The sequence below is a fragment of the Streptomyces sp. ADMS genome (assembly GCF_033441795.1).
Classification (GTDB): domain Bacteria; phylum Actinomycetota; class Actinomycetes; order Streptomycetales; family Streptomycetaceae; genus Streptomyces.
On record NZ_JAVFVX010000012.1, the window covers coordinates 1 to 53,620 of the forward strand.

Here is a 53,620-nt window from a genome sequence, read left to right on the forward strand (position 1 = left end):
GTCTCCTCGATCAGGACCGGCACCGCGGCCGTGGTCTGCGGGTGGTTCGGCTGCTTCAGCATGCGCACCGAGGAGATCCCGGAGCCCGCGAACGTCACCTCGACCTGGACGTCGCCCTTCTCGGTGGTCACGGTGGTACCCGCGACGACCGTGGACGACGTACCAGAGGAACCCGAGGCGGCGGAGGACGACGCGGACGGCGTCGAGGCGGGGGTGGAGGCCTCCGAGGACGTGATGCCCAGCGACGGCTCGTAGAGCCAGACGGGGACCAGGCCCGCGATGCTCAGGACCAGTACAGGCAGTGCTCGTTTCACGACGTTCCTCTTATCCGGCCAGGCTGAAGCGCTCGAAATGGGTCTGCGACCTGGGCACGCCCAGTTCCCGCAGGCTGCGCAGCACCGCGTTCATCATGGGCGGCGGGCCGCACAGGAAGACGTCCCGGTCCGTGATGTCCGGCACCAGCTTCGCCAGCTCGGCGGGGGCCAGTCTGTCGGGGGTGGCCGGCCCGCTCACCAGGTGCAGCTCGGATCCCTTGGCGTGGGCGAGTTCCCGCAGCTCTTCGTAGAGGACGGCGTCCTGGTCCCTGGCCACCCGGTAGATGACCACGGCGTGGCCCTCTATCTCCTCCAGCAGCGCGCGGATGGGCGTGACGCCCACACCGCCGGCGATGAGGACGGCCTCGGGGCGGGTGCGGTGCATCGCGGTGAAAGCGCCGTAGGGGCCCTCGGCGAAGACACGGGTGCCGACCGGGATGTGCTTCAGGGCGGCGGTGCCGTCGCCGGCCACCTTCGCGGTCAGCCGCAGCGACCTGCCGTCGGGCGCAGCCGACAGCGAGAAGGGGTTCGCCTGCCACCAGCGGTCCTTGGTCAGGAACCGCCACAGGAAGAACTGTCCGGCACGGGCGGGCAGCTTGTCGAGGTCGCGGCCCGTCATGTAGATCGAGACGACGTTGTCGGCCTCGGGGACGACTGCCGAGACGCGCAGCTGGTGACGCAGGTTCCTGCGAAGCGGCAGCACCACCCGGCCCAGGAACACCGAGCCGAGAGCCACGCCCCACATGGTCCACCAGTACGTGGTCGCGGCGGACGAGGAGGTGAAGGTCGTACCGACGCCGACCTGGTGCGTGAACGCCAGGACCACGGCCGCATAGGTGTACAGGTGGATGAAGTGCCAGGTCTCGTAGGCGAGCCGGCGGCGGGCGTAGCGCGCGGAGACCGCGCCGATGATCATGATCAGGACGAGGGCGACGATCGCGCGCAGCACGCCCTCGGTGGTCTCGGCCAGCTCCACCAGCTCGTCGACCGGGCCCATGGAGGTGCCCTCGGCGTAGCCGAACGCGATGAACACCGCGTGGGCCATCAGCGTCCACAGCAGGCCGAAGCCGACCCAGCGGTGCCAGGAGGTCAGCCGGTCCATGCCGATGCGGTGGTCCAGCCACGGCAGCCGGGCCACCAGCACCAGCTGGAAGGCCATGAAGAGAGCGCCGTACAGCCCGGCGAGCCGGCCCATCACGATCAGGGCGTTCGACGCGAATCCGGCCTGGGTGAAGAAGACGGTCACGACGGCCACGTTGGCGGCCAGCACGGCGTACAGGCCGGTGCGGGCCACCACTTTGGGTCGTATCGCCGTGGGGGGCGCGGGAGGCGATTGGACGGTCGTCACGGACGGTGCTCCTTGATCGGGTCCGGGGACACCGAGCTTGACCGACGGTAGCTGTCGTTCTGCTGTCGTTGGACTTTCAAGTTGTTATCGATCGTGCGCAGGGAGGGAGGGAGCTATGGCGCCGGAAGCAGCGTGCAGCACTATGAGCACGTGGAAAAAGTACGACTTCTCGTTGTGGACGACGATCCGCCCATCGCCGACCTGGTCGCGACGGTCGCCCGCTACGAGGGCTGGGAGGCGGCCACCGCGTACTCCGGTGAGGAGGCGCTGAGCCGGGCCGCCGAGTTCCATCCGGACATCGTGGTGCTCGACCTGATGCTTCCGGGCCTCGACGGTTTCGCCGTGCTCGACCGGCTGCGGCTGTCGGGCACGATGGTGCCCGTGGTCTTCCTCACCGCCCGGGACGGAGTCGCCGACCGGGTCGCGGGACTGACCCGGGGCGGCGACGACTATCTGGTCAAACCGTTCGCCGTGGAGGAACTCATGGCCCGGCTGCGGACCGTGCTGCGCCGCAGCGCCGGCCCAGGCTTCCAGCGGTCCGTGCTCCAGGTGGCCGACCTCACGATGGACGAGGACACCCGCGAGGTCCGCCGCGGCGAGAAACGGCTCACGCTCACCCCGACCGAGTACGAGGTACTGCGCTACCTGCTGCGCAAGTCACCGACCGTGCTCACCAAGGCGCAGATCCTCGACCACGTCTGGGAGTACGGCTTCGGCGGCCGTTCGAACGTCGTGGAACTGGTCGTCAGCCGGCTGCGCCGCAAACTCGACGACCCCGCAGAGCACGAGGAACCGCTGATCCACACCGTGCGAGGCGTCGGCTACGTGGTGCGGCAGGTCGCCGGGTGATCCGCCACTGCCGGGAGAACTACCGCAGGCTGCGGCTGGGCACCCGGCTGGCGCTGGGGATGGGCGTGCTCTCGCTGGCAGTGTTCGCCGTCGTCGGCATGGCGCTCTCGACGTACATGCGGGAGTACCTGGAACGCCAGCTCAGCGACCAGATGAAGCTCGTCCAGGTCACCCAGTCCAAGGACGTCGAGGACTACGGCAGCGTGCAGGGCAAGCCGTACTACGGCTGGTACACCGCCTCGTACAAGGTCTCGGGCGACAAGCCCGTACTCCGAGAGCCCGCCGACGTGCCGACGGACTCCGAGGAACTCGCCGCCACCGCGACGCTTCTGCGGTCCTCCGGCACCGACCCCGTCCTGCGCACCGTGCGCATCGGCGGGGAGGCCTACCGGCTGCGTGCCTGCGAGGTCGAGGCCGGGGTGGTCCTGGTCACCGCGGCGCCCATGGACGACATAGAGGACACCATGGACCAGCTGGTCACGGTCCAGGTCGTCGCCTTCGCGCTCGCCCTGCTCGGCCTCGTGATCTTCGGCCGCGCGGTGCTCCGGCGCGGCCTCCGGCCCCTCAGCGACATGGCCCACACCGCCCGCGGCATCACCTCGCACGACTTCACCGACTCCGCCCGGCTGCCCGTACGCGCCGACCGGGGCGACGGCGGCCCGGAGGTCGAGGAGCTGCGCACCGCGTTCAACACCATGCTCGAACACATCGACGACTCGCTCGCCGTGCGCACGGAGGCCGAACAGCGCCTGCGCCGCTTCGTCGCGGACGCCTCGCACGAACTGCGTACACCCCTGATGTCGGTACGGGGCTATGCGGACCTCTTCCAGTACGCCGCCGCCAACGAGCCCGGCGAACGGGACAAGCACCTGGCCCGGCTGCGCGCCGAGGCGGCCCGGATGGGCGTCCTGCTCGACGACCTGCTGCTGCTCGCCCGGCTCGACGCGGCACAGATCGAGACACCACTGCGCCCGGAGAACGCCGACCTGGTGGAACTGACCGGCCAGGCGGCCGACGCCTTCCGTGCGGGCCACCCGGGACACCCTCTGACGGTGACGGCCGCCCCGAAGGAACTGCCGCTGCGTCTCGACCCGCTGCGTATCCGGCAGGTCCTGGACAACCTGCTGACCAACGCGGCCGTACACACTCCTGCCGGCACCCCGGTGTCCCTGGAGGTGACCGTCGCCGACGGCCACGCGGCGGTCCGGGTCACCGACGCGGGCCCCGGCATTCCGGCCGCCGACCAGGACCGGGTCTTCGACCGCTTCTACCGCGTGGACAAGGCCCGCAGCCCTGACCGGGGCGGCAGCGGCCTCGGACTCGCCGTCGCGCTGTCCTTGGTGCGTGCGCACGGCGGCACCCTCGACCTGACCAGCAGCCCCGGCTCGACCGCCTTCACCCTCCGTCTCCCGCGCGACAGGACGGACCGGCCACCCCACCACTGAACCCAACACCTCAGCACGCGCGTCTCACCCTGTACCCCCCCACAGCACAGACGACTCAGCAGGAACCGCGCAGCACGGACGATCTGAGGAGACCCCCCACTGTGAACGTACTGATCGTTTTCGCCCATCCCGAACTCTGCTCCTTCAACGGCGCGTTGAAGGTCAGAGCCGTGGACGTCCTGAAGCAGGCCGGGCACGAGGTCGTGGTCAGTGACCTGTACCGGCTCGGCTGGAAGGCCGCCGTCGACGCCGACGACTTCCCCGGAGTCTGGACCGACCCCGACTTCCTGGACGTCGCCGCCGAGCAGGAACGCGTGTCGGCGGCGCACGAGACCCCGCCCGACGTCCACGCCGAACAGGAGAAGGTCGCCCGGTGCGATCTGATGATCCTTCAGTTCCCGTTGTGGTGGTCCGGAATGCCGGCCATCCTCAAGGGCTGGGTCGACCGCACGATGGCCCGCGGCTTCGCCTACGGACGGGGGCGCGCCTACGACACCGGCCCCATAAGAGGCAGGCGCGCCCTGGTGTGTACGACCACGGGCACCCCCTCCGGCCTGTACGCCCCGGACGGCACCGACGACGACCTGGACCGCGCCCTCTGGCCCATCCACCACGGCATCCTCGGCTGCCTCGGCTTCGACGTCCTGCCACCGTTCGTCGCCCGGACGCCGGGGGAGGTGTCGGCGAAACAGCGGGAGGAGTACCTCACGGAGTACGGCGAACGCCTGCTGGCCGTGTCCGGGACCGAGCCGCTCTGAAGCCCCTGGGCGCTCCCGTACGGGCTACTCCCGTACGAGGGAGGCCACATGGCCGGTGACCGTGTCCAGGACGGCCGCGCAGGCCTTCTCGTCACCGAGGGCAAGGAAGCTGAGCGTCAGCCCGTCCGTCATCGCGGCCAGATAACTGGCCAACACCGGGACGGGCACGCTCAGTTCGAAGCCCATGCTCTCGCGCAGCTGCTCCAGCAGTTCGGCGTACGAGTCGGCGTACAGCTCGTACTGCCGGCGGGCCAGATGCGCGAAACCCGGCTCGCGCAGGGCGTACTGGGTGAGTTCGTACGTCAGCATGTGCTCGCCCGGGTGGGCCGCCACATGGTCCCAGTACGCCCTGAAGCCGGCCCGGATCGTCTCCTGGAGGGTGGACTGCGGCTGGATCGCCTCGCGAACCACGTCGACGTAGTGATCCATGATCGTCGTGATGACCGACTCGATCAGGGCCTGCTTGGAGTCGAAGCAGTAGTGGAAGACGCTCAGTGACACGCCCGCCTCGGCCGCGATGGACCGGGTCGTCGTCCTGGGGACGCCGTCCCGGGTCATCGCGCGGATGGCCGCCTCGGTCAGCTGCCGGCGCCGCTCGGCCGACGGCTTGCGTGCCATGAACTCCCCCTCGGTACGGAACTCAGCTGCTGTAAACACCCACTTCGTAGAGCGAGTATCCCCAGTCCGTGCCCCGATCCAGTCCGTGGACGCGCACAAAGCGGGCCGGCACTCCGGAGAACTGTGCCGTGTCCAGGCCGCCGTCGCCGACGGTCGTGGACCACGCGGTCTGCCAGGTCGTACCGTCGGTCGAGAGCTCGATGCGGTACGACTTGCCGAAGGCCTTCTCCCAGTCGAGGGTGACCCGCTTGACCAGGTTGGTGGACCCGAGGTCGAGCTGGAGCCACTGGTCGTCGCTCCAGTCGCTCGCCCAGCGGGTGCCCGGGTCGCCGTCGACGGCGCGGCCGGGCTGGTAGCTGGTGAACGGGTTCGACTCGGACGAACTGGCCGTCGCAGACACGCCCCTGGCGATGTTCACCCCGGCCTTGTGGCTCTCCGACGCGCCCCAGGTGTCGAGGTAGGACTCGGCGCCCTTGAAGAGGTCGTCCACGACGCCCTGGCCGCCGACGAGCCGGACGTCCTCGATCCAGTCCGGGACCATGCCGACATGGGCGGCGCCGTCGGTGTTGTAGTTCCAGGTGCGCTGGCCGGTGGTCTGCTTGTCGATGGTGGAGCCGCCGTCGACGCTCCTGAAGGGGTACGTCACCGGGTTCGAGGTGTCGGCGCCGCGCGGGGCGGGGTGGTCGCCGATGCCGTTGAAGTCGGTGCCGTAGCCGTAGCCCACGTCGTACTTGGCACGCAGGGCGTCGGTGCGCGCGGCCTCCTCGCTGAACTCCTCGGAGCCGTGCATGTACTGGGCGACGAAGCCGCCGAGGGAGTAGACCCGCTCGGTCCAGTTCAGGTCCATCCAGCTGTGCGAGGAGAGGACGCCTGAGTAGGAAGCGGCCTCGAACATGTCCAGGACCTGGCCGGTGGCCTTGACGCTCATGTGGTCGATCTCGAGCATCATCTTGCGCTGCATCATGCCCTGCACGGCGTACTCACCGAGATCGGTGAGCCCGCGCACGTTGCACTGCGCGTTCTCGTCGTACTCCGGTACCTCGGTGCCCGCCGGCAGGTCCGCCTCGGCATCCGTCGACGCGTCACCGATCGGGTTGTCCTTCTGCGGGCCCCTGCACTTCTCCGTCTGCCAGAAGGTGCCCGTCGACAGGAACTGGCCGACGTTGATCGCCGTACCGAGACCGTGCTCGTCGAAGCGGACGCCGCACAGCGCGTTGTCGAACTTGTGGCACAGGAACATGCTGCGCACACCCAGGTCGTACAGCTCGTCGAGACCCTTGTCGATGTCGGCCTTGCTGCACTGCGCGATGTCCAGGATCTGCTTGCAGCCGAAGGGTTCGGACGTCTCGACGCCGAGCACGACCGCCAGCTTGCCCTGCTTGATCACCTCACGTGCCTGCGCGGTGTCGGTGACGATCCGGAACCAGCCCTTGCCGGTGCCGCCGTACTGCGCGTCGATGTAGTCCTGCAGGTCGTACGTCAGCTTCGCCTGCAGCCGGATCGAGGTCATCTCGTCGCAACTGCGGTCCTTGAACGGGTAGATCGAGCAGATCACGCCGTTGGTGACCAGGTCGTTGACCAGCACGCGCTGGCCGCCGCGCCAGGCGCGCTCGATCCAGGCGTAGTAGTTCGCCTGGTGGGTCATCGAGTCGTACGCGGGCCAGTCGTTGAAGGTCGGGTAGCCGACCGGGTCGTGCTTGCCGTCGCCGCCGTGGGTGATGTAGTCGAAGATCGCGAGGGTCCCGTCGGGGTAGTGCTCGGGACAGTCCTTGAGGGCGTCCGCGATCCCCGCGGCGGAGAAGACCTTCCCGCAGATGAGCCGCCCGCCGAAGGCCTCGTTGGAGAACAGGTGGTTGTGCGCGTCGACGAACCCCTGTACGTCGCCCTGGGAGTCGGTGCCCTTGAAGGGCTCGCCCGTGACGTTGATCTGCGAGTCGGGCGCCGGTCGGGCGGTCGGTGTCCACCAGTCCGTGCCTGCCGCCGAGCTGGGGCCGGTACCGAGCGTCAGCGCCAGCACGGCGAGCAGCAGGGACAACACGGTCAGGGGTCTGTGTCCTCGACGCGGGCGAGGCGGAAAGGCAGGCTCGGTCATCACTCACGTCCTCGCAACAAAGGTTGTCATGGCTCGCGCAACTCTGTGATGAGGATCGCGACAGCAGGGTGATGGAGTCAATAGTCCGGGACGCTTGACCTGATAGCCGGACCGGATCTAAGGGGAGACGCCGGCCGTGCGCCGACTGCACGCGGACATGGAAAACAATATTGTTGACAATGTTGTCCGTCTAGATTTAGCGTCGACAGGCACTCACTCAGGAGGGCACATGCCGAACCAAGCCCGTCCAGGCACCGGAGAGCAGGCCAGGCAGCACGCGCTGGAGCGGCTGCGGCAGGCGATTCTGCGCGGCGACATGGCGCCGGCCCAGCGGCTGGTGGAGAACGAACTCGCCGAGCAGTTCGGTGTGACACGGGCCAGCGTCCGGGCGGCGCTGATCGAACTGGAGTCGGAGGGACTCGTCGAGCGGATCCGCAACCGCGGCTCGCGGGTGAGGGTGGTGACCGTGGAGGAGGCGGTCGCCATCACCGAGTGCCGGATGGTTCTCGAAGGGCTCTGCGCGGCCAGGGCGGCCGTGGCGGCCACCGACGACCAACTGGCCGAACTGACCGGCCTCGGCGAGGCGATGACCAAGGCCGTCGCAGACGGCGAGCCGGTCACGTACTCCGAGCTCAACCATGAACTGCACGCCCGGATCAGACAGTTCTCCGGCCAGCAGACGGCTGTGGAACTGCTGGAGAAGCTCAACGCCCAACTGGTGCGCCACCGTTTCCAGCTCGCGCTGCGACCGGGGCGCCCCCAGCAGTCCCTGGGTGAACACCTGGCCATGGTCGAGACGATCACGGCCAGGGACCCGCAGGCGGCCGAGGCGGCCGCTCGCGCCCATCTCACGAGCGTGATCGCAGCGTTGCGCGAATGACGCCGTCGGGGTGGGCCGACAGACCTGTCCCCCAAGGAGATCTCTGCCATGACACACGATGCGGCGCGTGCCGCCGCTCGCACGACGCTGGTGATCAGCGCACACGCCGGTGACTTCGTCTGGCGGGCGGGAGGCGCCATCGCGCTGGCGGCCTCGCGCGGCGAGAAGGTCGTCATCGCGTGCCTGTCGTACGGGGAACGCGGCGAGTCCGCCAAGGCCTGGCGGGAGGGCAGGTCGCTGGAGGAGATCAAGAAAATGCGCCGGACCGAGGCCGAGCAGGCAGCCGCCGCGCTCGGCGCCGAGGTCCGCTTCCTCGACGCCGGCGACTACCCCCTTCTCGTCACACCCGAGTTGACCGACCGGCTCGTGGGCGTCTACCGCGACACCCGGCCCGACGTGGTGCTCACCCACCCGCTGTCCGACCCCTACAACGCCGACCACCCGGCCGCCGCCCGCATGGCCCTGGACGCGCGGATCCTCGCCCAGGCCATCGGTTACCCCGCCCCCGGCGAAGTCCTGGGCGCGCCCCCGGTGTTCTTCTTCGAACCCCACCAGCCGGAGATGTGCGACTTCACCCCGCAGGTCCTGCTCGACATCACCGAGGTGTTCGACACCAAGCGCAAGGCCATGGAGTGCCTGCCGGCCCAGCAGCACCTGTGGGACTACTACACCGACCTAGCGAAACGCCGCGGCGTCCAGCTCAAGCGCAACGCCGGCCCCAACCTGGGGCTGCCGCACACCACTTACGGCGAGGCCTATATGCGCCCCTACCCACAGGTCACGGGGGAACTGGCATGAGCGGCGTGATCATCACCGGCCCGCCGCGCGCAGCCGCCGAGGACGCCCGGGCGCTGGCCGGCCACGGCGTCGCCACCGTCCACGAGGCCCTGGGCCGCACCGGCCTCCTCGGACCGGCCCTGCGCCCGATCCAGCAGGACGTACGTATCGCGGGCACCGCCGTCACCGCGCTGTGCTGGCCCGGCGACAACCTCATGATCCACGCGGCCGTCGAACAGTGCGCCGAGGGCGACATCCTGGTCGTCACCACCACGTCCCCGTGCACGGACGGCCTGTTCGGCGAGCTGTTCGCCACCGCGCTCCAGCGCCGGGGCGTACGCGGCCTGGTCATCAACACCGGGGTGCGCGACACCGCCGAACTGCGCGCCATGAACTTCCCCGTCTGGTCGGCGGCGGTGTCCGCCCAGGGCACGGTCAAGGCGACGGGCGGCTCGGTCAACGTCCCCGTCGTGGTGGGCGGGCAGCAGATTTGCGCCGGCGACGTGATCATCGCCGACGACGACGGCGTGATGGTGGTACCCCGGCAGCGCTCCGCCGAGGCAGTCAAGGCGTCCGAGGCGCGCACAGCGAAGGAGGAGGCGTCCCGACTCGCCTTCGCCGAAGGCCAGTTGGGTCTGGACCGGTACGGGCTGCGCGAGACTCTCGTACGACTGGGGGTGCGGTACCAGTCGTACGAGGAGTCCGTGCGGATCGCCGGCTCGGAGTCCGGCGCGGGAGTTGACCCGGGCGCCGGTTCGGGGGACCGCTCGTGAGCGCCGGCCCGGGGGAGGGGCTGCGCTGCATGCTGATGCGGGGCGGTACCTCCAAGGGTGCCTACTTCCTCGCCGAGGACCTGCCGGCCGACCCCGTCGCCCGCGACGAGCTGCTGCTGCGGGTCATGGGCAGCCCCGACCCCCGTCAGATCGACGGACTCGGCGGAGCGCATCCCCTCACCAGCAAGGTGGCCGTCGTCTCCCGCTCGGCCGACGAGCAGGCCGATGTCGACTATCTGTTCCTCCAGGTCGGCGTGGACCAGACGCAGGTGAGTGACCGTCAGAACTGTGGGAACCTGCTCGCGGGCGTCGGTCCGTTCGCCGTGGAACGCGGACTGGTCGCGGCCGGTGAGGAGTCGACCTCCGTACGTATCCGCATGGTCAACAGCGGTGACCACGCCACCGCGACCTTTCCGACGGAGGGCGGGCGTCCCGTCTACGCGGGCACGACCGAGATCTCCGGTGTGCCCGGCGGCGCCGCCGCGGTGACGATCGGGTTCGGGCGGGGGAGCGCACCCCTGCTGCCGACCGGCCGAACCCGCGACACCGTCGCCGGGACGCCGGTGACCTGCGCGGACAACGGCATGCCAACCGTGTTGATCGCCGCCTCCGCTCTCGACGTCACCGGCTACGAGGACCCGGGGGAACTGGAGGAGCACGTCACCCTCAAGGAACGCCTGCACGACATCCGGCTGGCGGCGGGCAAGCTGATGGGCCTCGGCGACGTCTCCGCGACGACCGTGCCGAAGGTCAGCCTCATCGCCCCGCCCGCCCACGGCGGCACGGTCATGACCCGCACCTTCATCCCGGTCCGCTGCCACACGGCGATCGGCGTGCTGGGCGCCGCGAGTGTCGCCGCCGGCCTGCGCGTCGACGGTGGTGTCGGTCGGAGCGTGGCACGCCTCCCCGACCAGGGCGACGCGCTGCGCATCGAACACCCCACCGGATTCCTGGACATCGAATCCGTCATCGACAGCAACGGCCCCATCCCGGTCGCGCATCGCACGGCCGTCGTCCGTACCGCCCGCAAGATCTTCGACGGCACGGTCTTCCCCCGCCCTGCCGTCACTCCCGCTGTCAGGAGCCGCTGATGACCCCGCCGCTCGGCGACATCGCCCACCTCGGGCATGCCGAACTCCTGACCCCCGACCTCGACGCCAGCGTCCGGTTCTTCACCACGATCCTCGGCCTGACCGAGAACGGCCGCTCCGGCGACTCGGTGTACCTGAGGACCTGGGACGACTACGAGCACCACAGCCTCACCCTCACCGCCCACTCGACCTCCGGCATCCGCCGCACCGCCCTGCGCGCCTCCAGCGAGGAGGCCCTGCAACGCCGGGTCGAGGAGACCGAGAACGCGGGCCGCCCCGGCCGCTGGGTCGAGGACGAACCGGGCCTCGGCCCGCTCTACGTCACCACCGACTCCGACGGCCACGAGTTCGCCCTGTACTGGGAGAGCGAGTGGTACGAGGCGCCGCCCGAGCTGCGGCCCGGCCTCAAGAACCAGCCGCAGGCCAAACCCGCGACGGGCGTCGGCGTACGCCGCCTCGACCACGTCAACTTCCTCGCCGCCGCGGTCGAACCGAACGCAGGCTTCGTCCAGCACGTCCTAGGCGCCCGCCCCACCGAACAGATCGTCCTCGACGAAGGACGCCTGGCCGCCCAGTGGCTGACGTTCACCGACAAGTCGTACGACGTCGTCTACACGGAGGACTGGTCAGGCTCCAACGGCCGCCTGCACCACATCGCGTTCGCCACGGACACCCGCGAGGACATCCTGCGCGCCGCCGACCTGTGCCTGGACAACGGCGTGCACATCGAGACCGGCCCGCACAAGCACGCCATCCAGCAGACGTTCTTCCTGTACGTCTACGAGCCGGGCGGCAACCGTATCGAGCTGTGCAACCCGCTCACCCGCCTGGTGCTCGCCCCCGACTGGCCGCTGATCACCTGGACCCAGGCCGAGCGTGCCAAGGGGCAGGCGTGGGGCCTGAAGACCATCGAGTCCTTCCACACGCACGGCACACCACCGCTCGACTGACGTGCTCGACCGACGTTCCCACCTGCGGCGTGGACGAGGCGATCCAGCCCGTCCGGCGTTCGAGGACGAGGCCCCTTCAGGGCCGGAGCGGGGTCTGGGGCGCAGCCCCCAGGGACGGGACGGGCAGGGGCCGTGGGGGCGAACAGAAAACATCGACCGCCCCGCCGTTGTCACAACCTCCGATCCACCGGTGTCTTGAGACCGAACTCCTTGAGAAGGGGTGCCGGTGAAGCGGAGGAGACACCATGACCAGGAACACCGATGTGGTCGTGATCGGCGGCGGTTACGCCGGCGTCATGGCGGCCAACCGTCTGACGCAGCGCGCCGACGTGACCGTCACACTGATCAACCCGCGCCCGACCTTCGTCGACCGCGTCCGCCTGCACCAGCTCGTGGGCGGCACCCACGAGGCGGTCGTCGACTACCGGAAGGTCCTCGCCGAGGGCGTCCGGCTGGAGGTGGACACCGTGACACGGATCGACGCGACCGGGCGCGGTCTGACGCTCGCGGGCGGCGGCACGGTCGGCTACGACTACCTGGTCTACGCCGTGGGCAGCGGCAGCGCCGGCCCACGCGTCCCCGGCGCCGCCGGGTTCGCCCACCCGATCGCCGGCCTGGAGGAGGCGCAACGGCTCCGTACGGTGCTCGGCGCCGCGCCCGCGACAGCCCCCGTGACGGTGGTCGGCGCAGGGCCGACCGGCATCGAGACCGCCGCCGAACTCGCGGAGCAGGGCCGCACCGTGACCCTGGTGAGCGGCGGACTGCTCGGCCCCTCCCTGCATCCGCGAGGGCGACGCTCGGTGGCCAGGCGGCTCGCCGGACTCGGGGTGAACGTCCTCGACGGCCCCGGCACGAAGGTGACGGCGGTGACCCGCGACGCCGTACGGCTCGCCGACGGAGGCGAGCTGCCGAGCGCGGTGACGATCTGGACCGCCGGATTCGGCGTGCCGGACCTCGCCGCACGCAGTGGACTGCGCACCGATGCCCTGGGCCGCCTGCTCACCGACGAGACGCTGACGAGCGTCGACGACGCGCGCATCGTCGCGGCCGGGGACTCGGCGGCCCCGTCGGACATGCCGTTCCGGATGAGCTGCCAGGCCGCGGTCCAGCTGGGCCCGCAGGCCGCCGGGACCGTGCTGAGCCGGATCGCGGGTGAGCGGCCCGCACCCGTGGACGTCGGGTTCGTCGGCACGTGCATCAGCCTGGGCCGTCGCGCCGGTGTCTTTCAGCTCATGGGCAGGGACGACACCGCCAAGAGCTACTACCTCGGCGGCCGGGCGGGCGCGAAGATCAAGGAACTCGTCTGCAGGGGCATCCCCTGGCAGCTGTCGTACGAGGCACGCAGGCCCGGCGCGCGCACCTGGTGGACGAAGGACGCCAAGCGCCGGCAACTGCTGCAGGCCGAGCTCGACCGGACGCGGACCACCGCCGAGCGGACAGCCTGAGACACGGCCCGGCGTGTCACGGCGGAAGCGCCGGGCAGTGTCCCCCTGTTGTCGATCGCGATGGCTGTCAACGAGAACGAATAGGACCACGCTGTGGAACCACGCCTGAGAACCGTCGGCAACCAGGGCCGTTGCCCGCGCCGGACAGGGGCCGGGACATGAGCGAGCACGCCACCGCCCCGGACACCGCCCCGGACACCGACCCGGCGACCGAGACGTTCGTCGCTCACCGCAACCTGCTCTTCACGGTCGCCTACGAGATGCTCGGATCGGCGGCCGACGCCGAGGACGTCCTCCAGGAGACCTGGCTGCGCTGGGTCAAGGTCGACCTCGCGCAGGTCCGCGACCAGCGTGCCTACCTGGTCCGGATCACGGCCAGGCAGTCCCTCAACCGGCTGCGCGCGATGAGCCGCCGCAAGGAGGCCTACGTCGGCCAGTGGCTGCCCGAGCCGCTGCTCACCGCGCCGGACGTGGCCGAGGACGTGGAACTCGCCGAGAGCATTTCGATGGCGCTGATGCTCGTCCTCGAAACCCTCTCGCCGACCGAACGCGCCGTCTTCGTGCTCCGCGAGGTCTTCGAGACGGGCTACGACGAGATCGCCGCAGCCGTCGACAAGAGCCCCGCGGCCGTCCGTCAGATCGCCCACCGCGCCCGCCGGCACGTCGACGCCCGCCGCCCGCGCCAGGTGGTCTCCGCCGACGAGAGCCGGGCCGTTCTGGCTTCGTTCCAGCGTGTGCTGGAGACCGGGGACCCGCAGACCCTCCTCGATGTCCTAGCCCCGGACGTCGTCCTGGTGAGCGACGGCGGCGGCATCAAGCAGGCCGCCCTGCGGCAGGTCAACGGCGCGGAGAAGGTGGCCCGCTTCCTGGTCGGCGGTCTCGGCAAGAGCAAGATCCCGATCACCGTCGCCCCCACCATGGTCAACGGCGGCCCGGCACTCGCCGTACACCTGGACGGCGAGCTCGACGGGATCATGGCGATGCGCGTCGAGAACGCCCTCGTCACGGGCCTCTACTACGTGCGCAACCCCGAGAAACTGACCCGCGCCGAAACGGAGACACCGCTCACCCTGCGCTGAACACCCCTGGGCCGCGGAGGGCGTCAGCCGCCCGCCGTGGCCTGCTGTACGTGCCGGGCGATGAAGGCGTAGATCTCCCGGGCCTTCTCGTCGTCATCGAGGTCGTAGCCGTGGTCGACGCCCGCCATGTCATGGTGCTCGACCAAGGACCCCACCTGCCGCAGTCGCTCGGCGTAGCGCACGTTCTCCGCCAGCAAACGGTCGTACGCGGCCGTGATGACCAGGGCCGGGGCCATGCCCTTGAGGTCCGCGGTCTCCGTCGGATGGCCGGGGGATACGAGCCGGTCGGCGCGTTCGCGCGGGTCCGGTACGTACGCGCTGTCGAACACCTCGCCCATCCACGGGCGCAGCAGCGGCTTGGCGATCGCCGCCGGCTTGTCCTTCGCGGCGGTCGCGAGGTCGAGCGGCGCGTAGTGCAGGACCTGCAGCGCGATCGCGGGACCGTCCTCCTCCAGGGCCTGTCGTGCCACGGCCGCAGCGAGACCGCCGCCGGCGCTCTGCCCGCCCACGGTGAGCCGGGCGCCGTCCCAGCCGTGCTCGTCGCCGTGCGCGCCGATCCACCGGACCACCTCGTATGCCTGCCGGGGCGGAGCCGGGAACGGGTACTGCGGGGCGACGACGTAGTCGACGTTGACGACCACGACGCCCGCCAGTGCGGCGACGGCACGGCAGAAGGCGTCGTCCGTCTCCGTCACCGGAAGGATGAATCCACCGCCGTGGAAGTTGACGTGGACCGGCGGGGCCGGGTCGTCGGTCGTGGGCCGGTAGACCGTGACCCGGGCCGGGGCGACCGAGGTCGGGATCGTCAGCCCGCTTGTTGCGCGCGGGAACTCGGGCAGGCGGGCGTGGGCCGCGGCGGCGGAACCCCGCCCGCCGGAGCGCCGGTCGGCCAGCATGACGAGACGTTGCATCGTCTTGGCGATGAGGGAGGCCACCGCAGGCCTGGCGAGGAGGGACATGCGGTTCCGTTCGGTCGGGCTATTGCCAGGAATCCTGTCGATCGACAGGATCACATTAAACACGACCGCTCGGTACAGGGGAAGGCCGTCGGGTAGGCCCTACGCCTTGTACGCGACCCCGCCGTACACGTTCGTCGGCTCCGGTGAGGTGCCGGGTTCCGGGCGCCACAGGGGGCAGGAGACGATGCCCGGCTCCACCAGTTCCAGACCCTCGTAGAGCGCGGAGAGCTTGTCGGGGCCGCGCAGCACGTACGGGACCGCGCCCGTGTCGTCGTACCCCTCCTGGGCGCGCTTGAGCTCCTCGTCGGTGTCCGTGCTGTCGTAGTGCACGAAGTAACTGCCCGGGGGCAGGGCGGCCTGGAGGCGGTGCGTGATCGACTTGGCCTCCTCCCAGTCCTGGATGTGGCCGAGGATGCCCATCAGCATCAGCGCCACCGGCTTGTCGAAGTCCAGGAACCCCCGTGCCGTCTCGATGATCTTCTCGGGCTCGCGCAGATCCGCGTCCACGTAGTCCGTGGTGCCCTCGGGGGTGCTGGTGAGCAGTGCCTGCGCGTGTCGCAGGACGAGCGGGTCGTTGTCGACGTAGACGATCCGCGACTCGGGGGCCACCTTCTGGGCCACCTGGTGCGTGTTGTCGTACGTCGGCAGGCCGGTGCCGATGTCGAGGAACTGGCGGATACCGCCCTCGCGGGCCACGAAGGTGACCGCGCGGATGAGATAGGTGCGCGAGGCCCGGGCCATCGTCTCGATGTCGGGGGCGATCTCGCGGTACTCGTCGCCCGCCTCGCGGTCGACCTCGTAGTTGTCCTTGCCGCCCATCCAGTAGTTCCAGATACGGGCGGAGTGCGGCACCGTGGTGTCGATCTTGGACAGTGCTTCCTGGTCGGGGGTGGGCCGGCCGTCTGTCATCGGAGTTCTCCTTACCTGCCTCGCGCGGACTTCGCTAACCTATCGTCAACTGCCGTGTCGACTGCCGGAGTTGGGACTGGCGGGGCGAGAGCGCACGGATGCGGCGAGCCCTTTCGGTGACCACGTCGCTCCGGGTGGCGGTGGCGTGCACACTCACCACGGGAACGTGCTGGGCCGTCGTCCGGAACACCCGGGCGCGGGCGAGGGCCGCGGCCGCGGTCTCCGACCCGTCGTCGCTGTGCTCACCGGCGTGCTCGTCCCCGGTGGGGTGGAGCATGGCGCCCTCGCGTTCCGCGACCGACTCGGCGAAGTCGATCGCCTGGATCCAGGTCACCCGGGACCGTCCGTGGCGAAGTGGCCCGTACACGAGTTCCCCGATGACGCCGCCGTCGATGACGAGCCGGCCCGGCGCGGCCGGCAGATCGCGGTACGGACGGATGGGATCGAGACGGCGCAGCCCGTCGGGCGGCCGCCGTACCGGGAAGCCGGGCAGTGCCAGTTCGGGGAACACCTGAGCGCGGCGGACGTCCTCGTCGCCCTCGACGACCAGGGTCCGGTCCGGGACGATGGCCGTCGCCACGGGCTGCGGAAGGTTCATCGCGGGGATGTCCCCGCCCCGAGGGAGCGGCCCGGCAGGGGAGCGTCGGCACGTCCGGGCGGCACGGCTCGACCCGGGGCGCGAGGCGGCGTACGCATGCTGCTCCCTTCGACAGTGGTGCGCGCACAGTGGTGCGCGCGGTCGCGCGTCAACTCCCTCAGTGTGTACGGGACCTGCACACGGCGGGAGTGCGCGTACGGGTTGTCCGGTCGTGCGGGTGTGGTGGTGCGCCGTACGCCTCCCGTGCGCGCGGGAGGCGTACGCGGGCGGAGATGTCAGGCGATCAGGAAGTCCGCCTGGCCGGACTTGGCGCCCTGGAGGAACGACACCATCTCGTCCCGGGAGTAGACCAGCGCGGGCCCGTCCGGGTCCCTGGACTGCCGGAACGCGACGCTGCCGTCGGGCAGTCGCTTGATCTCGACGCAGCTTCCGCCGTTGGTGCCGCTCCAGGGCTTGTGCCAGCCCTCGGAGCCCAGTTCGGACGCGGGCATGCCGCTGTGGATGCCGTTGGTTGCCATGGTTCACAACTCCTTACGCAGTGCTGCCAGGATCTCCCTGGTCCGAGCGACCGGCTCCGCCTGCACGGACATCCGGTCCAGTACCTCCAGGTACGTCACGACGTCGGCGGGCTGGTCGAAGTACTGCGCGCCGGCGAGGCTCTCCGTGTAGACGACGTCGGGCAGTTCGGAGAAGCCGAAGCGGAAGTAGTGGAAGGGACCGAAGGCTCCGGGGTGCGGACCCGCGGCGAAGCGCATGATCTGGATCCGGACCTTCGGGTACTCCACTGCCTCACTGAGGTGGTCGATCTGAGCCCGCATCACCTCGGCCCCGCCCACAGGCCTGCGCAGCACGGTCTCGTCCAGTACGGCCCAGACGGCGGGCGCCCCGGGCTTGTTGAGCAGATCCTGGCGCTTGAGCCGCAGGGCGACCCGGCGCCGGATGTCCTCGGGACTCTGGTTGGGGAAGCCGACGCGCAGCAGCGCGGCGGCGTACTCGTCGGTCTGCAACAGGCCGGGGACGTAGTGGGGTTCGTAGAGCCGGATGACGGTGGCTTCGCTCTCCAGGCTCACATAGGCGCTGAACCAGTCCGGCAGGACATCGCGGTACGTGTACCACCAGCCCGGCTGGTTGGCCTCCCTGGCGAGGTGGAGGAAGTCCTCTATCTCCTTGGCCAGGACCCCGTAGGTGCGCAGCAGCTCCTTCACGTAGGGGATGCGGAGGCCGACCTCGGCCTTCTCCATCCGGCGGACCGTCAACGGCGTGACCTCGATCGCCCGTGCGGCGTCCTCGAACGACACCCCTGCCCGTTCCCGCAGATGCCTCAGACGCTTGCCGAGGACCATCCGAAGGACGGTGGGGGCACTTCCGCCTGAGCGGTTCTCGCTCACGTGGGACCTCCGGGGGACCGCCGTCACAGCGGGCAGTGTGCCACGTAGTCGGTTGACACCGACAGGGCTTTGCGCTTCATTCTGAAATTATCAGAACGAAGGTTGCGAGCTGTGTCTGTCGGTCATCATAGTGATCGAGTGACCTGGCGCACATCGCGCAGCGGCGTCACCGAACCTCGTCCGTCCACCGGGAAGTTGACGTCCCGGCAGATCAGGACAGGTATGAAGCCCCACAGCGACGTGATGCGAGACCTGGATGGCCGCCGTGACGAACGGACAACGGAGAAGCCCCGGCAAGGACGCGGGCGGAGCCGACAAGGCGCTGGCCGCAGCCCTCAAGGACGCCGGCTGCTCGTACGCCTCGCTCGCGCACCGCGTCAACGAACTGCACCGCCGTCAGGGGGTGGTGGTCCTGCGCGCGGGCGCGCGCCCCGCCGACCGGATCGCCCTCGTGCTCGAACACACCGAGCACGAACTGCGCGTCACTCTCTCGGGCCGCTCGCCCCTGCTGCCCCGGCCGAGTACGCCCGGCACGACGGCCGAGTCCGGGCGGGGACGGTCCGTCGTCGCCGCGTTCGTGGACGACTGGGGCACGGCTCCGCCGGACCCGGGCACCCCGGCCAAGAAGGTGTGGTTCTCGCTGGTCACGGGAGGGAAGGCGTGAAGGTCATCGGGGGCAGGAGAACGCAATGAGGAGCGCACCGCCCATGGAGACCGCACGAGGTTCGGCGGCCGAGCCGCACCAGGCCGCCCTGGCCGCCGAACTGGTGCGCAGAGCCGAGGAGGACCAGCGGCTGACCCGGCGGGCCCGCGAGGAGCCGACGCCGCTCAACCGGCATTTCGTCACCCGGTGCCGTGGCGCCAACGCCGATGCCCTCAGGTCGGTCGTGGCCCGGCGCGGCTGGCCGGAGGCGGGTCAGGTCGGTGAGCCCGCCTCGACGGCGGCCCTGATGATCCTGCTGCACACCGCCGACCTCGGCTTCCAGCTCACCTGCCGCGATCTGATCGCGGAGGCAGTGGCGGACGGCGGCTGCCCGGCCGTGCACCACGCCTATATCGCCGACCACTGCGCGGTAGAGCTGGGCCAGCCGCAGTTCTACGGCACCCGCATCAACGCCGACACGCTCTGCCCGTATCCGATCCGTCACCCCGAGACGGTCGAGGAACGCCGTCAGGACGTGGGCCTGGAGCCGCTGGCGGAACAGCTGCCCGCACTGCGGCATGTCGTGAGCGCCGTACCCGACAGTTGATGTCCGGTATCCGCGACACCCTGGACGTGACGCCGGTCCGCGGACCGCGTCGGTCAGGCTCACGGTCACGCACGGAGGAGACACGGACATGCCGAGGACGACGGAGAGTCCCCTGGACGGGCAGCAGCACGAAGGGGCTCAGGGCGGGAAACTCGCGGGGAGGGTCGCCCTGGTCGCCGGAGCGACCCGCGGGGCCGGCCGCGGGATCGCCGTGGAACTCGGGGCCGCCGGGGCCACCGTCTACGTGACCGGCCGCAGCACCCGGCAGCAGCGGTCCGAGTACGACCGGCCGGAGACCATCGAGGACACAGCCGAACTGGTCACCGCGGCGGGCGGCCACGGCATCGCCGTACCCACCGACCATCTCGACCCGGCGCAGGTCCGGGCGCTGGTGGACCGCGTCGCCGGGGAACAAAACCGGCTCGACGTTCTGGTCAACGACATCTGGGGCGGGGAGAACCTCTTCGAGTGGGAGAGCCCGGTGTGGGAGCACGACCTGGACAACGGGCTGCGGCTGCTGCGGCTGGCCGTCGAGACCCACGCGGTCACCAGCCACCATGCCCTGCCCCTGCTGCTGCGCAACCCCGGTGGCCTGGTCGTCGAGATGACCGACGGCACCGCCGACTACAACCGGGACACCTACCGGAACTCGTTCTTCTACGACATCGCCAAGTCGTCCGTCCTGCGCATGGGCTTCGCCCTCGGCCATGAACTCGGCCCGCGCGGCGCCACCGCCGTGGCGCTGACCCCCGGCTGGCTGCGCTCCGAGATGATGCTGGAGCACTTCGGCGTCGGCGAGGACAACTGGCGGGACGCCCTGGAAGTCGTCCCGCACTTCGCCATCTCGGAGACCCCGCGCTTCGTGGGCCGCGCCGTGACCGCCCTGGCGGCCGACCCCGACGTGGCCCGCTGGAACGGCCAGTCCCTCTCCAGCGGTGGGCTCGCCCAGGTCTACGGCTTCACCGACCTCGACGGCAGCCGCCCGGACGCCTGGCGCTACCTGGTCGAGGTCCAAAACACGGGGAAACCGGCGGACGCGAGCGGGTACCGGTAGGGGTACGTCAGCTGCGGCCGGTCGTGTCTCCCGCGTTCCCGGGAGACACGACCGGCCAGCGGGCCGAGTGGCCCGGCGGCAGCGCCAGGTCGTTGCGCACGGCCGCGTAGTAGCCCTCGCGTCCGGCCCGCTGACGCTCCAGCAGCGCCTGCCAGGCCTGCGGATCCTCGGTCCGCTCGCGCAGGAACGCCTCCATCTCCAGCAGCGTGGCGACCCACTCGCGGGCCTTGGCCACCACTCCGGGGTCGCCCAGCAGAAGCAGTGCCTCCCCGCACGGGTCCCGGGCGACGGTCGCCTCGGCGATGAGCGGTGCCGCCTCCTCGGGCGTCAGCGGGTGCGGATGCGGGTCGTTGCCGAGGCTCGCCGCGACCCGGTACGTCAGGGTGACCGACTTCTTGAGCGCCCGCGCGTAGTCCGTGTACACCGAGAGCCGCCGCTCCTCCCACCGCGCCTCCCGCTCACGCCGGAAGCGGACACGGTCCCCCCGTGCGACGGCCCAGTAGGAACCGAGGGCGCCGATGACGACACCTATGAGAGCGGGGAGTTGCTGAATGAACGCGGACATGTCCGCACGGTATCCGCCCAGTTGATCCCCGGGACAGTACGGTCTGACCATGACACCGGCACGGCGCTTCGAAAAGTACGGGATTCTCGTGACGGGCGGTCGGGTCGGTGAACCGGGGGCATCACGGCGGCCGTCACCTTCCGCGCCGCGCGCGACGCGTTCTGGATCACCGGCACCACTCTGCGCGCCGGAGGCGGTCTCATGACACGACACCGGATTCCGGCGGGTGATCCGGCCGGAGACGGGGCAGGAGACGACGTGGGCCACCCCCGCAATGTCACCGTTTCGTCCCGGCCTGGGCTGTCCTACAACCGATCACCCGGAACGCCGGTCTAGTAGGCAGAGAACGTGCATGACAACCCGCACGCAGTGCGCAGGAGAGAGGTACCACCATGGGGGACGTACGCAGACGAGGAGCCGTCGCGCTCGGGATCACGGGGCTCGTGGCGCCGCTCGCGCTCGTGCTCGGCACCGCCCCGGCGCAGGCCGCGAGCTGTACGACGCAGACCGGTCCGTACCAGAAGAAGGTGGAGAAGTTCCTCGGGCGGCCGGTCGACGGGGTGCAGTCCTCCGGTGACTGCAAGGCCGTCCGGGCCTTCCAGAACAAGCACGGCATCACCCCCAACGTGGGCTACGCGGGTCCCGTCACCTGGGGCGTGATGGACCTGATGCTCAAGCAGAGGGCCGTCGGGAACAAGCCGAACAAGGCCGGCAAGTGCCCGGTCAACAAGGGCCGTATCGCGTGCGTCAACCTCACGCTCCAGCTGAGCTGGATCCAGGACGGCAGCCGCCTCGTCTACGGTCCGGTCCCGGTTCGCACGGGCCGCGACGGCTACGAGACCCGCACCGGACTGAAGAAGATCTACTGGCGGAACATCGACCACGTCTCGTCCATATACGACGTCCCGATGCCGTACAGCCAGTTCTTCGACGGCGGCCAGGCATTCCACTCGGCCGGCGTCAGCATGTGGAACCCGCCGGGCTCGCGCGGCTGCGTCAACATGACGAAGGCCACCGCCAAGAAGTACTGGTCGCTGCTGAAGAAGGGCGACGACGTCTTCGTGTACGGGCGCAAGCCGGGCACCTGAGGCACCCGGCCGCTCCTGGCCTCATGCCTCGGGCGCGTCCCCGAAGTCCGGGATCGGCAGCCTCGCCCCGCCCTGCCGCGCCGAGTCGTGCGCCACGATGCCCGGCAGGGTGTAGCGGGCGGCCACCCACGCGTTCACCGACGGCAGGGTGCGGGTGTTCACCGCGGTCACGAAGTCGTCCACCAGGAAGTGGTGGCTGCCCTCGTGGCCGTTGTGCAGATGGTCGAACTCCCCCGGGAGACGCGAGCGGTCGTGCACCGGCGCCGAGCCGGAGGTGAACGCGGCCCGCAGGTCCGGGGCGATGTGCTGAAGTGACGGATCGTCAGGAGCCATGGTGGGCTTGGGTTCCAGCAGCTCGCTGATGTCCTTGACCCCCTTCTTGTCCTGCCAGAACGCGACTGTGGCGAGCTGCTCCATGCTCGCGTCCGTACCGAAGAACCGGAACCGGGACTCCCGGATCTGCGAGGGATAGCCGACCCGCCGGAACTCGTTCGTACGGAACGAACCGCCGCCCGCGACCTCGAACAGCGCGGTCGCGTTGGAGTAGTCGTTGCCGAACTGGCTGACCTCCTTGTCGAACACGCCGTCGCCGCGCTCGTCCCGCACCCCGATCGCCGACACGCTCACCGCGTGCGTCTGCCAGGCGCCGAGCACCCCGCCCACCGAGTGCGTCGGGTAGAGCAGCGGGGGATAGCTGGCGGTCGCCTTCCAGTTCTCGCCGCCGCTGTACTGGTACGCCTCGTAGAACCCGAGGTCCATGTCGTGGACGTAGTCGCCCTCGGCGTAGAAGAGCCTGCCGAAGGCGCCCTCCGCCATCTGGTTGCGGGCATGGACGGTCGCCGGGTTGTACTGACTCGTTTCACCCATCATGTAGGTGAGCCCGGTGGCCCGTACGGCGTCGATGATCGCGCCGATCTCCGCCGCGCTGACCGCCATCGGCACCGCCGAGTACACGTGCTTGCCCGCGCCGAGCCCCTGGAGGACCAGCGGGCCGTGCGTCCAGCGCTGGGTGAAGACCGCCACCGCGTCGACCGCCGGCGACTCCAGCATCGCCTCGTACGACGGGAACGTGCCCGACAGGCTTTCCGCCGCCGCCAGTTGCTCGGCGCGCTCCGGCAGAAGGTCGGTCACGTACACCTCGCCGACGCCCGGATGGGCGAGGAACAGCTTGGCGAACTGGCCGGAGAACTGCCCGGCGCCCACGATGCCGAGGGAGAACGTCATGGAGTGCGTGCCCTTCTTTTCGTTGTCCGACCGGTGTCTCGGGTGTCTTCACTGGTCGAGAATCAGGTTGATCTGGCTGTTGGTCCGGTCGAGGCTGGTCGCGGACCTGCCGTTGCCGAAGATGTCCTGCATGGCCGGGTGCATCAACGCGTACACGTCCGCCGCGTAGTTGGTGATCGGGTAGGAGAACGTCGCAAACTCCTTCCCGCCCGCCTTCTCGTCGGCGACCGGCCGGGTGAACGCCGAGACGTCGATGCCCTTCTTCCCGTACGAGGCCACCGCGGCCTCGGTGCCGTCGGGCGTGGCCGGGAAGACGATCCCGTAACTCCCCACCGTCCGCTGGCACTCGGTGGACGCCAGATAGGCGACCCACTTCTTGGCGCCCGCCTTGTTGGGGGCGTCCCTGGTGATGGAGTCGGCGAGGCCGTTCATCATCGTCGCCCGTTTGCCCGTCGGGCCGGCCGGAGTGACAGCGGTGGCGATGTCCAGGTCCTTGAATCCGGCGTACGACGAGATCATCCAGGCGCCGTCGAAGGCGGCTGCCGCCTTGCCCGCGGCGACCTGGGTGTTGGCCTGGTTGGACTTGGAGTTGTAGTCGGTGAAGGGGACCATGTAGCCCTTCTCCGCCAGGCCGAAGTACCACTTGATCACCGACTGGAACGTCGCGCTGTCGTACTGGTACTCGGTGCCCCAGCGCTTCTTGTCCGTGTACGTCCAGCCCGCCGAGGCGGCGAACGTGCTCCACTGGGTCTGGCCGTCACCGTCGCCGCCGCCGTTGGTGGCGAGGCCGTACACCTTGACGTTGTCCTTGTCGAAGCCGGCCTCGTCGCCCCGTTTTCCGTTCTTGTCGACGGTGAGGTGCGCGATCGCCTTCTCGAAGGTGCCGCCGTCCTTCGGGTTCCAGGAGAGGTCGTTCAGTTGCGCGGCAGTGAGACCGGCGGCTTCGGCCAGTTTCTGGTTGTAGAAGAGCGCGACGGTGTCCCAGTCCTTCGGGGCGCCGTAACGGTGGCCGTCCTGGCCGATCCAGTTGGCGGCGAGTCCGGGCTGGTAGGCGGAGTCCTCGATGCCGAGGTCGTCGAGCGGTTCGAGGACCTTCAGGTCGGCGAACTGGCCGAACTTCACGATGTGGTCGGTGAACACGTCCGGCTGGGTCCCCGCGATGAAGCTCGCGGTGAGCTTGGTCCAGTAGTCGTCCCAGCCCAGTTGGGTGATCTTCACCGTCAGGCCGGGGTTCTGCCGCTCGAAGTCCTTCGCGCAGGCCTCGTAGGCGGGTTGCTGGTTGGCGTCCCACAGCCAGTACGTCACCGTGTTGGCCGACGAGCCGGCCGCTCCGCCCTGCGCGCAACCGGTCACGAGGGACAGCGCCAGGACTCCGGTCAGTGCCGCGACCGTACGAATTCGCATGTCCGTCCTCTCAGTTGGTCGGTGGATCAGTGGATCGGTCGGCGCGGTCACTTGATGCCCGTGAAACCGATGGAACTCACGATGCGGCGGGCGAAGCACGCGAAGAGCACCAGCATCGGCAGCGCGGCGATCAGCGTCGCCGCCATCAGCCCCGACCAGTCCACGCCGGTCTGCGGGGTCTGTGCCCGGAAGATCGCGAGGGCCACCGTGAGTACGCGTGAACTGTCGCTGTACGACACCATCAGCGGCCAGAAGTAGTCGTTCCAGGCGGTGATGTACGTCAGGACCGCGAGCGTGAGGACCGGGGTGGACGCCATCGGCAGCAGTACGCGGAAGAACACCCGGATCTTCCCGGCGCCGTCGAGCAGCGCCGCCTCCTCGACCTCACGCGGGATGTTCATGAAGAACTGGCGCAGGAAGAACACCGCGAACGGCGTCATGAACATCGTCGGCAGCGCGATCCCCAACAGGTTGTCCACCAGACCGAGTTGCTTGATCAGGACGAAGTTCGGCAGCAGGGTGAAGATCGCCGGGACCATCAGCCCCGCCAGGAACAGCCCGAAGACCGTGTCCCGGCCGCGCCAGCGCAACCGGGCGAAGGCGTACGCGGCCATCGCCGAGAAGAAGATCTGGCAGCCGGTGATCAGCGTCGACACGAGCACCGAGTTGCGGAGGTAGCGCCAGAAGTCCAGGCCGCCGCCCGCGCCGCCCTGCGCGATCGCCTCCTTGGTCGACTGCAGGCCGAGCGCGCGCTCGAACCCGCCGGTGGTCGGGTGCACCGGCAGGGGGTTCGTCGGGTCGGCGGCGAGGCCCGCGTTGGTGGACAGGGCGGTGCGCAGGATCCAGTAGAAGGGCAGCAGGGTGACCAGTGCGATCGCGGCCAGCGCCGCCCAGGCGGCGATCCGCCCGAGGGAGGGCGCGCGCCGCAGCGGTCGTACGGCCGCCTTGGCCGGTGTCGGAGTGGGTGCTGGTGTCGTCAGGGTTGCCATGGCGTGCTTCTCCCGGTCAGCCGAGGTCGGTGTGGCCGGCCCGGGTGAGCCGGTACTGGAGGAAGGTGATCGCGCTCAGCACGACCAGCAGGGCCACGGACATCGCGGAGGCGTAGCCGAACTGGAAGCGGCCGAAGGCGGAGCCGTAGATGTAGAACTGCAGGACGTTGGTGGCGTTCGCCGGACCACCCGCGGTCGTCACCGCGACCGTGTCGAACACCTGGAACGACCCGATCACCGTCATGATCAGGACCACCGCGAGGACCGGCCGCAGCAACGGCATCGTGATGCGCCAGAACATCCGCCACTCGCTCGCCCCGTCCACCCTGGCCGCCTCGTACATGTCGTTCGGGATGGCCTGGAGACCCGCGAAGAGCAGCAGCGCGGTGTATCCGACGTGCCGCCAGACGTTGATCAGCGCGATCGTCGGGATCGCCCAGGTCTCGTCCGCGAGGAACGGGATCCGGTCGAATCCGAGGCCCGCGACGATCTCGTTGCCGATACCGAGCTGGGTGTCGAGGATCCAGAGCCAGACGATGCCCGCGACGACGTTCGACATCAGATAGGGGGTGAGCACGATCCCGCGCAGTACCGCCGACTGGGTCAGCCGCTGGAGCAGTACGGCGATGGCGAGCGCCGACACCGTCTGCGCACCGATGTTGATGGCGACATACTCGACGGTGACCGTCAACGAGTCCCAGAAGATGGGGTCGTTGACCATCCGGACGTAGTTGTCGAGCCCCACCCACTCGGCCGGGGTCAGCAGATTGAAGCGCGTGAAGCTCAGGTAGACGCCCCGCAGCGTCGGCCAGAGCAGGAACACCAGGAAGCCCAGCATCGCCGGGGCGACGAAGAGCGCCGCGAGCGCGCCGTCGCCGTGTGGTCGACGCAGGGGAGGGCTGGTGGAGGCGACGGTCATGGAGAGACTCCCTCGTCTGCTCGTCGGCGGCTCGTCCTCAGGCCACTTACTTTCGAGGCGAAAGAATCCATTCGTCAAGATGTGGGCAGATATCTTTTTCCAGCCGGGAATCGCCGCGTATGGTGGTCCTGTTAGTTCCATAGCAAAAGAAAAGGTGAGGGGTCTGATCGTCATGACCGCAGTGACCGACGGCTGGCCGCCGCTGAGTCCCGGCGAGCGCTCGGTGGCGATCGAGGTGCTCGTCCACGGCCCCCTGTCCCGCGCCGAACTCGCCCGGCGCCTCGACCTCTCCGCCGGCAGCCTCACCAGGCTGACCAAACCGCTGCTCGAATCGGGGCTGCTCGTTGAGGTGCCCGACGCCGGCTCCCCGGCCGAGGTGCGCCAGGGGCGGCCCTCGCAGCCCCTCGATGTTGTCGCCGAGTCCCGTGCCTTCCTCGGCTTCAAGATCACCGAGGACATGGTCTACAGCGTCGTCACCACGCTGCGCAGCGAGGTCGTCGCCCGCCTCGACCGGCCCCTCACCACCCATGACCCGGCCCAAGTCGCCGACCTGGTCGGCGAGATGGCCTCCGAACTGTCCGCCGCCCACCCCGCCGTGTCCGGCATCGGGATCGGCGTCGGAGGACGCGTCGAGAACCGCGCGGTCGTCGCCGACTCCGTCTTCCTCGGCTGGCGGAACGTCCCGCTCGCCGAACTCGTCGAAGAACGCACCGGACTGCGGGTGGTCGTCGAGAACGACGTCACCGCCCTCGTCGAGGCCGAGAGCTGGTTCGGTGCGGGCCGGGGCCTGGACCGCTTCGCGGTCCTCACCATCGGCGCGGGCCTCGGCTACGGCCTGGTCAGCGGCGGGCGACGGGTGCCGTCCTCCGAGGACGGCCGGGGTGTGGGCCGCCGCTGGATCGTCAACCCGAACGGACCGCTCACCCCCGACGGGGAGCGCGGCAGCGCCATCTCCCTGCTCACCGTCCCCAGCATCCGCTACCAGATCCGCGCCGCCACCGGCCACGATCTGGCATACGACGAGATCCTCGCCCGGGCCACCGCCGGTGACCCCATGACCGCCCGCGTCGTCGACGAGGCGGCCCGGGCCCTCGGCACACTGGTCGCCCAGATCGCCAATTTCGCGATGCCGGAGAAGATCCTTCTCGCCGGGGAGGGGGTCGGGCTCGTCGAAGCGGCGGGTGCCGCGGTCGAGGAGAGCATCCTGGCCAACCGGCATCCGCTCGCGGACCCGGTCAACCTGGAGACCAAGGTCTCCGACTTCCACGACTGGGCGCGCGGGGCCGCCGTACTGGCCATTCAGGTGCTGGTGCTGGGGGCGGCCGACAGATGAGGTCCGGGCCCGGGAGCGAGGGAGGGCGGGAGGAGGACGTGATCAGCAACACGGTCCGCAATGCGCCAAAGGTCTGTTTCAACCGATTCGGCTTTCACTTGTCGCGGCATATGCTTCACAGCATGTCCACCACTCTTCAACCCGCCACTGATCGATCGGCAGCCGACGTCAACGAAGAGATCCGGGCCCTGTGGCTCCGGTCGGGCGGGATCCTCAGCACCGAGCAGCGGCTGACCTATCAGCAGCTCGTCGCCGAATGGGCCGCGGTCTCCCCGCACCCCGGGCGCGACGCGTAACCACTTTCGTTCGGCATGTCAGCAGCAGGGCCGGGGCCGCGCACAGCGCGTCAGCCCCGGCCTCTTGTGTTTCCGCTCAGCTCCAGTTCGCCGAGTACGAGCGGCGGTAGTCCCTGCGGTCCTGTTCCACCCGGAACCAGCGGGTGGCGACCAGGGCGATCAGGCTGCCGCCGACGATCAGCAGGCCCGGCCCCACGTTCTTCGGATCGGCGAGCCGGTCCAGCAGCGCCTCGCCGGCCGTGCTGCCCGTCACCGGCGCCACCGAGCCGGGCTGGGCGTCCCCGGGGGCGACGGCGCTCTGCGTGGCCGACGCCGAGGGTGCCGGAGCGGCCGCCTGGCCCGCCTGGCCGATCAACCGGACGTTGAGCGCGGCCAGCGCCTTGGTCACCGGCTGGAAGAACGTCGTACCGCCGCTCCTGCAGTCGCCGTTGCCGCCCGAGGTGATCCCGAGCGCGATGCCCTCGGAGAACAACGGGCCGCCGCTGTCGCCCGATTCGGCGCACACGGTGGTCTCGATCAGGCCCGACACCGTGCCCTCCGGGTAGTTGACGGTGGCGTTGAGTCCGGTCACCTCGCCGTCACGCAGCCCGGTGGTGCTGCCGCTGCGGAACACCTTCTGGCCGACGGCCGGATCGGCCGCACCCGTGATGCGCACGCCCCGGCCGTCGCCGATGGCGACGACGTCGGCGCCGTCACCGGCCGAGCCGCCGTTGTACTGAACCAGCGAGTAGTCGTTGATGGGGAAGCTGCCGCTGATCGTCTTGCCGATCTCCTGTGAGCCCCCGGTGTCCGAGAACCAGACCGAACCGTTGGGCCCGCAGTGACCGGCCGTGAGGATGAAGTCGGCCGTCCCGTTGGTCACGTTGAAGCCCGCCGAGCAGCGGCCGCCGGTCGACAGGATCGGCTGCGCCGCGTTGATGCGGGTGGTGAAGGTGCCCCGGGTCCGCTCCATTCGTACGGAGCCGCCGATCTCCTCGGCGACCGCGGACAGCCTGGCCCAGTCGGCGGCCGACACGGTGCTGTCGACCTGGACGACCACCTCGTTGTTCGTGTAGTCGACCGACCACGCCGTGCCCGTCACGCGCGGCGCCGAACGCAGCGTCTCCGTCGCGGACCTGAGGTCGTTCATGCTGTAGTCCACGACCTTGGGCCGGGCGCCCGCCTTCTCGACCTCGACGGCCGCCTCGTCGTCGGTCACCGCGACGACCGGCTTCCCGTCGTCCGCGATCCAGCTGCCCGCCGTACGGTCGGTGCCGAGATCGCCGACGAGTCCGGTACCGGTGGTGCCGGCCGCCTGCGCGGAGCTGAGGGGCAGGTTGGCGGCTCGGGGCGGCTCGGTCGCCACAGCCTGGGTGACCATCAATCCGCCGAGGATGACTCCGCCGACGGCCGCCAGCCGTGTCGCTCGCCGGACGATCCGTCGTCGTGCGTGCCTCATCAATGGCTCCCGAACCCCGAACGAGCGGTGTCGACACCGCGGGGCCCTCCGGTCGTTGAGTGACCCTCACTTCCATACGTGGCAGGCGGTGTTCGTGTTCACCCGGTCCAGGATCTGTGCGGGTCCGCGGGCCGGGGGCGGACCGCGTCAGGGCTTGCGGGCCACGCCGCAGTACATGGCGACCTCCGCCGGCTCGTCGTCGCCGGCGCAGGATCTCTCCCGGCGCCAGTGCGAGCAGGACACGACCCCCGGCTCCAGGAGGTCCAGACCGTCGAAGAACCGCGCCACCGCGTCGGGGGTGCGCTGGGTCAGCCGGGGTGTGCCGTGCGCGTTCCAGTACCGGACAGCCGCGTCCACCTCGGCCAGCGCCGGGCCGGTGATGGTGTGCGAGAGCGCGAGATGGCTGCCCGGGGCAAGGGCGTCCAGCAGCCGCCGTACGACGCCGTAGGGATCCTCGTCGTCGCCGAGGAAGATGACCACCCCGAGCAGCATCAGGGCGACGGGCCGGGTGAGGTCCAGGGTGCGCGCGGCCTGTTCGAGGATCGCGTCGACGTTGCGCAGGTCCTCGTCGACATGATCGGTACGTCCCTCGGGTGTACTGGTGAGGAGGGCGCGGGCGTGGACCAGGACAAGCGGATCGTTGTCCACGTACACGACCCGGGCGTCCGGTGCGATCCGCTGGGCCACCTCGTGCGTGTTGTCGGCGGTCGGCAAACCGGTCCCTATGTCGAGGAACTGCCGTATCCCGCACTCCGTGACCAGATGACGCACGGCCCGCCCCAGGAAGAGACGGTCCGCGCGGGCGTACTCGCCGATGCCCGGGTGCAGTTCACGGATCCGGTCCCCGGCCTCGCGGTCGACCTCGTAGTGGTCCCGGCCGCCGAGCCAGTAGTTCCAGATCCGGGCCGTGTGGGGCCGGCGCGAGTTGATCCGCGCCTGCAGTGGCGCGGCCGGCGAGTTCTCGGGCACGGGGGCAGCTCCTGAGCACCTGCTAGAGAGTGTCAACCGGCAATCTAGACAAGGTTGTTGATGTTGGCGAGGCCCTGGACAGGTCCTCGTCGCGGGCGGCTGCGAAGAACTGTCCGTGACTGCGCTCGTCGCCCCGTCTGCGAGGTGTTCGGCATCGAGTTGTCCATGCACTCCAACGCGTATCTGGTCATCAGTCTCGCCGCGATGACCCACGTCGGCGCGGCCATCCCCAACCTTGCCCACTCCTGCGACACGCACCACCCGTGGAACTCGGCCGACGACGTGATCGTCCCCGGCGCCACCGGGGTCCGCGACTGCGCGGTGAAGGTACCGACCGACCGGCCCCGGCCCCGGCCCCGGCGTCGAGCCCGGCCCCGGGCCCACCGCCGCTACCTCGACTCGGGGACACGGGACCGCGACGACACCGGGTACATGCGGCGGATCCGGCCGGAGCGCGAGCGGAGGCTGCCCCGTTGGTGACGGCGGGCTGGGGAGGTGGGCGCCAGGCGTCGGGCGGAATCCCGGCGCCTAGACTCCCGCCCATGGATGACACCAGCACCCTGGACCGGCTCGCCGCGGGCGACTACCTGCTGATCACCAGCTACCGGAAGAACGGCACATCCGTCGCCACCCCGGTGTGGGTGGTGCGGGACGGGAACGCGCTCGGTGCCTGGACGGCGGCGGACGCCTGGAAGGTGAAGCGGATCCGTAACCGGGCCGACGTCCTCGTCGGCCCCTGCGACGCCCGCGGGAAGCCGACCGGCGACCAGGTCCCCGCCACCGCCGTGATCCTCGACCAGCCCGCGACCGGCGCCTACCGGCAGCTCATCGCCCGCAAGTACGGCGTGCTGGGCCGCCTCACCCTGTTCGGCAGCCGACTGAGGCGCGGGAAGACGGGCACGGTCGGGATCCGCATCACTCTCACCTAGCGCTACCACTTCCGTACGGGCCGCGGAAGCAGGCTCCGTCTGTGCGCACCTCGCACGGGCGGGGCCCTTTCGTTGCCGCAACGCATACACGGGCGCATCGACACTGGCCGTGTCGTAAGTGGTTTGGGGGGAGGGACGCCGTCCCTCCCCCCCAGGGGCGCGGGGAACTGCGCGACAAGCCACAGCGCACCCGCACCCAACAAACTCACCCCTACGACGCGTCCAGCACCGTCCCCGCGAACTCGGGCCCAGGCACCGGCTCGCCCGTCTCCTCGTCGAAGTCGGTCACCCGAAACCGCACCGACTCCTCCGGCTCCACCACCGCGTCCGCGACCGTCGGCACGCTGAACTCCGCCGTCGACTCGTCCGGCGGAATGGACACCCACAGGTAGAGCCCCTCGACCTGGGACAACGGCCGTTCCGGCAGCGGCGACTCACCGGAGGCGTCCTCCAGCCACGTCGGATCGACATCCGTGGTGGACAGTTCCGCGCCGCTGGTGACCGGCAGCACCTCCAGGACCGAGTACACCTCGGTGCCCGAGGGCGCTGACAGCGTCGCGCGCCAGGTCAGCCGGTGCCCCTCGGTGACCCGGTCAGCGACCGGGGTGACGGTGACCGTGGGCCGGGGGTCGTCGTTCTCGGCGGTCACCCCGCCGCTGTACGAGCCGACGACCGAACCGCGCACCGCCTTCGCGAACACGCTGTGCCAGACGTCGTAGCCGTACCGGGTGTCACCCTTCACCGTCACCGGCACGTCGATGCTCCGCACGCCGGGACGTACCGTCACCAGGCGGCTCGTCATCACGTCCGTCTCGGGGTTGTGGACGTAGACGCGGACCGTGCCGCTGCCCTGTCCGGCGACGCGGACCGGTACCCGGTAGGTCCTGGAGCCGGAGTCGCCCTCCTGGACGGTCAGCCGTCCGAGGTCGACGCGAGGCAGCGTGGCCGGCCGTACCGCGGGCGTGCCCGGGCGCCAGGCCCAGGTGTCGATCAGCCAGGCCTGTCCCGAGCGGCTGCGCGGAGTCAGCTCCACGCTCCGCACCTTGCGCAGGTCGGCCCCGGCCCGGGCGGCGGCGGACAGCGGTACGCGGACCTCCTGCCCCCAGTACGAGGCCGTCCGCCTGCTCCCGGGCAGCCCGTCCACACGGACCCGGCCCAGCGCGGCACGCCTGCCGGAGGTGTCGGTGACGGACACGTCCAGTTGTGTCCCGGTGGTGTTGGGCGGCACGATGACGCGCAGGGCGAGGCCCTTGGCTCCGCCGAGGGACACCGGCCGCTCGGGACGCACCCGTACCGCGGCACCCGGCTGCGACCACTTGAGGGCGACCGCGCGGCGGCCCACCTCCCGTTCCGTCATCCAGCCCGCGAAGTGCGGGGACTCACCGGCGGTGTCCGCGGCCAGACACCTGACCGAGGGACGGTCGTCCACCGCCGAGCACAGCCGTCCGCCACCGCCCCGCACGGTCACCGCGCCGTCCGGCAGGATGCCGGCCGAACGGTTGCCGCCCACCGCGTGCGTGAGGACGCGCGCCGGGTCGGCGGACGGCGCCCGCCGGCCGGAGCCGTCGAGCAGCGGACGTACCCGGTCGTCGCCAGCGACGAACAGCCGGGCCGCCGCCGCGATGTAGGAGGCGCCCGCCTTGTGCTGCTGGTCGGCGGTCAGCCGGGTCCTGGCGCCCACGTCGCACACCGGGTCCCGCGCGTCCGGCTCCGACCAGAAGTCGTCGTCCGCCGGTGCCTGGGCCTGCCCCGGCGTCCACTCGGTGTTGAAGTAGTTGTGGTTGGCGCCGATCATGTACACCGCGCTGTGCAGGGCGGCGCCGCGGCTGATCCCACGGGTGCCGTCCACGGCCAACTCGCCCTGCAGGTCGGACACGTCGCCGTCGCAGCCCGGCAGAATCGTCATCGACGGGACGTCGGCGACCGGGTTCTGTCCGAAGATCGTCGGCCCGATGAGGACCGTGCCCCGGATGTTCCAGCGCACCGGGCCGCCGTACCCGTCCTGGTCGGCCGGCGGCCGGTACAGGCTGTCCATCGCGGCCCGGTTCACGCCCTCGCCGCCCCGCGAGTGGCCGACCAGCAGTACCCGGGAGAGGTCGGCTGCCGGTGCGGTCCGTACGATCGTCGGCGCCGAGGGCCGGTTCGCCGTCCAGTCGGCCCAGTGGGCGAGATGCCGCCGGACGAGGGAGGAGCGGGCCTGTGCCCCGGCGTCCTCGATCGCCCCGTCCTGGGCGTTGATGCCGTTGGCGGAGATCGACACCGTCACATAGCCCTGGGACGCCAGGAGTCTCTGGTCGCGCAGATAGCCCCGGTGACTCGGTATCTGCTTTTCGCCGGCCGGGCAGGGCCACGCGCCGCTGATGTCGTCGTCGCCGGGCTTGTAACAGGTGGAGTGGCGTCCGTGCAGGAACAGCGCGAGCGGCCTGCGGCCGGTGGCGCCGGCCGGTGCGACCACCACGGCCTTCATCTCCACCGGCACGGCCATCCCGGGCAGTTTCACCGAGTCGAGCGCGTACTCGCCCGAGACCGTACGGTACGAGCCCGGCTTGCCGGGGTCGACGGGATTGGCCGGTGCCAGTGCGGGCGGAGCGGGCGCCGCGCGCCGCTCGTCCGGGGCCGCCGCCACTCCGGCCGCGTCCAACCGGCGCCCACCGGCGCGTACTTGGAGATTCTCGAACGTCCGGGACCCCTTGAGGCCGCTGGCGTTCAGGGCCTCTTCCAGCGGCAGCCGGAAAGTCCGGCCGTCGTTGGCGGCCATGGGCCGGCCGAGCAGCCGGTCGCCGGTGTAGAACTCGACGCGCGCGTCACCCATCGGCACCGGTCTGCCGGAGCGCCAGACGAGCTGCCGCTCCGCACCGTCATCCGTGAACGCCCAGCCCGAGGGCAGCTGTTCGGCCGCTGACTCCGACCGGGTGGGCTGCTGCGCCTGCGCCCATCCTGGCGATCCCGCCACCACCGCGAGCACCGCCGCAGCGGTGATCCATATTCGCCGGGGACCTAGCAATGGTCTCCTCCTCCTGGCCTTGCCCAGGAGCCCCGGGTCTCCCGACGGGGCCCCTCTCGTCCCGGAGGACGGGATAAGGGACCTGTGGGTTGCCTGTGGAGGAGGGTCAATGAGGTGTCATGCTGCGGCAGTTGGCGAGGGCGGGAGGCAAGTGACCGTCAGGAGACGGAGAGTTGACGCAGCGTCAGAGCCAGGCCCGGTACGGCTCGTCCAGGAGCTGGAACACCGGCTCGCCGCGCACCGGGTCCTTCGCCGTGGACAGCCGGACCCGGTCCCCGCTGTGGATGCCGGCGGCCGGGCCCATCACCCGGCCGCGTACGACGAAGCCCTCGGCCATCTCGACCAGTGACACATTGCGCGCGGCCGGTGTGTTCCGGTTGACCACCGTGGCGTGCCGGACCGTGCCCGAGCCCTCGCTGCGTTCCGTACGCAGGTCGCTGCCCGCGCAGACCGGGCAGAGCAGCCGGTGGTACATGGCGGTGGCGCACCAGCCGCAGCGCTGGAAGACGAGGGTGTTCGTGTCGGACGGGGCGTCGAGCAGGCCCGTGGCGGAGCCGACGGCCATCGGACGGGTGGCGCCTAGTGAGTGGTACACGGTGTCATCTCCCTGCGCTCGGCCTGAATCCGAAGTGCGCGGTTCGCCGTGCCACCGTGCACGGCCTCAGGGTATGGCACTCAGTGTCACGCGTAAAGGCACTGCGTACCCTCAATTCTCGGGCCGGGTCGAGAGCGCGGATTCGATCTCCTGGACGACCCGCCACATGGGCGCCCCGCGCCGCGACACGACGACCACCACGTCCTCGGACTCCGGGTCCGGTGCGGGGTCGTCCCGGCGGGGGACTGCGGGCGGGGTGCCGAACGCGGCCTTCACGTAGTCCAGGGCGTGGTCGACGGCCGTGGTCGCGTCGCCCTGCCCGTCCGAGCGCAGCCAGGAGCGCAGCGCGTTGTTGTGGGCGGCGACGACGGCCGCCGCGATCACGTCGGCCCGGAGTGTCCCGTCGGGCCGGCCGGCGAAACGCCCGCGCAGATACGCGGCCAGGGCGCGCTCGTACCGCCAGACCACCGAGAGCTCGGAGGCGCGCAGCCCGGGGACCTTCTTGGTGAGGCGGTAGCGCTGGACGGAGAAGGCCGGGTTCTCGGCGTACATGAGCAGCACCATGCGGGCGGCGGCGCACACCCGCCCGACCGGTTCCGCGTCCTCGGGGCTGTCGGCGAGGTACGCCGTCATGTCGGCCAGGCACCGCTCGTGGTCGGGGAAGACCACGTCCTCCTTGGAGGGGAAGTAGCGGAAGAAGGACCGGCGCCCGACCCCGGCCAGCGCCACGATCTCGTCCACGGTCGTCTGCTCGTAGCCCCGCTCCAGGAACAGCTGGAAGGCCGCCGCGACCAGGGCGTCCCGCATGGGCGGTTTGCTCATGGACGGGAAACTAGCATCAGAGCGAGGTCGATGGCACTCGGTGCGCTGCGCCCGGGGAACTGAGTGCCCTCCGTGTCCGGTCGGCGGCTCACGCGAGGGTGACCTCCACCGGCAGCTTCTTGATCCCGTTGACGAAGTTGGAGCGCACCCGGGGAACATCCCCGGCCAGCCGGATGCCGGCGAGGCGTGGGATCAGTTCCTCGAACATGATCCGGATCTCCGTGCGGGCCAGCAGGTTGCCCAGGCACAGGTGCGGACTGCCCTTGCCGAAGGTGACGTGGTCGTTGTCCGTACGCGTGACGTCGAAGTCGTACGGGTTCTGGAAGACCGCCTCGTCACGGTTGCCGGAGGCGAACCACATGACGACCTTGTCGCCCTCCCTCACCTGCTTGCCGCCGAGCTCCACGTCGCGGGTGGCGGTGCGCCGGAAGTGGTAGACGGGGGAGGCCCAGCGCAGGAACTCCTCGACCGCGCCCGGGATCAGCGACGGGTCGGCCTGGAGACGGGCGAGCTGCTGGGGGTGCTGGAGGAGGGCCAGCATGGAGTGGGTGATGGTGTGCCGGGTGGTCTCGTTGCCGGCGACCACCAGGAGCAGGAAGTAGTTGTCGAAGTCCTGCGCGGACAGTGGTACTCCGTCGCGCGGAGTGGTGTTGACGAGCCTGGAGACCAGGTCGGTGCCCTCGCCGCCGTGCCGCTGGCGGGCCAACTCCCTTCCGTACTCGAAGACTTCGAGCGAGGCGGGGGAGCGGAACGGCAGGTCGCGGTACTTCTCGCTCTCCGCGCTGCCCAGCAGCACGTCGGCGTAGTCGGGGTCGGTGTTGCCGATGATCCGGTTGCCCCAGTCAATGAGCTGCTGGTTGTCCTCCGGCGGTACGTCGAGCAGCCGCGCCAGGACGTTGATGGGGAAGTCGGCGGAGACCTCCTTGACGAAGTCGAAACTCCCCTTGGCCAGCGCCGCGTCCAGAGTCTGTGCGGTGAGCCCGCGCAGGAAAGCGGTGTAGCTGTTGATGACGCCCGCGCCGAACTGCCGCTGGATCACGCTGCGCAGGGCCCGGTGCCGCACTCCGTCCAGCTCCAGGATGGAGGCGCGTTTCCTGATCTGGTCCTCGTCGACCTCTTCGAGGTTGACGAACCTCGTGGAGGTGAAGGTCTCGGCGTCACGGTCGACGCGCGCGATGTCCGCGTGACGGGTCACCGCCCAGAAACCGGAGTTGGGGGCCTCCTCCGGCTGCCAGTGCACCGGGTCCTCGTGGCGCAGGGTGTGGAACATCCGCCAGGGCGTCACCCCGTCGGTGAAGTTGTCGAGGTCGGCGAGGTCGACGGCGTCGAGGGGGAGTGGCTCGTGGGCGGCGGCGGAGGGGAGGGTCTCGGTCATCACGGGCTCCAGGAGGTCGTGCAGAGGTGGTCGGGGCGCTCAGAGGTGGTAGGCGTATTCGGTGAACTCCCAGTCGGTGACGTGCCGTTGGAAGCGCTCGACCTCGTTGCGCTTGTAGGCGAGGAAGGAGGCGACGAAGTCCTTGCCGAGCACCTCGGTCAGCGCGGTGTCCGCCTCCAGGGCGTCGAGGGCGGCCGGCAGGCTCATCGGCAGGACGGCCGACCTCGCGGTGTCGTAGCCGTAGCCCTCCAGCGGAGCCGACGGCTCGTCCCCGGCGAGCACACCGAGCAGTGCGGCGGCCACGGCACCGGCGATCGCGAGATAGGGGTTGGCGCTGGCGTCGCCGAGCCGCAGTTCGAGCCGGGCTCCGGATCCGCGCTCCGGAGGCACCCGGACCATGGCGCTGCGGTTGTCGAGCCCCCAGTCCACAAGCCAGGGCGCGAGAGTGTCGGGGCCGAAGCGCTTGTACGAGTTCACGGTCGGGTTGAGCAGCGCGGCGAGGGCGGGCGCGTGGGCGAGGAGACCGGCCGCCGCGTGCCGTGCCGTGGCGGACAGTCCGTACACGCCCGAGGGATCGTCGAAGAGATTGCGCGCGCCGCCGTCCCCCTCGGGGTCCGATTCGCAGGAGAGATGGAGATGGAAGCCGGAGCCGCCCGCGTCGTTGAAGGGCTTCGCCATGAAGGTGGCGAGACGGCCCTCCCCGCGCGCCAGTTCCTTGATCGCGGCCTTGAAGCGGAAGGCCCGGTCGGCGGCCGACATCGCCTCCGAGTGCAGCAGGTTGATCTCGAACTGCCCGCCGTCGAACTCGTGGTTGCCGCTGAGCACGCCGATGTCCAGATCGCGTACGTGGCGCAGGGTGCGCAGAAGATGGTTGTCGGGGTCGGCGCGCAGGCCGGCGGTGTAGACGACACCGGGGTCCCGGTTGTACCGCTGCCAGCCGCTCGCGTCCCCCGGAGCGGGATCGCACAGGAAGTACTCCAGTTCGGGACCGACGACGGGCCGCAGCCCGTGCTCGGCGCACCGGTCGAGGACGGCGCGGAGCAGATCGCGGGGCGACTCCGGCGCGGGTGAACCGGTCGCCGGGTCGACGACGTCCCCGAGGCAGACCGCGACGCCGGGCTCCCAGGGCAGGGCGACCAGGGTGGACAGGTCCGGCCGTACACAGACGTCGGGCAGGCCGGCGTCCAGGCCGCCGCTGACCGGGACCACATCGCCCTGGGGGCTGGTGTGGTAGACGGCCCGGCAGAAGGCGAGCCCGTGCTCGCAGGCGCGCGCCAGCCCGTCGAGCAGAACGTCGCGGGCGCGGTCGGTGCCGATGAGGTCGGGATAGACCACGCGGACCACGTCGATCCCCTCGGCGGCGAGCCGCTCGATGTGCCGGCGGACTTCTGGAAGGTCGGTTGCGCTCACCGTTGTCTCCTCGGGCAGACGTCGGGCACCTCCGGAACGGGGGTCCGGGAGGCGGGTGGCGTGGGGAGTACGGCCGGGGCGCTCGGTGCGGGCGGACATCCCGGGCTCGTTGTTTGAGGTCAAACCGTATGGAGGGGTGGTCCGTCCCGCAAGAGGGTCGGGGAATGAATTTATCCATCCGGATAGCTATTGACCAGACTCCGGCCGCTTCCTATCTTGTTTGAAGCCAAACGAGTCAGGGGTCGGCCTCCGAACCCCTTTGGCCGGGGCCCGGCCCGACAACGGTCGGGCCCCTTCTCCCCCCTTCTCCCCCCAACCCGTTCCGACGCCCTCACCACCAGGAGGACCCGGCCATGAAGGTCGTCGTCGACATGAACAAGTGCCAGGACCACGGCCAGTGCGTCTTCGCGGCACCCGACGTCTTCTCGATGGACGACGGCGGGCACCTGCTGTACGTCTCCGACCCCGACGACGCGCTGCGCGACGAGGTCGAGGAGGCCGCGGACGTCTGTCCGCTCCAGGCCATCCGGATCGAGGACTGACGTGACCGACACCGACGACCCGATGGATGGGCCGGTGAGGCGCGTGGTCGTCGTGGGCGCCTCCATGGCGGGGCTGCGCGCCGCCGAACAGCTGCGCGCGGCCGGCTGGACCGGCGCCGTCACGGTCGTCGGCGACGAGCCGCACATGCCCTACAACCGCCCTCCGCTCTCCAAGGAGGTACTGGCGGGCAAGGCTTCCTTCGAGTCCCTCGCCTTCACCCCGAAGGCGTCGGCGGCGGACGTGGAGTGGCGCCTCGGCACAAAGGCCCTGGCGGTCCGTCTCACCGAGCGCGCCGTCGACCTCGACGACGGCTCGACCCTGTCGTACGACGGTCTGGTCGTCGCCACCGGGATGCGCCCCCGGCGCCTGCGCTGCCCCGGCCCGCAGTCCGGCCGCCACACCGTACGCACCCTCGCCGACGCCCAGGGTCTGCGTGACGTGCTGACCCGGCCCGGCGTCAGGGTCGTGGTGGTCGGCGCCGGATTCATCGGCTGTGAGGTCGCCGCCACGGCCGTCGGGCTCGGCGTCGCCGAGGTCACCGTCGTCGATCCGCTGTCCCTGCCCATGGTGGGCCCCCTCGGCGAACTCCTCGCCCGCGCGCTGCTCAGGCGGCACGAGGAACGCGGGGTGCGGTTCGCGCTCGGCACGGGAGTGGCCGGATTCGAGGGCGACGACCGGATCACCGGCGTCGTCCTCGGCGACGGTACGGTCCTGCCGGCCGATGTCGTCGTGGAGTCGGTCGGTTCCGTCGCCAACGTCGAGTGGCTGGACGGCAACGGGCTCGATCTCGGCGACGGCGTGCTCACCGACGAGTGGCTCAGGGTGGGCGGGCGCCCGGAGGTCGTCGCGGTCGGCGACGTGGCCCGCTTCCCCAACGCCCGCTACGACGGCGTACCCCGCCGCGTCGAGCACTGGTCGATCCCGACCGACACCGCGAAGCACGCCGCGAAGTCGCTCGCCGCCCATCTCGCCGGTACGGGAGCGGAGCTGACGCCTTTCGCGCCGCTGCCCACCTTCTGGAGCGACCAGCACGACTTCCGGCTCCAGTCCTTCGGGGCACCCGTGCTCGGCATCGACGACGTACGGGTTCTGGACGGCGAGCCGGACGGAGACGTCCTGGTCGGCTACCACGCCGCTGACCGGCTCGTCGGCGTCGTCGCCCTCGGGGGGCACGCCACGGCCGCGAAGGCCGCCCGTTATCGCGCCGAACTGCTCAAGCAGCCCGCACTCTTTGTCCAAGGAGCCGCCAAGTGACCAGCCCCCGTGGGTTCTTCCACCCCAGGACGGCGAGCGGTGCCTCGTCGCTGATCCCCGCGCCGCCCTGGCGCTACTCGGGCGACCTGCTGACCGTCGAGTACCGCACGGATCCCTCGCGGGTGCGTGAACTGCTGCCCGAGCCGCTGGAGTTGGCGGACGAGGATCCGGGTGCGGTCGCCCTCATCTGGGCCGACTGGCAGTCGTGCTCCGAGTCCGGGGACGAGTTGCTGGATCCCGTGCGGGGCCAGTACAAGGAGGCGTTCGCGGTCGTCCGGTGCAAGTACCGGGGGGCGACGTACTCGCGGTGCGTCTACATCTGGGTCGACAAGGACTTCGCGATCGCTCGCGGACTGCACCAGGGATATCCGAAGAAGTTCGGGTCCATTCACCAGACGCGGCCGCATCCGTACGGGCCCGCTCCGCGGATTGCTGCGGGGGCGCGGTTCGGGGCGACGCTTGCCGCCGCCGACCGGCGGCTGGCGCAGGCGGTGGTGACTCTGCGGGAGCCCTCGGCGGCGAACGGGTTCGTCAACGGGCATCCCATGGCTCATCATCGCTGGCTGCCGTCCATCGAGAACGGCAAGGGGCTGGCTCTCGACGAGTTGATCGAGTCCGGGGCAGCTTCGTTCGAGGGTGGTCAGGCGTGGGTCGGGGACGCGGAACTGGAGTTGTTCTCGGCGCCCACGGAGGAGTTGGCCCGGCTGGAGATCCGTGAGCCCATCGCCGCGTACTACCGCCAGGTCGGCGTGGTCTGGGACGGCGGGCGGTTGCTGGAGTCGGGGACTTCGGGGGTGGGCGCCTCTTGATGCCGGTGGGTCTGTGCGGGCTGTACGTGGCTGGTCGCGCAGTTCCCCGCGCCCCTGAAAGCGGTCGGGTCACCCCAACTTCCCTTTATTGGAGCCCTTCTCATGTCTGACAAACTCGTCGTCGCCGGAGTTTCCATCGACACCCGGCACTGGATCGGTGGTGAACGCGTCGCGTCTCCCACCACCTTCACCGACACCTCGCCCATCGACGGTCGCACCCTCGGTGAGATCGCCCGCGGCGGGCCAGCCGAGGCCTCCGCGGCCGTCGCCGCCGCCCAGGCGGCCTTCCCCGCCTGGGCCGCGACCTCGCGCACCGAACGGGCCCGCATCCTGCATGCCATCGCCGACGGCGTCGAGAAGCGGATCGAAGAGCTGGCGATCGTCGAGACCAACGACAACGGCGCCCTGCTCCGTTCGCACCGCCGGGGTGTGATGCCCCGGGTCGCGCACAACTTCCGTTTCTTCGCGGACCGGCTGCTGAAGCTGGACCACGAGGACTTCGACACCCGGGGCCACACGAACCACGTCTCGTGGGACCCGGCGGGCCCGAGCGTCCTGATCACCCCGTGGAACGCGCCCCTGATGCTGGCCACCTGGAAGGTCGCCCCGGCGCTCGCCGCCGGCAACACGGTGATCCTCAAGCCCGCCGAGTGGTCCCCGCTCACCGCGTCCCTGCTGGCCGACATCGCCGCCGAGGCGGGACTGCCCGCCGGGGTGCTGAACGTCGTCCAGGGATACGGCTCCGAGATCGGCGACGCGCTCACCTCGCACCCGGACGTACGGCGGATCAGCTTCACCGGATCCGTGCCGACCGCCAGGCACATCGCCGCCTCCGCCGCCGCGAACCTCACCCCGCTCAGCCTCGAACTCGGCGGCAAATCACCGCTGCTGGTCTTCGCGGACGCCGACCTGGAACTGGCCGTCGACCTCGCGGTGGAGCAGTACGACAACGCAGGGCAGGTCTGTCTGGCCGCGACCCGCATCCTTGTCGAGGAGTCGGTCGCCGAGGAGTTCACCCAGCGATTCATCGACAGGGCAACGCGGTTGACGCAGGGCGACCCGCGCGACGAGGCCACCGACCTGGGTCCCAACATCCATCCCCGCCAGCTGGAGAAGATCGACGGGTTGGTGCGGCGGGCCCTCGCCACCGGGGCACGGGCCGTGATCGGCGGGCACCGTGCCGACGGGGGCGGTCAGTACTACGCGCCCACCCTGCTCACCGATGTCGCCCAGGACTCGGAGATCGTCCAGGAGGAGGTCTTCGGGCCGGTCCTGACCCTCCAGACCTTCGCCGACGAGGACGAGGCCGTCCGGCTGGCCAACGACACCCGGTTCGGCCTCGCCGCCACCCTCGCCACCGGCGACCCGGAGCGCGCCGGACGCGTCACCGCGCGGCTCGTCGCGGGCACGGTCTGGGTCAACTGTTTCTTCGTGCGCGACCTCCAGGCGCCCTTCGGAGGCTCCCGCCTCTCCGGGGTCGGCCGGGAGGGCGGCACCTGGAGCTTCGACTTCTACTGCGACGTCAAGAACACCGTCACCGCCCCGAACGGATGGAACAACCATGGGTGAGATCGTCGGGGCGGGTCTGCTCGCCCACGTGCCCACCATCGTGCTGCCGGAGGCCGACCGGCTGGAGCTGAACGAGGGCAAGGAGATCACTCTCGTCACCGGGCTCCGCCAACTCCGGAAGGACGTCTTCGAGGGCGATGCCGCCACCGGGTACGACACCGTCGTGGTCCTCGACTCGCACTGGGCCACGACCGTCGAGTTCGTTGTCGCCGCCCAGCAGCGCCGGGCCGGTCTCTTCACCTCCGAGGAGCTGCCGCGCGGCATGTGCCGGATGCCCTACGACTATCCCGGCGACCCCGAACTCGCCCACAACATCGCCCAGTTCGCCGACAAGCACGGCACGTGGATCACCCCGATCGACGACGACTACCTGCCCGTCTACTACGCCACGATCAATCTGTGGAAGTTCCTTGGCGAGGGGCTGCCCGACAAGCGCTGGGTGACCATCGGGGTCTGCCAGACCGGCGACATGGAGGACCATCTCCGCCTCGGGCGGGCGCTCGCCGACGGTATCGCCGCCACCCCGGGTCGCCGGGTCCTCGTCATCGCCTCCGGTGCTCTCTCGCACACCTTCTGGCCACTGCGGCAGATCCGCGACCACGAGGCCAGCGACCCGGCGCACATCTTCACGCCGGAGGCCCGCGCCGCCGACGAGGAGCGCATCGCCTGGTTCAAGGAAGGGCGCCACGACCGGGTCCTCGACACCATGCCGGAGTTCCGGAAGTACAAGCCCGAGGCGAAGTTCTTCCACTACCTGATGCTGGCCGGCGCCCTCGGCGAGCAGGCCTGCACCGCGTCCGCCCGCCAGTACGGCGAGTACGAGAACTCCGTCGGCACCGGCCAGGTCCACCTGTGGTTCGACCGCCCCGCCGCCGGCTGGACCGCCCCCCGAACCCCCGTACAGGAGCCCTGACATGCCCGAACACCGCCGAATCCTCCTCGATGGCGCCGCCGTCCAGGTCACCGTCGAGGGCGGTGAACTCGTCGCCGGGGACGGCCGCCGGGTCAAGACCGAGGAGGCTCAGCACCTGCCGCCGGTCGTCCCGTCCAAGGTCGTCGCCGTCCATCTCAACCACCGCAGCCGCGTCGACGAGTTCCAGATCCGGCTGACCACCACGCCGACCTACTTCCACAAGCCGACCTCCTCCCTCAACTCCCACAAGGGCGCCATCGTGCGCCCCGAGGGCTGCAAGTGGCTCAACTACGAGGGCGAGGTCGCCATCGTCATCGGGAAGACCGCGCGGAACATCGCGCAGGCGGAGGCGGGGGAGTACATCGCCGGTTACACCGTCGCCAACGACTACGGCCTGCACGACTTCCGCGACACCGACGCCGGCTCGATGCTCCGCGTCAAGGGCTCCGACACCCTCTGCCCGCTCGGCCCCGGCCTCGTCACCGACTGGGACTTCCACGGCAAGTACCTGCGCACCTACGTCAACGGCGAGGTGGTGCAGGACGGTTCGACGGACGAGATGGAATGGGACATGCACTACCTGGTCGCCGACATCGCCCGCACCATCACCCTCTACCCGGGTGATGTGCTCCTCTCCGGTACACCCGCCAACTCCCGGCCCGTCCAGCCCGGCGACGTCGTCGAGGTCGAGGTCGAGGGGCTCGGGCGGCTGACGAACCACATCGTCACCGGGCCGACCCCGATCCGTACCGACGTCGGCGCGCAGCCCACCGAGTCCGAGGAGGTGCTGTCGACCGCGCTCGGCGGCGACTGGGAGTTCCGCGGCATCCGGGCCCCACGGCGTTGACCGTGGTCACAGGTAGGGTCACGGGCATGACCGAGCCCGCCGCCCCGCGCCGCCCCCGCAAGCGCGTGACCTACGGAGCCGGCCGCGAGGCCCTGCTGAACGCCGCCGTACGCGTGGTGGCCCGCGGCGGGCTCCGCAAGCTCACGTACCGGGCGGTCGCAGAGGAGGCGGGAGTCACCCACGGGCTCGTCGTGCACCACTTCGGCTCGCGCGACGCGCTGATCGAGGAGGCGCTCACCCATGCCATCCGCTCCTCCCTGACCAGCAGCCACCTCGGAACCGGCACGGGCAGTACGGCCGACTTCTCGGCCGGGCTGACGGAGATGGTGGAGAGCGGCCCCGACCTCCAGGCCTTCCAGTACGAACTGCTGCTGGAGTCCCGCCGCAGGCCCGAGCTGCTGACACAGCTGCGCGCCCTGTACGACGACGAGTACTTCGAGGCCACCCGGCGCGAGCTGGCCCAGCTGCTGCCGGGCCCGGTCGGCGAGGGCCTCTCCCGAATGGTCTTCGCCACGCTGGAGGGCCTCGTCCTGCACCAGCTGGTGTTCGGCGAGCGCGAGATCATCGAGGACGCCCTCGACGAGCTGCGCAACGTCCTGCGGCTCCTGGCCGCCGACCGGAACGACGAGGCCTGAGCCCCGCCTCTCCCAGGCGTGCACTCCTCGTACGAGCCCTACCGGCCTGTACGACGGCTGACGACCGTCCGCTGATCACGGCCGTGCAATAAATCCCGCCGGTACCGGATCACCGCACCAGACCCCTTGCCAAACGGATAGTTCCACCCCACCATGAGGCAACTCGTTTGGCCTGAAACGATTCTCCCTCTTCCCCTGGCAGGTGATCCGAGTGGACAGTCAGACGGTCTCCCCAGAGCAGACCGCGCGGGACGCATCCACCGCAGGCAAGCTCAAGCCCAACGCCCTCGGCGTGCTGGGCATCCTCTTCCTCGTCCTGTCCGCCCAGGCGCCGCTCACCGGCATCGCCGGGTCGGTCCCCATCTCCGTCGCGATCGGCAACGGCCCCGGCACCGCCGGCGCATATGTGCTGGTCGGAATGGTCACCCTGCTCTTCGCCGTCGGCTTCGTCACCATGGGCCGGCACGTCGTCGACGCGGGCGCCTTCTACACGTACATCGGCAAGGGCCTCGGGCGGAGTGCCGGGGCCGGCAGCGCGGGCGTGGCGCTCTTCGCGTACTGCGCCATCCAGGCCGCCATGTACGGGCTGTACGGCGCCATCGTCAACGGCCTGGTCAGCGCCCACACGGGTCTCGACCTGCCGTGGTGGGTGTGGTCGCTGGCCACGATGGCGGTCGTGCAGCTGCTCGGTGTCACCGGCATCGACATGGGCGCCAGACTGCTGGCGGTCTTCGTCCTCGCGGAGTTCAGCATCCTCCTGGTCTTCAGCCTGGTCACCCTCTTCAAGGGCGGCGGACCGGAGGGCCTCGGTATCCCGGACACCTTCTCGCCGGGCGCCGTGACACAGGGCGCGCCGGGCGTGGCCGTGATGTTCGCCCTCGCGTCCATGTTCGGCTTCGAGGCCACCGCGATCTACGGCGAGGAGGCGCGTGAGCCGAGAAAGACCGTCCCGCGGGCCACCTACCTCGCGATCGTCGTGGTCGTCGGCTTCTTCGCCCTGACCTCCTGGATGCTCGTCTCCGCACACGGCGCCTCGAACGCTGTCGCAGCGGCGGGCCAGGCGCTGGAGAGCGGCGACTCGACGGCGTTCGTCTTCGCCCCGATCGCCGCCGAGTTCGGCAACTGGGTCAACGACGTCCTGCCCGTCCTGCTCGCCACCTCCCTCTTCGCCGGCCTCCTCACCTTCCACAACTCGGCGAACCGCTATCTCTTCTCGCTGGGCCGCGACGGGCTGCTGCCCGGCCGCCTCTGTACGCTCAACAGCCGCCGTTCGCCCTGGGTGGCGGGCTGGGTGCAGACGGCCGTCGCGGTGGCCCTGGTGGTGCCGTTCGCCTTCGCCGGCAAGGACCCGGTGCTGACGCTCTTCTCCTGGTTCAGCGGTGTCGCCGTCCTCGGGATGATGCTCCTGTACCTGCTGACCTCGGTGTCCGTGGTCGTCTTCTTCCGCCGCGAGCGCCTGGACACGCGCCTGTGGAACACGCTGATCGCCCCGGCCCTGGCCACGGTCGCCGTCGCAGGTGCCGTCTGGCTGATCCTCGCCAACTTCACCACGCTCATCGGCGGCGACAGCGAGACCGCCCTGTGGCTGGAGCTGACCGTCCCGGCCGTCATGGCCCTCGGGCTCGTCGTCGCCCGGCTGACCCGCCCGCGCCTGCCGGCCGCCGACGCCTGACCCGGCCACCCGCCTCCTCCGGAGCGGCACCGGCCGCTCCGGAGGCACGGCGCCTTTCACCCCTGCTCTTCCGACCACTTCCCACGTACCCACCTGTTCTGGAGGCCCGCATGCCGCCTGTCACCCACGACGAGTGGCTCCGCCGAGCCAAGGCGCCGGCGGTGTACGGCGCACACCACATCGACGGCAGGGACGAGCCCGGGGGCGGTGCCACCTTCGCCGTCGTCTCGCCGCGCGACGGACAGGTGCTGACCGAGGCCGCCGACGGCGGGCCCGCCGAGGTGAACGCCGCCGTGGCCGCCGCCCGCCGGGCCTTCGACACCGGACCGTGGCCGCGCCTGGCGCCCGCCGAACGGGGCCGGGTGCTGTTGCGGCTCGCCGAACTCCTCGAAGAACAGCGCGAGTCGCTCGCTTTGACCGTGACCCTGGAGATGGGCAAACCGATCACGGACGCGCACGGCATCGAACTGCGCGCGGCCATCAACACCTTCCGCTGGTACGGGCAGTTGGCGGACAAACTCACCGACGAGTCCCCGCAGACCGCACCCGACGCCCTCGCCCTCGTCACCCGCGAACCCGCCGGCGTCGTCGGTGCGGTCGTGCCCTGGAACTTCCCGCTCACACTGGCGAGTTGGAAGGTCGCCCCGGCGCTCGCCGCTGGTTGCACCGTCGTCCTGAAGCCGTCCGAGAACTCCCCGCTCTCCGCGTTGCAGCTGGGCCGGCTCGGCACCGAGGCCGGGCTTCCGCCGGGCGTCCTCAATGTCGTCGCCGGGGACGGGCCGGGGGCCGGACGGGCACTCGGGCTCCACCCCGACGTGGACGTACTGGCGTTCACCGGCTCCACGGCCGTAGGCCGCCACTTCCTTCGTTACGCCGCCGACTCCAACCTCAAGCGCGTCTGGCTGGAGCTGGGCGGCAAGTCGCCCAACATCATCCTTCCCGACGCCCCCGACCTGGAGAAGGCCGCCGCCACCGCCGCCTGGGGCATCTTCTTCAACCAGGGCGAGATGTGCACGGCCCCCTCCCGGCTCCTGGTCCACTCCTCCATCGCCGAGCAGGTCACCGAGGCGATCGTCCGCCGGGCGCGCGAACTGTGTGTCGGTGACCCCCTCGACCCCGCCACGGAGATGGGCGCACTGGTCGGGGAGGCCCACCTCGGCCGCGTACTCGACCACATCGGCACGGGCACGCAGGAGGGCGCCCGGCTGCGTGCCGGCGGCACCCGCGTCCTGGAGACCACGGGCGGCACCTACCTGGCGCCGACCGTGTTCGACCAGGTCGGCCCCGGCACCCGCCTGGCCCGCGAGGAGATCTTCGGCCCGGTCCTGTCCGTCCTCACCTTCGACGACGTGGACGAGGCGGTACGGCTGGCCAACGCCACCGAGTACGGTCTCGCCGCCGGCCTGTGGACCTCGAACCTGACCACCGCCCACCAGGTCTCGCGGGCGCTGAAAGCCGGCACGGTCTGGGTCAACTGCTACGAGGAGGGCGACCTGACCGTTCCCTTCGGCGGTATGAAGCAGTCCGGCAACGGCCGCGACAAGTCCGCGCACGCCCTGGAGAAGTACACCGAGCTCAAGACCACCTGGATCCAGCTGTGACGACGAGAACAAGGCCTCTCATCGCGATCCCGGCACGGTTCGCCGCCTCCACGTCCGCGCTGCGCTACGCCGCCGAGGTCAACGCCCGCGCCCTGATCGAGGCCGTGTGGCGGGCCGGCGGTGAACCGGTGAGCATTCATCCCGCCGGCTGCACCGGCACCGAGGCCGTCGCCCGCCTCGCCCGCTTCGACGGCGTCCTCCTCCCCGGCGGCGGTGACCTCGCCCCCCACCGCTACGGCGCCGCCGACACCCACGACGCGGTGTACGACGTCGACGACCTCCAGGACACCTTCGACCTCCAAGTCGCCCGCGGCGCCCTCGAGTCGGGCATCCCGATGCTGGCGGTCTGCCGCGGCCTGCAGGTCGTCAACGTCGCCCTGGGCGGCACCCTGCACCAGGACATGGGCGGACCGGAACGCGAACACCGGCACGTGGTCCACCCGGTGACGATCCGTCAGAGTTCGCTGCTGGCACGGGTCGCCGGTGCCGAGAAGACGGAGGTGTCCTGCTACCACCACCAGCGCGTCGACCGACCGGGCACCGGTCTGGCAGTGACCGCCACAGCGGTGGACGGCACCATCGAGGCACTCGAACTCCCGGACTCCCGTGGCTGGTTCACGTCCGTCCAGTGGCACCCCGAGGACACCGCGCACGAGGACCCAACCCAACAGGCACTGTTCGACGCGCTGGTGGAGGCAGCCCGGGCCGACTGAGCCAGGTCCCGGGCGGATTGGCGCCGATAGGCGCGGTGCCGGCGACCGCCGTGAGGCGGTGCCGGTTCCGCGCCGTTCCGCAGCGTGCGCCGACGTTCCTCGTCGTGCTCCCCGACCTGGAGCACGACGACGCGTGGCCCCTCCACGAGGCCGTTGCACTGGGCGTCGCCGAGGCCCGCGGTCACGAGTGCCTCCTCCCTCTCCTCCTCGTTGAAGGCCGGAAGGACCCGCCTTCCCGGCTTCGGTGATGGACCGCAGGCCGGCTACGTGCACTCCTTGTACGGGTACGGAGAGGGCGCCCCCGCAGGGCGCGGGGAACTGCGTGACAGGCACCCACCGGCCCGCAGACAACAACCCGCATATCGACCGGAGCCGGTTGTCCCCGGCCGGATCCTCAGCTCCGTTCGAAGACCACCCGCCCGTCGAACACCGTGAGATCCACCTCCACCTCAGTGATGTCGTGCGGATCAAGACCGACCAGCGGTCGGTCCAGCACGCACAGGTCCGCGACCTTGCCCGCCTCGATCGTGCCCTTCCAGCCATCGGCGAAGTCCTGCCAGGCCGGAGTGGCCGTGTAGGAGCGCAGCGCCTCCGCGAGCGTCACGCACTGCTCGGGGCCACTGGGCCGGCCGCTGGCCTTCGACTCGCGCAGCAGCATCGCGGCCACACCCTGACGCCAGTCCGGCCTGGTGATCGGCGCGTCGGAACTCGCGCACACCCGCACCCCGGCCTCGACGGCGGACCGCACCGGCCACTGGTACGCCGACCGCGCGGGTCCCACGACCTCGTCCATCAGATCGGAGATGGTCCACTTGATGGCGGGGTTCATGTTGACCCCGTACCCGTGCCCCGCCAGTTTCGCCAGGCTCTCCGGGCCGATGAAGTCGCCGTGGATGACGTAGTGCCGGGCGTCGGCGCGGGGCGCGGCGGTCTCGGCGTCGATGAACGCGTCGACGACGGTGTCGATGGCCCGGTCGCCCGTGACGTGCACGCCGAGCTGGAAACCGGCCTCGTGTGCGACCCGGATCATCTCGCGCAGCTCGTCCACCTGCAGCGCGGGCGTGGCGCCGTGTACGCACAGTGCGCCGTGTCCGCCCTCGGGATACGGGTCGTTCATCCAGGCCGTACGGTTCGGGGGCACCCCGTCGGCGAAGATCTTGACGCCGATGGCGTTGAGGAGCCGGGGGTCGGCCGATGCGGGCCGGCGCAGCTCGGCCAGGCCCTTGCGCATGTCGTCGGCGGAACCGCCCATGGGCGCGGGGAGCAGCAGCACGCTGATCCGGGCGTCCAGCTCACCCTCGGCGACCAGTTCGGCGTACGCCGTCCAGTTGGCGGTGCTCAGACCGCCGAAGAAGGTCCCGGCGCCGCCCGGCCCGAGACCGGGCTCGGTGTAACTGGTGATCCCGCGCGCGTGCAGCTCGCGGACCACCCCCTGGATGGCCAGGCGCCGCTCGGCGACGGTGGGGGAGGGGAGCCCGGCCTGCACGAGCCCCTGCGCGGCCTCGCGCAGGATGCCGGTGGGCTGCCCGTCCACGCCGAGGTCGATGACCCCGCCGCCCGGCGCCGCACTGTCCGCGTCGATCCCGCAGGCACGCAGCGCCGCGCTGTTGAGCCACGCCATGTGGGAGGAGAAGTCGGTCAGACAGACCGGATGGTCCGGTGCGACCGCGTCCAGGTCCCCGCGGTGCGGAAACCGCTTCGGATCGGCGAGACACTCCGCCAGATACCCGGGGTCCCAGCCCAGGCCGACCACCCACTCGCCGGGCCGCGCACCGCGCACCGCCCGCTCCACGACACCGGCGATGCCGGCGATCGACCCGACCGTCGGATGGCCGACATCGATGGCGAAGGGCGGCTTCGTCATCCCGTACGCGGCCCCGTGCAGATGCGAGTCGTTGATGCCGGGCAGGACGGTACGGCCGTCCAGTTCGACGACGCGGGTGTCCGGGCCGGCGAGGGCGCGCACCTCGGCGTCGGTGCCGACGGCGACGATGTCCCGGCCGCGCACGGCGACGCCCTCCGCAACGGTGAAGTCGCCGTCGACGGTGAGGACCTGACCGCCGGTCAGGATCAGTGTGGGAGCGGTGTCGCTCACGGGGAAACCTCTTTCGCAGAGTTCACGGTGTTGACGGTATTGACCGTATTCACGGCGTGAACGGCGTTGGCGGAATTGATCGTGTTGATCGAGTTCACGGTCGAACGGGCGGGAGGAAAGGGTTCACCGCGCCGACCGTGGCGCGAAGTGGGCGAGCGCGGCGCCCGCCACCAGCGCGGTCCCCTGTGCCATCTGCTGCCAGAAGGTGGGCACGTCGAGCAGTGTGAGGCCGTTCTGCAGGCTGCCGAGGAACAGCACGCCGAGCAGCACCCCGAGGACGGACCCGGAACCGCCGGTCAGCGCGACCCCGCCCAGCAGCACGGCGGTCAGCACGGTCAGCTCGAACCCGGCCCCCGAGGTCCCGCCGACCGCACTGTCCAGCACGGACGCCTTGATGGCCCCGGCGAGCGCGGCGGCCACCCCGGTGACGACGAAGAGCGCGAAGGGCGTCCGCCGGATGCTGATACCGGACAGATACGCGGCCTCCCGGTTCACGCCGATCGCGAAGACATGCCGCCCGGCCGGCGTGAGCGCCAGGAACAGGGCACCCGCGACCAGAACGACCGAGGCGATGACGACCGGCGCCGCGATCCCGGCGATCCGCGACCCGCCCAGCCAGGCGAACCCGGAGCCGAATCCACTCAGCGGCAACGGGAAGAGCTGCTGTGCGAGCCCGCGTACGGCGGTCAGCATGCCCAGCGTCACGATGAACGCCGACAGCCCGAAGTAGCAGCACAGCACCCCGTTCACGGCACCGACCGCCGCCCCGGCGGCCAGTCCGCCCAGCACGGCGACGACCGGCGACTGCCCCTGCCCGGCCAGCCATCCGGCGACCAGTCCGCCCAGGGCGAGCGTGGAACCGACGGACAGATCGAGATACCCGCTGATCACCAGCAGTGCCAGGGGCACGGCGACAATGGTGAGGGTGGCCGCGTCGGTGGCGATCCCGCGCAGATTCGCCGGGTCGAGGAAACTCCCCGTCGACACCTGGAACACCAGCACCATCACGGCCAGCACCAGGATCAGCGGATGCCGTCGCACGGTACCGAGACCGCCCACGGCGAGGGCGCGCGGGCGCACGAGGACGGAGTCGGCGGTGGTCATACTGCTCCTTCGGCGGGGACGGACTGCTGGTGTGCGGGTGGGACCTCGGAGTTGCCGGAGGGGCCGCAGGCGTCGTGCACGGCCGACAGCAGCGCCTCCTCCGTGAGTTCGGCCCCGGACAGCTCGCCGACGACCCGGCCCCCGGCGACGACGAGGCAGCGGTCGGCGAGCGCGACGATCTCCTCCGGGTCGCTGGACGCGAACAGCACGGCCGTGTCCCGGTCCTCGGCGAGGGAGCGCACGACCCGGTAGATCTCCTGCCGGGCGCCCACGTCGACGCCCTGGGTCGGCTCGTCGAGGAGCAGCACGCGGATGTCCCGGGTGTCGTTGATCCACCGGCCGAGGACCAGCTTCTGCTGGTTGCCGCCGGAGAACGAGGCCGCCGGCAGTCGGGGCCGCACGGGACGCAGGCCCACCGCGCCGGCCAGCGCCTCGAACACCCGCCGTTCGGCGCCGAGTGCCCGTGTGCCGTACCGGGACAGGGGGCGCACCGCGGGAAGCAGCGCGTTGTCCCTCGCGCTCAGCGTCGGGAACAGTCCCTGTCTGCGCCGGTCCGCCGGTACGAGGGCGATCCCGGCGGCCAGGGCGTCGCCGGGCCGGGCGGCCCTGACGGCACGGTCGCCGACGCGCACGGTGCCGCCAACAGCGCGGCGCCTGCCGTACAGGGTCTCCAGGACGCGTGTACGGCCGGAACCGATGAGCCCGTACAGCCCGACGCGTTCACCGCTGCCCACGGTGAGGGTGACGGGCCCGAAGCCGGGTCCGCGCAGCCCGTCCAGGACCAGGCCGCCGGCGGGGGAACCCACACCCCGCGCCACTGGAGCGGCGGGGGAGGTTGTGGCACGGGGTGTGGTGCCGGTGCCGGCACCCTGGCCGGTGGTCCCGGTGGTCCCGGTGGTCCCGGTGGTCCCGGTGGTCCCGGTGGTCC

51 protein-coding genes and 1 pseudogene are annotated in these 53,620 nt (G+C 70.5%); 28 read left to right on the forward strand and 24 right to left on the reverse strand.

Annotated elements, in window-relative coordinates; all coding sequences use genetic code 11:
• Positions 1-314: pseudogene (locus tag RB628_RS07905) on the reverse strand (FMN-binding protein); the annotation flags it as partial.
• A 10-nt stretch (positions 315-324) separates the two neighbouring features.
• Positions 325-1,662, reverse strand: coding sequence for a ferredoxin reductase family protein (locus tag RB628_RS07910; RefSeq protein WP_318319581.1), 1,338 nt, complete (start codon positions 1,660-1,662; stop codon positions 325-327).
• Positions 1,663-1,812: 150 nt separating this feature from the next.
• Here RB628_RS07910 and RB628_RS07915 point away from each other — a divergent pair, with 150 nt between their 5' ends.
• The 3 genes from RB628_RS07915 to RB628_RS07925 all read left to right on the forward strand — a co-directional run bounded on the left by RB628_RS07915 (position 1,813) and on the right by RB628_RS07925 (position 4,714).
• A complete protein-coding gene (locus tag RB628_RS07915; protein ID WP_318319582.1) occupies positions 1,813-2,511 on the forward strand; it encodes a response regulator transcription factor in 699 nt (232 codons plus the stop codon).
• Complete coding sequence (locus tag RB628_RS07920) at positions 2,508-3,956, forward strand: HAMP domain-containing sensor histidine kinase (protein ID WP_318319583.1); 1,449 nt, start codon at positions 2,508-2,510, stop codon at positions 3,954-3,956. The genes RB628_RS07915 and RB628_RS07920 overlap by 4 nt, the downstream gene beginning before the upstream one ends.
• Positions 3,957-4,057: 101 nt before the next feature.
• Entirely contained in the window at positions 4,058-4,714 is a 657-nt protein-coding gene (locus RB628_RS07925) for an NAD(P)H-dependent oxidoreductase (RefSeq protein ID WP_318319584.1), read from the forward strand.
• Positions 4,715-4,738: 24 nt separating this feature from the next.
• Here RB628_RS07925 and RB628_RS07930 read toward each other — a convergent pair whose 3' ends face one another.
• Together RB628_RS07930 and RB628_RS07935 are read right to left on the reverse strand one after the other, a co-directional pair.
• Complete coding sequence (locus RB628_RS07930; protein ID WP_318319585.1) at positions 4,739-5,332, reverse strand: TetR/AcrR family transcriptional regulator; 594 nt, start codon at positions 5,330-5,332, stop codon at positions 4,739-4,741.
• 22 nt (positions 5,333-5,354) lie between these two features.
• Complete coding sequence (locus RB628_RS07935) at positions 5,355-7,424, reverse strand: discoidin domain-containing protein (protein WP_318319586.1); 2,070 nt, start codon at positions 7,422-7,424, stop codon at positions 5,355-5,357.
• A 229-nt stretch (positions 7,425-7,653) separates the two neighbouring features.
• Here RB628_RS07935 and RB628_RS07940 point away from each other — a divergent pair, with 229 nt between their 5' ends.
• The 7 genes from RB628_RS07940 to RB628_RS07970 all read left to right on the forward strand — a co-directional run bounded on the left by RB628_RS07940 (position 7,654) and on the right by RB628_RS07970 (position 14,419).
• The gene (locus RB628_RS07940) at positions 7,654-8,304 is read left to right on the forward strand and encodes a GntR family transcriptional regulator (protein ID WP_318319588.1); all 651 of its coding nucleotides are present in this window, start codon (positions 7,654-7,656) and stop codon (positions 8,302-8,304) included.
• A 48-nt stretch (positions 8,305-8,352) separates the two neighbouring features.
• Positions 8,353-9,102 carry a PIG-L deacetylase family protein gene (locus RB628_RS07945; RefSeq protein WP_318319589.1) on the forward strand — a complete coding sequence of 250 codons (750 nt, stop codon included), beginning with the start codon at positions 8,353-8,355 and terminating at the stop codon, positions 9,100-9,102.
• Positions 9,099-9,854, forward strand: coding sequence for a 4-carboxy-4-hydroxy-2-oxoadipate aldolase/oxaloacetate decarboxylase (locus RB628_RS07950; protein ID WP_318319590.1), 756 nt, complete (start codon positions 9,099-9,101; stop codon positions 9,852-9,854). Before RB628_RS07945 ends, RB628_RS07950 begins: the two co-directional genes overlap by 4 nt.
• Positions 9,855-9,883: 29 nt before the next feature.
• The gene (locus RB628_RS07955; RefSeq protein ID WP_318319686.1) at positions 9,884-10,945 is read left to right on the forward strand and encodes a 4-oxalomesaconate tautomerase; all 1,062 of its coding nucleotides are present in this window, start codon (positions 9,884-9,886) and stop codon (positions 10,943-10,945) included.
• Positions 10,945-11,895: a catechol 2,3-dioxygenase gene (locus RB628_RS07960; RefSeq protein ID WP_318319591.1), complete on the forward strand. Its 951-nt coding sequence runs from the start codon at positions 10,945-10,947 to the stop codon at positions 11,893-11,895. Before RB628_RS07955 ends, RB628_RS07960 begins: the two co-directional genes overlap by 1 nt.
• Positions 11,896-12,140: 245 nt before the next feature.
• Positions 12,141-13,340: an NAD(P)/FAD-dependent oxidoreductase gene (locus RB628_RS07965; protein ID WP_318319592.1), complete on the forward strand. Its 1,200-nt coding sequence runs from the start codon at positions 12,141-12,143 to the stop codon at positions 13,338-13,340.
• 158 nt (positions 13,341-13,498) lie between these two features.
• A complete protein-coding gene (locus RB628_RS07970) occupies positions 13,499-14,419 on the forward strand; it encodes an RNA polymerase sigma-70 factor (RefSeq protein ID WP_318319593.1) in 921 nt (306 codons plus the stop codon).
• A gap of 23 nt (positions 14,420-14,442) precedes the next feature.
• Here the strand turns inward: RB628_RS07970 and RB628_RS07975 are convergent, their stop codons facing one another.
• The 5 genes from RB628_RS07975 to RB628_RS07995 all read right to left on the reverse strand — a co-directional run bounded on the left by RB628_RS07975 (position 14,443) and on the right by RB628_RS07995 (position 18,228).
• Positions 14,443-15,378 carry an alpha/beta hydrolase fold domain-containing protein gene (locus RB628_RS07975; protein ID WP_318319594.1) on the reverse strand — a complete coding sequence of 312 codons (936 nt, stop codon included), beginning with the start codon at positions 15,376-15,378 and terminating at the stop codon, positions 14,443-14,445.
• A gap of 99 nt (positions 15,379-15,477) precedes the next feature.
• The gene (locus RB628_RS07980) at positions 15,478-16,287 is read right to left on the reverse strand and encodes an SAM-dependent methyltransferase (RefSeq protein ID WP_318319595.1); all 810 of its coding nucleotides are present in this window, start codon (positions 16,285-16,287) and stop codon (positions 15,478-15,480) included.
• A 34-nt stretch (positions 16,288-16,321) separates the two neighbouring features.
• Complete coding sequence (locus RB628_RS07985) at positions 16,322-16,885, reverse strand: hypothetical protein (protein ID WP_318319596.1); 564 nt, start codon at positions 16,883-16,885, stop codon at positions 16,322-16,324.
• A 275-nt stretch (positions 16,886-17,160) separates the two neighbouring features.
• The gene (locus tag RB628_RS07990; RefSeq protein ID WP_318319597.1) at positions 17,161-17,403 is read right to left on the reverse strand and encodes a DUF397 domain-containing protein; all 243 of its coding nucleotides are present in this window, start codon (positions 17,401-17,403) and stop codon (positions 17,161-17,163) included.
• Between the two features lie 3 nt (positions 17,404-17,406).
• Positions 17,407-18,228, reverse strand: a complete 822-nt coding sequence (locus RB628_RS07995; RefSeq protein ID WP_318319598.1) for a helix-turn-helix transcriptional regulator — start codon at positions 18,226-18,228, stop codon at positions 17,407-17,409.
• A gap of 310 nt (positions 18,229-18,538) precedes the next feature.
• On the opposite strand from RB628_RS07995, the gene RB628_RS08000 reads away from it, so the two are divergent.
• The 3 genes from RB628_RS08000 to RB628_RS08010 all read left to right on the forward strand — a co-directional run bounded on the left by RB628_RS08000 (position 18,539) and on the right by RB628_RS08010 (position 20,577).
• Positions 18,539-18,937 (forward strand): ATP-binding protein, encoded by a 399-nt coding sequence (locus RB628_RS08000; RefSeq protein ID WP_318319599.1) that lies wholly within the window; start codon positions 18,539-18,541, stop codon positions 18,935-18,937.
• Positions 18,938-18,980: 43 nt separating this feature from the next.
• Positions 18,981-19,523: a DUF6624 domain-containing protein gene (locus tag RB628_RS08005; RefSeq protein ID WP_318319600.1), complete on the forward strand. Its 543-nt coding sequence runs from the start codon at positions 18,981-18,983 to the stop codon at positions 19,521-19,523.
• A gap of 88 nt (positions 19,524-19,611) precedes the next feature.
• On the forward strand, positions 19,612-20,577 hold the full coding sequence (locus RB628_RS08010; RefSeq protein WP_318319601.1) for an SDR family oxidoreductase: 966 nt from the start codon (positions 19,612-19,614) through the stop codon (positions 20,575-20,577).
• A 7-nt stretch (positions 20,578-20,584) separates the two neighbouring features.
• Here the strand turns inward: RB628_RS08010 and RB628_RS08015 are convergent, their stop codons facing one another.
• Positions 20,585-21,142, reverse strand: a complete 558-nt coding sequence (locus RB628_RS08015; RefSeq protein ID WP_318319602.1) for a hypothetical protein — start codon at positions 21,140-21,142, stop codon at positions 20,585-20,587.
• Between the two features lie 392 nt (positions 21,143-21,534).
• On the opposite strand from RB628_RS08015, the gene RB628_RS08020 reads away from it, so the two are divergent.
• Positions 21,535-22,230, forward strand: coding sequence for a L,D-transpeptidase family protein (locus tag RB628_RS08020; protein ID WP_318319603.1), 696 nt, complete (start codon positions 21,535-21,537; stop codon positions 22,228-22,230).
• Positions 22,231-22,251: 21 nt separating this feature from the next.
• Here the strand turns inward: RB628_RS08020 and RB628_RS08025 are convergent, their stop codons facing one another.
• Genes RB628_RS08025 through RB628_RS08040 form a run of 4 tightly spaced genes read right to left on the reverse strand, consistent with a single transcriptional unit; the run spans position 22,252 to position 26,766 of the window.
• Positions 22,252-23,454, reverse strand: a complete 1,203-nt coding sequence (locus RB628_RS08025; protein WP_318319604.1) for a Gfo/Idh/MocA family oxidoreductase — start codon at positions 23,452-23,454, stop codon at positions 22,252-22,254.
• Between the two features lie 48 nt (positions 23,455-23,502).
• Complete coding sequence (locus RB628_RS08030) at positions 23,503-24,858, reverse strand: ABC transporter substrate-binding protein (RefSeq protein WP_318319605.1); 1,356 nt, start codon at positions 24,856-24,858, stop codon at positions 23,503-23,505.
• A 47-nt stretch (positions 24,859-24,905) separates the two neighbouring features.
• The gene (locus RB628_RS08035) at positions 24,906-25,847 is read right to left on the reverse strand and encodes a carbohydrate ABC transporter permease (RefSeq protein WP_318319606.1); all 942 of its coding nucleotides are present in this window, start codon (positions 25,845-25,847) and stop codon (positions 24,906-24,908) included.
• A 16-nt stretch (positions 25,848-25,863) separates the two neighbouring features.
• A complete protein-coding gene (locus tag RB628_RS08040; RefSeq protein WP_318319607.1) occupies positions 25,864-26,766 on the reverse strand; it encodes a sugar ABC transporter permease in 903 nt (300 codons plus the stop codon).
• 172 nt (positions 26,767-26,938) lie between these two features.
• Here RB628_RS08040 and RB628_RS08045 point away from each other — a divergent pair, with 172 nt between their 5' ends.
• Positions 26,939-28,099 (forward strand): ROK family transcriptional regulator, encoded by a 1,161-nt coding sequence (locus tag RB628_RS08045; RefSeq protein ID WP_318319608.1) that lies wholly within the window; start codon positions 26,939-26,941, stop codon positions 28,097-28,099.
• A gap of 110 nt (positions 28,100-28,209) precedes the next feature.
• Positions 28,210-28,395: a hypothetical protein gene (locus RB628_RS08050; RefSeq protein ID WP_318319687.1), complete on the forward strand. Its 186-nt coding sequence runs from the start codon at positions 28,210-28,212 to the stop codon at positions 28,393-28,395.
• A 76-nt stretch (positions 28,396-28,471) separates the two neighbouring features.
• Here RB628_RS08050 and RB628_RS08055 read toward each other — a convergent pair whose 3' ends face one another.
• The gene (locus tag RB628_RS08055; protein WP_318319609.1) at positions 28,472-29,833 is read right to left on the reverse strand and encodes a S1 family peptidase; all 1,362 of its coding nucleotides are present in this window, start codon (positions 29,831-29,833) and stop codon (positions 28,472-28,474) included.
• A gap of 147 nt (positions 29,834-29,980) precedes the next feature.
• Positions 29,981-30,802, reverse strand: a complete 822-nt coding sequence (locus tag RB628_RS08060) for an SAM-dependent methyltransferase (protein ID WP_318319610.1) — start codon at positions 30,800-30,802, stop codon at positions 29,981-29,983.
• 60 nt (positions 30,803-30,862) lie between these two features.
• Here RB628_RS08060 and RB628_RS08065 point away from each other — a divergent pair, with 60 nt between their 5' ends.
• Both RB628_RS08065 and RB628_RS08070 read left to right on the forward strand, forming a co-directional pair.
• Positions 30,863-31,282 carry an enolase C-terminal domain-like protein gene (locus tag RB628_RS08065; RefSeq protein ID WP_412180612.1) on the forward strand — a complete coding sequence of 140 codons (420 nt, stop codon included), beginning with the start codon at positions 30,863-30,865 and terminating at the stop codon, positions 31,280-31,282.
• A 62-nt stretch (positions 31,283-31,344) separates the two neighbouring features.
• Complete coding sequence (locus tag RB628_RS08070) at positions 31,345-31,731, forward strand: PPOX class F420-dependent oxidoreductase (protein ID WP_318319612.1); 387 nt, start codon at positions 31,345-31,347, stop codon at positions 31,729-31,731.
• A 211-nt stretch (positions 31,732-31,942) separates the two neighbouring features.
• Here RB628_RS08070 and RB628_RS08075 read toward each other — a convergent pair whose 3' ends face one another.
• The 5 genes from RB628_RS08075 to RB628_RS08095 form a co-directional block, all read right to left on the reverse strand.
• Complete coding sequence (locus tag RB628_RS08075; protein ID WP_318319613.1) at positions 31,943-34,735, reverse strand: hypothetical protein; 2,793 nt, start codon at positions 34,733-34,735, stop codon at positions 31,943-31,945.
• Positions 34,736-34,919: 184 nt separating this feature from the next.
• Positions 34,920-35,300, reverse strand: coding sequence for a Zn-ribbon domain-containing OB-fold protein (locus RB628_RS08080; RefSeq protein WP_318319688.1), 381 nt, complete (start codon positions 35,298-35,300; stop codon positions 34,920-34,922).
• Between the two features lie 141 nt (positions 35,301-35,441).
• Entirely contained in the window at positions 35,442-36,137 is a 696-nt protein-coding gene (locus tag RB628_RS08085) for a TetR family transcriptional regulator (RefSeq protein ID WP_318319689.1), read from the reverse strand.
• Positions 36,138-36,240: 103 nt separating this feature from the next.
• Positions 36,241-37,527 carry a cytochrome P450 gene (locus tag RB628_RS08090; protein WP_318319614.1) on the reverse strand — a complete coding sequence of 429 codons (1,287 nt, stop codon included), beginning with the start codon at positions 37,525-37,527 and terminating at the stop codon, positions 36,241-36,243.
• Between the two features lie 39 nt (positions 37,528-37,566).
• Positions 37,567-38,937, reverse strand: a complete 1,371-nt coding sequence (locus tag RB628_RS08095; RefSeq protein WP_318319615.1) for a glutamine synthetase family protein — start codon at positions 38,935-38,937, stop codon at positions 37,567-37,569.
• Between the two features lie 353 nt (positions 38,938-39,290).
• On the opposite strand from RB628_RS08095, the gene RB628_RS08100 reads away from it, so the two are divergent.
• The 10 genes from RB628_RS08100 (at position 39,291) to RB628_RS08145 (ending at position 49,493) form a co-directional block, all read left to right on the forward strand.
• Positions 39,291-39,479, forward strand: coding sequence for a ferredoxin (locus RB628_RS08100; protein WP_055535835.1), 189 nt, complete (start codon positions 39,291-39,293; stop codon positions 39,477-39,479).
• Between the two features lie 22 nt (positions 39,480-39,501).
• Positions 39,502-40,734: an NAD(P)/FAD-dependent oxidoreductase gene (locus RB628_RS08105; protein WP_318319690.1), complete on the forward strand. Its 1,233-nt coding sequence runs from the start codon at positions 39,502-39,504 to the stop codon at positions 40,732-40,734.
• Positions 40,731-41,543 (forward strand): acetoacetate decarboxylase family protein, encoded by an 813-nt coding sequence (locus RB628_RS08110; protein ID WP_318319616.1) that lies wholly within the window; start codon positions 40,731-40,733, stop codon positions 41,541-41,543. The genes RB628_RS08105 and RB628_RS08110 overlap by 4 nt, the downstream gene beginning before the upstream one ends.
• Positions 41,544-41,645: 102 nt before the next feature.
• Positions 41,646-43,112, forward strand: a complete 1,467-nt coding sequence (locus tag RB628_RS08115; RefSeq protein ID WP_318319617.1) for an aldehyde dehydrogenase — start codon at positions 41,646-41,648, stop codon at positions 43,110-43,112.
• On the forward strand, positions 43,105-44,025 hold the full coding sequence (locus RB628_RS08120) for a 3,4-dihydroxyphenylacetate 2,3-dioxygenase (protein WP_318319618.1): 921 nt from the start codon (positions 43,105-43,107) through the stop codon (positions 44,023-44,025). The genes RB628_RS08115 and RB628_RS08120 overlap by 8 nt, the downstream gene beginning before the upstream one ends.
• Position 44,026: 1 nt before the next feature.
• On the forward strand, positions 44,027-44,872 hold the full coding sequence (locus RB628_RS08125; protein WP_318319619.1) for a fumarylacetoacetate hydrolase family protein: 846 nt from the start codon (positions 44,027-44,029) through the stop codon (positions 44,870-44,872).
• Positions 44,873-44,898: 26 nt separating this feature from the next.
• Positions 44,899-45,507, forward strand: coding sequence for a TetR/AcrR family transcriptional regulator (locus tag RB628_RS08130; protein ID WP_318319620.1), 609 nt, complete (start codon positions 44,899-44,901; stop codon positions 45,505-45,507).
• A gap of 211 nt (positions 45,508-45,718) precedes the next feature.
• Positions 45,719-47,179, forward strand: coding sequence for an APC family permease (locus RB628_RS08135; RefSeq protein WP_318319621.1), 1,461 nt, complete (start codon positions 45,719-45,721; stop codon positions 47,177-47,179).
• 110 nt (positions 47,180-47,289) lie between these two features.
• A complete protein-coding gene (locus RB628_RS08140) occupies positions 47,290-48,780 on the forward strand; it encodes an aldehyde dehydrogenase (RefSeq protein ID WP_318319622.1) in 1,491 nt (496 codons plus the stop codon).
• Positions 48,777-49,493: a gamma-glutamyl-gamma-aminobutyrate hydrolase family protein gene (locus RB628_RS08145; protein ID WP_318319623.1), complete on the forward strand. Its 717-nt coding sequence runs from the start codon at positions 48,777-48,779 to the stop codon at positions 49,491-49,493. The genes RB628_RS08140 and RB628_RS08145 overlap by 4 nt, the downstream gene beginning before the upstream one ends.
• Before the next feature lie 394 nt (positions 49,494-49,887).
• Here the strand turns inward: RB628_RS08145 and RB628_RS08150 are convergent, their stop codons facing one another.
• From RB628_RS08150 to RB628_RS08160, 3 genes are all read right to left on the reverse strand, one after another.
• On the reverse strand, positions 49,888-51,588 hold the full coding sequence (locus RB628_RS08150; RefSeq protein ID WP_318319624.1) for an amidohydrolase: 1,701 nt from the start codon (positions 51,586-51,588) through the stop codon (positions 49,888-49,890).
• Positions 51,589-51,711: 123 nt separating this feature from the next.
• Positions 51,712-52,692, reverse strand: a complete 981-nt coding sequence (locus RB628_RS08155; RefSeq protein WP_318319625.1) for an ABC transporter permease — start codon at positions 52,690-52,692, stop codon at positions 51,712-51,714.
• Positions 52,689-53,620: ATP-binding cassette domain-containing protein (locus tag RB628_RS08160; protein ID WP_318319626.1), on the reverse strand; the 932-nt coding region annotated here is incomplete at its 5' end. The genes RB628_RS08160 and RB628_RS08155, both read right to left, overlap by 4 nt.

Bases quoted from the DNA above. Each gene is read 5' to 3' on its own strand.
- RB628_RS08065 (WP_412180612.1), top strand. From the start codon at position 30,863: ATGTTGGCGAGGCCCTGGACAGGTCCTCGTCGCGGGCGGCTGCGAAGA.
- RB628_RS08025 (WP_318319604.1), bottom strand. From the start codon at position 23,454: ATGACGTTCTCCCTCGGCATCGTGGGCGCCGGGCAGTTCTCCGGCCAG.
- RB628_RS07930 (WP_318319585.1), bottom strand. From the start codon at position 5,332: ATGGCACGCAAGCCGTCGGCCGAGCGGCGCCGGCAGCTGACCGAGGCG.
- RB628_RS08015 (WP_318319602.1), bottom strand. From the start codon at position 21,142: ATGTCCGCGTTCATTCAGCAACTCCCCGCTCTCATAGGTGTCGTCATC.
- RB628_RS08020 (WP_318319603.1), top strand. From the start codon at position 21,535: ATGGGGGACGTACGCAGACGAGGAGCCGTCGCGCTCGGGATCACGGGG.
- RB628_RS07980 (WP_318319595.1), bottom strand. From the start codon at position 16,287: ATGACAGACGGCCGGCCCACCCCCGACCAGGAAGCACTGTCCAAGATC.
- RB628_RS08140 (WP_318319622.1), top strand. From the start codon at position 47,290: ATGCCGCCTGTCACCCACGACGAGTGGCTCCGCCGAGCCAAGGCGCCG.
- RB628_RS07960 (WP_318319591.1), top strand. From the start codon at position 10,945: ATGACCCCGCCGCTCGGCGACATCGCCCACCTCGGGCATGCCGAACTC.
- RB628_RS07945 (WP_318319589.1), top strand. From the start codon at position 8,353: ATGACACACGATGCGGCGCGTGCCGCCGCTCGCACGACGCTGGTGATC.
- RB628_RS08090 (WP_318319614.1), bottom strand. From the start codon at position 37,527: ATGACCGAGACCCTCCCCTCCGCCGCCGCCCACGAGCCACTCCCCCTC.
- RB628_RS08040 (WP_318319607.1), bottom strand. From the start codon at position 26,766: ATGACCGTCGCCTCCACCAGCCCTCCCCTGCGTCGACCACACGGCGAC.
- RB628_RS07995 (WP_318319598.1), bottom strand. From the start codon at position 18,228: ATGGTCCTCGGCAAGCGTCTGAGGCATCTGCGGGAACGGGCAGGGGTG.
- RB628_RS08085 (WP_318319689.1), bottom strand. From the start codon at position 36,137: ATGCGGGACGCCCTGGTCGCGGCGGCCTTCCAGCTGTTCCTGGAGCGG.
- RB628_RS08050 (WP_318319687.1), top strand. From the start codon at position 28,210: ATGCTTCACAGCATGTCCACCACTCTTCAACCCGCCACTGATCGATCG.
- RB628_RS07935 (WP_318319586.1), bottom strand. From the start codon at position 7,424: ATGACCGAGCCTGCCTTTCCGCCTCGCCCGCGTCGAGGACACAGACCC.
- RB628_RS08055 (WP_318319609.1), bottom strand. From the start codon at position 29,833: ATGAGGCACGCACGACGACGGATCGTCCGGCGAGCGACACGGCTGGCG.
- RB628_RS08005 (WP_318319600.1), top strand. From the start codon at position 18,981: ATGGAGACCGCACGAGGTTCGGCGGCCGAGCCGCACCAGGCCGCCCTG.
- RB628_RS07985 (WP_318319596.1), bottom strand. From the start codon at position 16,885: ATGAACCTTCCGCAGCCCGTGGCGACGGCCATCGTCCCGGACCGGACC.
- RB628_RS08115 (WP_318319617.1), top strand. From the start codon at position 41,646: ATGTCTGACAAACTCGTCGTCGCCGGAGTTTCCATCGACACCCGGCAC.
- RB628_RS08155 (WP_318319625.1), bottom strand. From the start codon at position 52,692: ATGACCACCGCCGACTCCGTCCTCGTGCGCCCGCGCGCCCTCGCCGTG.
- RB628_RS07990 (WP_318319597.1), bottom strand. From the start codon at position 17,403: ATGGCAACCAACGGCATCCACAGCGGCATGCCCGCGTCCGAACTGGGC.
- RB628_RS08105 (WP_318319690.1), top strand. From the start codon at position 39,502: ATGGATGGGCCGGTGAGGCGCGTGGTCGTCGTGGGCGCCTCCATGGCG.
- RB628_RS08100 (WP_055535835.1), top strand. From the start codon at position 39,291: ATGAAGGTCGTCGTCGACATGAACAAGTGCCAGGACCACGGCCAGTGC.
- RB628_RS07965 (WP_318319592.1), top strand. From the start codon at position 12,141: ATGACCAGGAACACCGATGTGGTCGTGATCGGCGGCGGTTACGCCGGC.
- RB628_RS07975 (WP_318319594.1), bottom strand. From the start codon at position 15,378: ATGTCCCTCCTCGCCAGGCCTGCGGTGGCCTCCCTCATCGCCAAGACG.
- RB628_RS08070 (WP_318319612.1), top strand. From the start codon at position 31,345: ATGGATGACACCAGCACCCTGGACCGGCTCGCCGCGGGCGACTACCTG.
- RB628_RS08030 (WP_318319605.1), bottom strand. From the start codon at position 24,858: ATGCGAATTCGTACGGTCGCGGCACTGACCGGAGTCCTGGCGCTGTCC.
- RB628_RS07940 (WP_318319588.1), top strand. From the start codon at position 7,654: ATGCCGAACCAAGCCCGTCCAGGCACCGGAGAGCAGGCCAGGCAGCAC.
- RB628_RS08010 (WP_318319601.1), top strand. From the start codon at position 19,612: ATGCCGAGGACGACGGAGAGTCCCCTGGACGGGCAGCAGCACGAAGGG.
- RB628_RS08125 (WP_318319619.1), top strand. From the start codon at position 44,027: ATGCCCGAACACCGCCGAATCCTCCTCGATGGCGCCGCCGTCCAGGTC.
- RB628_RS07970 (WP_318319593.1), top strand. From the start codon at position 13,499: ATGAGCGAGCACGCCACCGCCCCGGACACCGCCCCGGACACCGACCCG.
- RB628_RS08130 (WP_318319620.1), top strand. From the start codon at position 44,899: ATGACCGAGCCCGCCGCCCCGCGCCGCCCCCGCAAGCGCGTGACCTAC.
- RB628_RS07950 (WP_318319590.1), top strand. From the start codon at position 9,099: ATGAGCGGCGTGATCATCACCGGCCCGCCGCGCGCAGCCGCCGAGGAC.
- RB628_RS08120 (WP_318319618.1), top strand. From the start codon at position 43,105: ATGGGTGAGATCGTCGGGGCGGGTCTGCTCGCCCACGTGCCCACCATC.
- RB628_RS08080 (WP_318319688.1), bottom strand. From the start codon at position 35,300: ATGGCCGTCGGCTCCGCCACGGGCCTGCTCGACGCCCCGTCCGACACG.
- RB628_RS07955 (WP_318319686.1), top strand. From the start codon at position 9,884: ATGCTGATGCGGGGCGGTACCTCCAAGGGTGCCTACTTCCTCGCCGAG.
- RB628_RS08045 (WP_318319608.1), top strand. From the start codon at position 26,939: ATGACCGCAGTGACCGACGGCTGGCCGCCGCTGAGTCCCGGCGAGCGC.
- RB628_RS08035 (WP_318319606.1), bottom strand. From the start codon at position 25,847: ATGGCAACCCTGACGACACCAGCACCCACTCCGACACCGGCCAAGGCG.